Origin of the sequence: Bradyrhizobium liaoningense, assembly GCF_018130785.1 — a bacterium.
Taxonomy (GTDB): Bacteria; Pseudomonadota; Alphaproteobacteria; order Rhizobiales; family Xanthobacteraceae; genus Bradyrhizobium; species Bradyrhizobium liaoningense_A.
The window spans coordinates 166,598-211,841 of the sequence record NZ_JAFCJT010000012.1 but is presented as its reverse complement, the minus strand read 5'-3'; the positions used below and the strand labels follow the sequence as shown (position 1 = coordinate 211,841).

The window sequence follows — 45,244 nt, the reverse complement described above, 5'->3', positions numbered from 1 at the left end:
AGGCGAGACGAAGCCTGACAGCGCCGCTCATCCAGCACGAAGTCTTGGGCTCACGGAGAGCAATCCGCCCTGCCCTAATCTTTCGCGCCCGACGCTGCCGCGTCCACCGCAACCCGGCTCGCGAAACGTGACGACACAAGATCGCCCCTCAAGGATGAGCCGGGATGGGCGACACATACGACATTTCCGAATTTCGGTAAAGTAGAATATTCTAGCGTGCAGGGATTGACACCCGACCGAAACAGCAACTCGGCAGCGGGGAAACGCTCAGGCAATGAAGCCCACACCGCGATGTCCCGGCTTACTTCCTGCGCATCGTCCCGGACCGGCAATCGAATCTGGCCACAGGCCGATCCATCTGCCAGAGCTCCACATCGTGACCGTCGACGAGTCTCTCCGCGGAGCTGATCGCGGCTTCGTCGTCGATGCAATCCATGTGGATCATTCTGATGGGACGATCGTGTAGCCCCACGATCAATGCACGATAGGCCGACATTTTTGTCTCCAGGCAAGGCGCGATGGCAAGCGCGGACCGCAAGAATGGCGCTGTCGGCATTTGAATGCGATGGGGAGCACATCGTCTGTTCATAAGCGCGGCATAAGTTGCCGGGAGCGCGCAATCGAAGCCGGTCCTATGCCGATCCTATGCGATCGCGATCGCGCCAATCTCGAAATCATACGGCATCCGACACCATATCCGCTCCGTCGCGCAAGCTCGCGCGGCGCAGCAAACTGGTGAAATGATGTCGAACTCAGGGGTCAGCGACAGGATCATCGATCCGATGATGGCCATCGCGAACTGCTCGACGCGGCAGCACATCGTCGTGGTCGGCGCGAAGAGCATGGAATTGATGATGGAGCTGCATCGTCGCGGATATCTGCTGGCGGCGGCGGCAGGCAATTGCGGCCTCCCGGCCGGTCAATATGAAGTCGCGCTCGTGGATTGGCGACGGCGCACGCTTCACGCACTCGATGCGACCGTGGATTGGCTCGATGATTTCCTCAGCCCCCGCGCCGTGCTCGTGATCTGGCTCGACGCGCAGAAGGAGGTAGCGAAGGAAGCTTTGCGTGCCGCAGTGACGAAGCGCGGCTTCGTCGTCCTGCAAGGCGCCGAGCATCCCTGCGGCAGCGTGCTTCTGGCGCGACGTTCGCAGGCCCTTCCCGTCCAGCAAGCTGCGTAAGCGCGCCACAACTCCTCGGAGAGCTGATCATGCTGAAAGCGAAGATACGACGCACCGTCATTCGCGAGTGGATGTCGCTTGCGCCTGAACGGAGACGGTCCACTGAACAGGCGGGCGCCTTTGCACGAAGCGCCACCGAAAGACACAGCCTGCCACGCAGCCGGCGGACGCCGTTTGGCGTGATCATGGCATGGCTGAAGCCGCGTACCGGGCGGCCCTAAAACCGGCCAAACGCCTGAGCGCGATGGTGGCGAGGGCAATTGAGTGCACTGTCATCGCAATTCGACGCCTTGTCGAAGCAGCTTGGGTAGCAAACTAGCCGCCGAAATCCCGCGGGCTAAACGGCAGGTCCATGATCTTCCATTCCCCGTACTTGTCGGCCGGCAGCATCTTGTAGGGCTGGCAGGCCTCGAGCGCGGCCGTCGCGGATTTCACGATGGCCACCCCCTTCGCGGAGGGCGGCGCTTCGATCAGGATCGGCGGGCGCGCCAGCGTGCCGTCGGTGGCGAACACCGTGCGCAGCTTGATGTTGACGTTGTCGGTCGGGCTGACCCCGGCCGGCAGTTTGGCGCAGCTCTTCAGGTGGCGACGCAGCGCGGCTATGACTTCGGGCGGCAGCTTGGCTGCGATTGAATCCTTGGCATCGCCGCCGTCGTCCTTGGGGGCGTCTTTCGGCAGATCCGGCGGCAATTCCGGCGGCAGGCCCAGCATGACGCCGTACTTGACCGTCACGTCAGGCTCCGGCGCCTGATAGGCCGGCGGCGGCGCGGCCTGCTGCTGCGGCATCGCTGGTGGCGGCGACTGCTGCGGTGGCTGCTGCATCGCCTGGGGCGGCGGTTGTTGCTGGAGTTGCGGCGCCGGCTGTTGCGACGGCAGCGGCTGTTGAGGCTGCGGCTGCACGTTGGCCTCCTGCTGCTTCGGTGCCTGTGAGGGTTGCGGCGGCGGCTGTTTCTGCGGCGGTTCGGGCGAGGCCTGCGGTGACGGCGCCGCGGCTGGCTGCTTGGCCGCAGGCTTCGGCGCGGCTTCCGCCTTGTCCTTGTCGGTGACATCCAGCTTCGGCAGTTTCAGGTCGGGCAGCGGCTCCGGCGGTTTCTCCTTCGCCTGCTCCTCGGCGTTCTCTTGGGCCTTGGCCTCTTCCTGCTTCACCTGCTCCGGCGTGACGATATCGACGGAGACGGTCTCGGGCGCCGCGGCGCGAAACGGACGGACTTCGCTGATCACGATGATCAGCGCCACCAGCGTCAGATGCGCGACCACCGACGCTGCAATGTCCGTCCGTATGATCTTCCGCAGTTCCATCGACCGATCTTGGGTTGCCACGCCGGTCCTAGCATACAGCAGCCCCCTCTCAATCCCATTTTGGCGCGAAGCCGAAATCGGTCAGGCGGCCCTTGGGGCTGGCCAGCGCGGCGATCTGCGCCATCTCGTCGTCCGAGAGCTCGAAATCGAAAATATCGATGTTTTCCGACAGGCGCTCGACGCGCGAGGTGCGCGGGATCGCCGCAACATTCTGTTGCACCAGCCAGCGCAGGCAGATTTGCGCCGGCGTCTTGCGATGCGCGCGGCCGAGCCCGGCGAGCGTCTGGTCGGCCTTGATGCGGCCCCTGGCGATCGGGCTGTAGGCGACCAGCGCGAGGCCATGCTGGTCGCAGGCCGCCCTCACCTTCGTCTGGTCGAGATAGGGATGATATTCGACCTGGTTGCAGACGAGCGGCTCCGGCGAGAGCGCCACCGCCTGCTCGATCAGCGCCACGGTGAAATTGGAGACGCCGATGTGGCGGGTCAGGCCCATGCGCCTGGCATGCGACAGCGCACCCAGCGTCTCCTCCAGCGGCACGTGCGAATTGGGCCAGTGCAACAGCAGCAGATCGACGGACGGGAGCCGCATCCGCGCCAGGCTCTCCTTGACCGAGCGTTCGAGGTCGTGGGGCGCGAAATGGTTGGTCCAGACCTTTGTCGTGAGGAAGATGTCGTCACGGCGCACGCCGGAGGAGCGCAAGCCGTCGCCGACCTCGCGCTCATTCTCGTAGACCTGCGCGGTGTCGATGTGGCGATAGCCGAGCCGCAACGCCTGCTCGACCACGCGCGCGCAGGTGCGCCCGCTCAGCTCCCAGGTCCCGAGCCCGATCGCCGGTATCCTTGCGCCACTGGCCTCGACGAACAGCATGAGGAATCCTCTCTGTTGCGGTCGCGTCAGGCGTCATTATGGACCCGGCCCGGCATGGTGCCAACGGACGCCACAGGCCGCCGGGCCGGATATACAGGGCAATGCTAACGGGAGGTTCGCGCCTGGCCTTTGAAGTCAGGCTTTGGCAAGCGCCTGGAACACGGTGTCGGGCGCATGCGCGATCACCGCGAGCAGCGCGCGGGCGGGTCCCCGCGGGGCACGCTTGCCCTGCTCCCAGTTGCGGATGGTCTCGACGGGAACGCCGAGCTTGGCGGCGAACTCCATCTGGGTGAGGCAGGCGCGGCGGCGCAGATCGCGCACGGCGAGCGAGCCGGCATCGCCAGGGGCATTCGCCGTCGGCTGGACCGGCTGGACCGGAAACTCCTGCCCGTCCCGCAACTCGACGACCCGTCCGTCCGCCTTCAGCCGCAACCGCATGTCCGTTTCTCCAAGCGGAGCGATGATGCGCCAGGTCGCTTAAGTTCGGATTAAAGATGATGGGGTCCCCGCCCCGCTGCCCACCCCATCATTGCGAGGAGCTCTTGCGACGAAGCAATCCAGACTGCCGGCGCGGAGGGATTCTGGATTGCTTCGCTGCGCTCGCAATGACGAGGAGATGGCGCAGCACCTCCCGCTACCTCAACCCGAACCACAGCGTCGCGATGCCGAGGAAGGAGAAGAAGCCGACCACATCGGTCACTGTCGTGACGAACGTGCCGGAGGCCACGGCCGGATCGGCCCTGACACGTTCGAGCGCCATCGGGATCAGGATGCCGCCGAGCGCGCCGGCGACGAGGTTGCAGATGATCGCAAGCCCGATGACGATGCCGAGGCCCGGGATCTTGAACCAGGCCACCGCCGCGATGCCCGTGATCACGGCGAAGGCGAGGCCGTTGACGAGCCCGACCAGGCCTTCGCGCATCACCACGCGCCAGGCGTTGGAAGAGCCGAGCTCGCGCGTCGCAAGCGCGCGCACCGCGACCGTCATGGTCTGGGTCGCGGCATTGCCGCCCTGGCTTGCCACGATCGGCGCCAGCACTGCGAGCGCGACCATCTTCTCGAGCTGGCCCTCGAACAGGCCGAGCACGGAGGATGCGAGGAAGGCGGTGGCGAGATTGACCAGCAGCCAGTTGAACCGCGCGCGCGCAATGGTGAACACGGTGTCGGAGAGTTCTTCGTCGCTGTTGACGCCGCCGAGCGCCTTGAGGTCTTCGTCCGCCTCCTCCTCGATCACGTCCACGACGTCGTCGACGGTGATGACGCCGACCAGGCGATCCTGGGTGTCGAGCACCGGTGCTGCGACGAGATTGTACTTGCCGAACATGCGCGCCACCTCCTCCTGGTCCTCCAGGACGGAAACGCGGCGGCGGTCCTCGTCGGTCAGCTCGGCCAGCGCCACCGGGCGGCGGGCGCGGAGCAGGACGTCGAGCGAGACCGCGCCCTGCCAGTGCTGGTCCTTGTCGACGACGTAGATCTCGTAGAAGCGCTCGGGCAGATCCGGCGTCTCGCGCATGTAGTCGATCGCCTGCCCGACGGTGAAATCCTGCGGCACGGCGATGAATTCGGTCTGCATCCGCCGGCCGGCGGAATTTTCGGGATAAAGCAGGCTGCGCTCGAGCGCGACGCGCTCCTGCAAAGGCAGCTTCTCGAGGATTTCTTCCTGCTCCGCCTCGTCGAGGGTTTCCAGCAGCTCGACCGCGTCGTCGGATTCGAGCTCGCGGACGCCTTCCGCAACGGTCTCCGGCGGCAGCTCCTCGAGGATCTCCTCGCGCACGCCCTCGTCGAGTTCGTTCAGCGCCGAGAAGTCGAAGTCGCGCCCGGTCAGCTCGACCAGGCGAACGCGATGGTCCGGCTCGAGAGCTCCGATCAGATCGCCGAGATCGGCCTCGTGCAGCTCGGCAACGCAGGCGCGCAGCGCGGCACTGTCGCCGGCCTCGATCGCATGGGCAATCTCCTCGACGAATTCGTGACGAATTTCGCCGTCTTCATTGCGCATCGGAACGTGGTCGAGTACCGAGGCCTCGGCGGATGAGGCACCGTCCATATGTTCATCCATGGCGCGCCTCGCCGTTTGACAGGTTGGAACGAGCGGTCTGAGCTGACGGTCAGGCAATACCCACAAGCGAACTGCGAGCGCAATGGCAAAGATGTTTCGGCTGAAATGGACGTCGATCTCGGTGGGCGCGGTCTTCGCGGCCCTCACCGGCATCGCCGCGACGGAGGCCGCGGACTGCCCGCGCAAGGACGCACTCGGCACCTCGCGCGTTCTGAGCGTCGATGCCAGGACCACGCCACGCGTGGGCCTGAAGAGCTTTTCGCAGACGCTGCCGCTCGCCGATCACGAGGTCGTGCTGACCTTCGACGATGGTCCGCATCCGCCGACGACGTCGAAGGTGCTGGCAGCGCTGGCGCAGGAGTGCGTGCGCGCGACCTTCTTCCTGATCGGCCTGCACGCCTCGGAACATCCTGACATGGTCAAGCGCATCGCGCGTGAGGGCCACACCATCGGCCACCACACCTGGTCGCACCCGTTCATGGCGCGGATCCCGTTCGAGAAGGCGAAGAGCGAGATCGACCGCGGCATCGCAGCCGACGAGATGGCGCTCAAAGGCGTGTCGACGACGACGCCCTCGACGCCGTTCTTCCGTTTCCCCTATTTCGAGGGGACGCCAGCGCAGCTCGACCTGCTGCAGTCGCGCGGCATCGTCGTGTTCGGAGCCGACCTCTGGGCCAGCGACTGGAACGAGATCACGCCGGAGCAGGAATTGAAGCTCGTCACCGAGCGCCTCGCCGCCGCCGGCAAGGGCATCATCCTCTTCCACGACCCCAAGGCACGCACGGCCGCGATCATGCCGGCCTTCCTGCGGTACCTCCGGGACAACGGCTATCGCGTCGTTCACGTCGTGCCGGCGGGCACGTCACAGAAGAGCGCCGATGCGCATTGATGCCGTAATGTCACGCCGTTGCAAAATGGGGTGATTTGGGCCCTATTAACAGTCTGTTCATGCTACGCCATGCAAAGATGCAGGTGGTATTGCGCCTGAACCGTTTCTGGGCGCCTCCGACCAATTAAGGCGGCAATCACGCAAGGGGGCAGACGAGGTTCATGATCGGAAGTAGCGTTGGTTTTCGGACGCGATCGTGGATCGTCCTCTATCTGGGACTATTGGTCGTCGGTTCACCGGCGGCCCTTGCGGCGGACTGTCCCGGCCATCCGGACGCGCTCGGGACCTCCCGCACCCTCGTGGTCGATCCGCGCGAGCATCCGCGCATCGGCACCATGCAGTACCGCGAGACGCTGCCGTTGAAGGACCATGAGGTCGTCCTGACCTTCGACGACGGTCCGCTGCCGAAATATTCCAACCAGATCCTCAAGATGCTCGACGACGAGTGCATCAAGGCGACCTTCTTCATCATCGGCGGCCAGGCCAAGGCGAATCCGGAGGGCGTGCGCAAGCTGGTGGCGGCGGGCCACACCGTCGGCACGCACAGCATGAACCATCCGCTGACGTTCGACCGGATGCCGATCGAGAAGGCCGAGGCCGAGATCAACGGCGGCATCGCGTGGACCTCGGCCGCGATGACCGATCCGTCCAAGCTCGCGCCGTTCTTCCGCATTCCCGGCCTGATGCGCGCCGAAGGCGTCGAAAACCTCCTGATCTCGCGCGGCATCCAGGTCTGGAGCGCCGACTTCCCGGCCGACGACTGGCGCCATGTGTCGTCCGACCGCGTCTATCAGCTCGCGATCCAGCGGCTGGAGGCCAAGGGCAAGGGCATCCTGCTGCTGCACGACATCCAGGCCCGCACGGTGGCGGCGCTGCCGAGGATCATCCGCGACCTCAAGGCGCGCGGCTATCGCATCGTGCATGTGGTGCCCGCGACGGCCGACCGGCCGGCGACGCCGACCACACCGGTCGAATGGCTGCTGCATCCGCCGACCGAGACCGTGCCGATCGCACGCTGGCCGGCCGCGCCGAACTTCGTATTCGCGCAGACCCAAACGCTGCCGGCGCCCTCGCTTGCCGACCTCAATGCGCAGACCGAGCATCAGCCGCTGCTGCCGCATAAGACCAAGGCGCTGGCGAATGTCGCATCCACCCTGCCCGTGCCCGGCCGTGACCTGTTCGCGATCCCCGAGGGCTCGGTCGAGGTGCTGCTGTCCACGACCTTGTCGCGGCGCGCCGCGACGCGGCTGGCGATGGCGGCCGAGACGCCTCGTGCAGCCAGGAACAAGGCCGGCAAATCACACGCCCCTCGCGCCGCGCATGCTGCGCACGGCGTACCGAAACACGCCGCGCAGGCGAAGGGCGTTGCACCCAAGAGCGTTGCACCCAAGAGCGCTACACCGACGAGCGGCGCACCGCATCCGACCCGCGTCGCCAGCCTGAAGAAGCGCCCGCAGTAAGCACTACTGCCGCATGATGTTGGCGACGCAGAGCAGGACGATCAGCGCCAGGAAGAACAGGTCCATATAGGACTTGAGCTCGCCGTCGCGGCGCAGCCGGGCTACGTCGGCCACGACCTGCTTGCGCGCGTTCGTTCCGCCCGAACCGTCATTGATCGGAGCCTGCAGGCGCTTGGTCTCCGCCTCCAGCTTCTCGATCTTCTGGAAGAAATAGAACGCGCGCAGCGTCGAGGCCGCACGCATGCCGGCATAGACCAGCACCAGGATCGCGAGGATCGCCCGGTTCTGGTATTTCTCCATGAAATTCAGGCTGAAATAGACCATCGCCATGAAGGCGAAGTTCGTCACGAAGCGGTAGACGAAGCTAAGAAAGACCATGCTGGCTCCAGCCCTGAGCGGTGCGATCCGTCTACGTCATCTTTATTTCGACAAAGATACGATCGCCGGCCGCCTTTTAGCCACGGGCGTTCATAATGCAAGCGAGAGTACCGGGGCCTGCGTGTTCCACGTAAACGCGAGGTTGCCAGCTGCGCGATGGAGATTCGCCGGAAGCTACGGTACATTGGCACAGCCACCGCATGTGGGGTCTGCCGATGCCGAAGAAGGGAATCACGGGCCACGACGACTGGGTTCTGACCGAGGCCCTGGCGACCGCGCTCGTCGCGCTGGAGCAGCTCGAACCAAAGCACCAGCCGAGCGCGCATATGGACGACATCCGCAAGATGCTGGCGAACGGCAAGGAGCCGTCGGCGGTGAGCCTGCATCTCGCCCAGGCCAAATGCCGCCTGTTTCCGGACACGGACCCGCTCGAGATCTACCGGGAATACGGGATCGGCGACGAATACGGCTGAGGGGCCCGCGCCGGTCCTTCGCGCGCGCTGCTGCCTGGAGCTGAGCGGCGGCCGATCGCTGCAACGATCATCCACCTCAATGTTCGCGTGAATTTCAGCTGAGCCGCGAAACGACTTGACGTCGGCGCCGCCAATGTATGTTATGTTATAACATTACATATCCGGCCCCAATGCCCCTCCCCAAGCGTCACCGCCCTATCCCCTTGAAAAGGCTCTTCGATCTCCATGCAAAAACTCCCCGTCACCGTCTTGTCCGGCTTCCTCGGGGCTGGAAAGACCACTTTGCTGAACCACGTCCTGAACAACCGGCACGGCCTGAAGGTCGCGGTGATTGTCAACGACATGAGCGAGGTGAACATCGATGCGGATCTGGTTCGCGATGGCGGTGCGAACCTGTCCCGGACTGACGAGAAGCTCGTCGAGATGACGAACGGCTGCATCTGCTGCACACTGCGAGACGACCTCCTGAAGGAGGTGCGCGCCCTCGCAGAAAATGGCCGCTTCGATTATCTCCTGATCGAATCCACCGGCATCTCGGAACCGCTGCCGGTCGCGGCGACCTTCGATTTCAGATCCGAGGACGGCGAAAGCCTCTCTGACGTGGCGCGTCTCGACACCATGGTCACCGTGGTCGACGCCGTGAACCTGCTTGGGGATTATTCGTCGACGGATTTTCTGGAGCAACGTGGCGAAGCGCTGACAAACGACAAGCGCACGCTGGTCGATCTCCTCGTCGAGCAGATCGAATTTGCCGACGTGATCGTTCTCAACAAGGTCGACGACGCCCGACCTGAGCAGCGCGAGGCGGCGCGGAAGATCATCCGCGCGCTCAATCCGGACGCGGACCTGATCGAAGCAAACCACGGCCGGGTCGCCTTCGATCGCATTCTCGACACCGGAAAATTCGACTTCGAAAAAGCGCAAGCGCATCCGCTCTGGTTCAAAGAACTCTACGGCTTTGCCGATCATGTGCCGGAGACCGAAGAATACGGCGTAACGAACTTCGTCTATCGCGCGCGCCGGCCGTTCGATCCCGCCAAGTTCGACATGTTCATCAAGGAGGCCTGGCCCGGCGTCATTCGCGCCAAGGGACATTTCTGGCTGGCGACACGCCCACATTGGCTTGGCGAGATCAGTCAGGCCGGTTCGATCACGCGCACGCAGGCCCTTGGTGCGTGGTGGGCGAGCGTACCGGCGGAACGATGGCCTGATGATCCGTTCTGGCGGAAGCGGTTGCGTAAGAACTGGAACGAGATCTACGGCGATCGGCGCCAGGAAATCGTGTTCATCGGCACCGGCATGGACGAAGGCTCGCTCCGCGCTCGCCTGGACGCATGCCTCGTGCCCGGCAAGCCCGCCATGAACGTCGCGGAATGGGCGAAGCTCGCAGACCCGTTTCCGGTCTGGCGCCGCGCGGACGAAGCCGCCCAGGCGGAAAGCCAATGAATAACGTCGTTCGATTCGTGCCGAAATCAGAGCTCGAGCGGGAGCGCCTGATCCGCGAGGCGCGCGCGATCTACGACAGCATATTCCCGCCGATTACCGTGTGCGGCGGGGAAGCGGATGATCGCTCAGGCCAAACTGCGCCGCCCGAGGCGGTCGCCGAAAGTCAACCAAAACAACGGTGAGGATGAAGGTGGCGCGTCGGAGGGCGGTCGCATTTATTGAAATTTCAATGGCTTGCGGAAATGGGCAGAGCGTTTAGGTGCATCTCCGGCTGAGAGGTGCCTTTCCAGTAAGTTGACCGAGCCTCACAATAGCTTGCGGGACTTCGCCACGCAGCGTAACTTTCAACTCCACGTAGCTCATTCGAAAGTAATCTAGCGGGTTCGGCCAAGCGGGAGACAGCGATGGCGGATGTCCCATGGCACCTTTCCGGTGACTACTTCGAGAATTGCAGTTGCAGCATCGTGTGTCCCTGCCTCGTGTCGGCGGCTCCCCCGCTGACCGCGCGACCGACCGAGGGCTTCTGCAACGTACCGCTGATCTTCCACGTCGAGAGCGGCCGTTATGGCAACATCGAGCTCGATGGACTGAATGTCCTGGTGATCCTCCACGCGCCGGGGATCATGGCAGACGGAGATTGGTCGGTAGCCGCCTACATCGACCAGCGCGCCAACGATGAGCAGACCGAGGCTCTAGCTGCGATCTTCACCGGCGCCGCCGGTGGTCCGATGGCCGCGTTCACACCGCTGATCAGCAAGAACCTGGGCGTTCGCAAGGTCCCGATCACATTCCGCATCGAGGGCAAGACGCGGTCCGCGGAAATCCCGGATATTCTGCACATGTCCGTCGACCCGTTGCCGACCATGCATCCGAGCGGGGAAATGTGGGCCAACATCGGCCATCCGGTCAGCCCTGACGGGATGGTGATGGCGGTCGGCGCCGCCGGCAATACGTTCAGCGATCATGGCATGCGCTGGGACAATTCCGGCAAGAACGGCCTCTATGCGCCCATCCGCTGGTCGAACCAGGCGTGATGCAACTCCTGATCCGGCCTTGCGAGAAGACCGGCAACACTTATCGCAAATGACCGACGGCCCGCTGGAAACCGTGCTGCGGCGCGATCGCTGGATCGTCGGCGGCGCGATCGGGATCATCGTCGCGCTGGCATGGGCCTATGTGCTCTGGCTCGCCGAGGACATGGACATGGGCGGCATGGACATGACCGGGTTCCGCATGATCCCGGCCGGAATCGGAATCATGTTGCCGGCGAGCGAGCCATGGCGAGCAATCGAGTTCGCGTATGTGTTGCTGATGTGGGTGGTGATGATGGTCGGAATGATGGCCCCCTCGGCAGCGCCGATGATCCTCATGTACGCCCGCGTGGGTCGACAGGGGAAAGCGCAGGGCAAGCCGTTCGCTGCGACCGGCTGGTTTGCGGCAGGTTATCTCCTCGCCTGGGGCGGCTTTTCGCTAGCAGCAACCCTACTCCAATGGGCGATCGAGCGGGCAGTCCTGCTGGATTCCCGGATGACGATCGCCAGCAATCTGCTCAGTGCGATCGTGCTGATCGCGGCGGGAGTCTATCAGTGGACACCGCTCAAGGACGTCTGTCTCGCCCAATGCCAGTCGCCATTTCTGTTCCTGATGCGCCACGGCGGCTTTCGCGACGACCTGCGAGGCTGCCTGCTGCTGGGGCTCCGGCACGGTGGCTATTGTGTCGGCTGCTGCTGGGTCTTGATGGCGCTCTTGTTCGTCGGCGGGGTGATGAACGTGCTTTGGATTGCGCTTTTGGCCCTGCTCGTCCTGTTGGAGAAACTTACGCCGGTCGGACGATGGATCGCGCGCGCCGCCGGCATTGCGTGTGCGGCCGCTGGCGTCTGGCTGCTGGTGCCCTCGCCGCAGTGATGAGCAAGCGTAACTATCGCGTCGCGGGCGCCGGAGCCGCGTCGACAAAGCCGACGACGGACTTGAAGCGGCCATCGTCGGCAATGAAGGCGAAGTCGGTGCCTTTGATGTAGAGGGGTGCATCCGCAGTGGCGCCCGCGACCCAGGAGAAGCGGACATAGTCATGATGCGCTTCGATACCGCTCGCGAGATTGAGCCGGTAGCCGGGAAACTGCCCCTGGGCCTTCGCGATCATGCCGTCGATGGAGTCGTGTCCGCGTCCGTCACGAACTCTGTCGACATAGGTGCCGTCCTCGGTCCACGTCGCAGCGACGAGATCGCGCCGCTTCTTCGCGTCCTGCTCGTTCCAGGCCGCCAGATACTGCACCACGATGTTGTTGACGCCGACCATTTTGCTTTTCCCATCACCCGCGCGCTCGGCTGCGAGCGCGCCTGACGAAAGGCGCCCTAGCACGGTCAACGCCGATGCGATCAAAACATTCCGCCTGTTCATTCTCTTCTCCCTCGGGCTCCCCGTGCGTCGTCCATAGCTGGCTCTTCATTTCGGCGTCAGGGTGCGCGCTGCGTCGGAGAGTGTCGATAACCTCGAAAGTCAAATTGTTCTTTCAGCACGAGAGCTCGCCGCTCCGGCTAACGAGGTAACCGGACCTCGCACATGAGCCAGATCGAATAGGTCAGCCAGCCCTGGAGGCGAGCGGATTGCCCGCATCCGGCAATCTGGTCTCCTCGACCATGTCGTTCACGATGGCGATCGTGGCGTCGTCGGCCGGAAACAGCATTTCGAGAGCAAGCTCCGACAGCGTGACATCTGCGGGTGCGCCGAAGACGGTCGTGGTGTTCAGGAACGAGACTCTGCCGAACCGGGTTTGAACGCGAAGCGGCGAGACATATCGCTGAGGACCATCGCTCGATGCGAGCGCCACGGTCCCCTTGGGAGCCGGGTAGGACGACACTTCGGTCAGCAGAGCCTGGATGACGGGATCCGCCCGTGCCTCGATCTGCTGCTTCAGCACCGTGACGGTGTGGGCGCGCCACTCGACGAAGTTTTCGATGCGCGGTCCCATCCCATCGGGATGCAGGATGAGGCGCACGGCGTTGACCGGACTGCGAAGCAGCTCCGGAGAACACCCCTCGTAAAGCTGCGGCAGCGCCGCGTTCGACAGGACGACGTTCCAGTGTCGGTCCAGCACATACGCCGGATACGGAAGATGGACCCGGAGGATCTGCTCCATCGCGGATTTGGCAGATGACATCTCCTCGAGAGACCTCTCGGCGAAGGCAGGCGAAAAGCCCGCGGCGAGCAGAAGCACGTTTTGATCCCGCAGCGGCAGGTTCAACTGTTCAGCCAGGCGCTGCACCATCTCCCTGCTCGGACGCGAACGACCCGTCTCGAGGTAAGACAGATGCCGGGTCGAGCTATTTGCGGCCAGCGCAAGCGCCGTCTGCGACAGCCCCCGGCTGACCCGCCACCTCCGTAGCAATACGCCAAATTCGACTGCGCGGCCGGACATGCCTCAGCTTACCAATCGCCGCGGTCGCCATACCATGACCTCCGAGGTCAAATTCGCGCCGCACGTCAGTGTGTTTTGACCTGTGAGGTTATCGACCGAGCGCGGTCGCGTGAAGCACTCTTCCCGGGCAAGACCGATCATGCGGAGGAGATCATCATGGAGAGCCCAAGCAGTTTGGCCGACCGTTACGTCGCCGTCTGGAACGAGACCGATACGGTGAGGCGCAAGCGCCGGATCGCGGAACTGTGGGGCCGGGAGGGACGGCACTATGTCGGTGATCGCAAGGTCGAAGGTCGGGAAGCCCTCGAGCAACGGGTGCGCGAATCCCACGAGAAGAACGTCAGGGACAATGGCAACCGGTTTCGCGCGGCCGGCGATGCACGCCGGGTGCACGACACCGTGGTCTTTCATTGGGAAATGCTTCCTGGCAACGGAGATTCCGTTCTGGCTCGCGGGCTCGAATTCCTCGTCGTCGACGACAACGGAAAAATCGTCGCCGACTACCAGTTCTTTCCAGCCTGAGAGACGGACCGCCGTGAGGACGCCGGCAATCGCCGCCGAACATATGCCGAGGAGAAGCACAATGCCGGTCACCTATGTCATCAAGTTTGACGTGGTGCCCGAGCAGCGCACGAATTTTCTGCGACTGCTCGGGGCGGTGCTCGACGCGATGAGACACGAGCCGACGTTTCATCAGGCGGTCCTGCATCGCGATCCCGTGTCCGAAAATCGCTTCATGCTCTACGAGACTTGGGAGAGCCATGACGAGGTCGTGAACGTTCAGATCAAGCGATCCTATCGAGACGCCTGGCATGAGGCGCTTCCCGCCCTGCTCGCACGCGACCGCGACATCGAGATGTGGGAGCCGCTGCGGAGCGACCGTGTCCGAAGTCTGAGTGCCGATTGACGGCGTTACGCGCCGCCCGGGGACCACCTGGTACCCCGACTTCGGCGTTCCGCCTCAACTTTCCAGCGGGCTCGCTGGCGCAACTCGCGCCGGAAAAGGGCGGCCCTCAAGCCACCGGAAAACAATACTTAGATTTCAATTGGTTAGATACCTTGGTGCGCTCGGAGGGACTCGAACCCCCACGGTGTTACCCACTGCCACCTCAAGGCAGCGCGTCTACCAGTTCCGCCACGAGCGCTAAGGGATGCCGGCTTGAGGTTTTGAGGCCGGCCGGATCAGCGGCGCCGATCTAACAAATCCATTAGGGGGATACAAGCCTGCAAAAGCCCTGAATTCCACAAGCTTGGCAGGAAAATCGCGGCCCTCCCCAGGAGATCGGTCCTATCAGGTCGTTAGCCCTACCGGGTGCCCGCCGTGCGCGGCAGCATCTGCTTGACCTCGACCGCGATCCGGTTGCGATCGACCAGCACGACGCCGGAGGCGACCGGCAGGTTGTTGGCGAGAACCTTGACCTCGTCGGCCTCGGTTGCGTCCAGTTCGATGATGGCGCCGCGGGAAAGACGTAATACTTGATGGATCGGCATGGTGGTCGTCCCGAGGACGACCATGAGATCCACGGTGACTTTATCGAGAGTGGGCACTGTCAGGACCGCCGCAACTTGGGACTTAAGCCAAAGGACTTGGCATTTGCTCCCCAGATGATCACCACGTTATGGTTAGCCAATGGTTAATTCACCTCAAAACCCCCGCCAAGACCTCGATTTGACGTCGTTTTCCGCCTCCACCGGCGAGCCCGTGGAGTGGCGAATCTCGGACGCGCCGGTGCCCTATCTGGACGCCGTGGCTGCCATGGAGGCGCGAGTCGCTCAGATTGCCGCCGGCGAGGCGCCCGAGCTGGTCTGGCTGCTCGAGCACCCCCCGCTCTACACCTCCGGCACCTCAGGCAAGGAAACCGACCTGCTCGACCCGCGATTTCCGACCTTTGCCACCGGGCGCGGCGGGCAGCTCACCTATCACGGGCCCGGCCAGCGGGTGGCCTATGTCATGCTCGACCTCAAGCGGCGCCGGCCGGACGTCCGGGCCTATGTCGCGAGCCTGGAGGAATTGATCCTGCGGACGCTCGCCGCCTTCAATGTCCGCGGCGAGCGGCGCGAGGACCGGGTCGGCGTCTGGGTGAAGCGGCCCGACAAGGGGCCCGAGCACGAAGACAAGATCGCCGCGATCGGCGTCCGCCTGAAGCGCTGGGTCTCGTTCCACGGCATCGCCATCAATGTCGAGCCGGAGCTGTCGCATTTCGCCGGGATCGTGCCCTGCGGCGTCGCCGATCCTCGCTACGGCGTCACCTCGCTGGTCGATCTCGGCCAGCTCGTGACCATGGCCGATGTCGACGTCGCGCTGCGCAAGGCGTTCGAGGAGCTGTTCGGGCCCACCCGGGCGCTGGTGGCGGAAGCGGCCGTCTAGCTTTTCCTGTTGGACGCACACCGCCCGCGTTCTCTGCAGTCGCGGAATCGGCTACGCTTGCTTCCGGCGCCGCCCACGCCTCCCCCCTCCGCCGGGAAAGCAGACATCATGCCGGGCGATGAGATCATCGGACCGACTGTTCGAGCGCCAGGCATAAGGAGGGATTGCGGTTTCTGCTCGCAATGGGAGGTTTTGACGATGAGGCTCTCTGCGCCGATCCATCATCTGAAGCGACGAGCCAAGCGCCTGTCGCGCGGGGAAGGCATTCCACTCCACGACGCGCTTGACCGCATCGCTGCGACGGAAGGGTTTTCCGCCTGGAGCATGCTCGCGGCAAAGGCCGCCGCACTGACGCCCGCCAATCGCCTGTTCCCGCAATTCCGGCCGGGTGATCTGGTGCTGGTGGGCGCGCGCCCCGGTCAGGGCAAGACCCTGATGAGCCTCGAACTCGCCGTGGAGGCCATGAAGTCGGGCCATCGCGCTGCATTCTTCTCGCTCGAATATACCGAGAAAGATGTCCTGGACCGCTTGCAGGCGATTGGCGTGGACCCGGCACAGTTCGACAAACTGTTCGAGGTCGACTGCTCTGACACGATCAGCGCCGACTACGTCGTCAAGCAGATGGCGCCGGCGCCGCGCGGCACGGTCGTGGTGATCGACTATCTGCAATTGCTCGACCAGAGGCGGGAAAATCCTGATCTCGCTGTTCAGGTGCGCGCATTGAAATCGTTCGCACGCGACAAGGGGCTGATCGTCGTCTTCATCTCGCAGATCGACCGATCCTATGACCCAACGATCAAGCCCTGCCCTGATCTCAGCGATGTCAGGTTGCCGAACCCGCTGGACCTGAAACTCTTCGACAAGACGTGCTTCCTGAATAATTCCGAGGTTCAGTTCCGGGCGGCGAGCTAGTGCAACAGGCCGCGGGTGAGATTCTTCACCCGCGGCTTGCGACCTCACGCCGCCTGCAACGCAACCTCGAGCTTGCCGGCGATGTAACGCCGCTCCTGGGTCAGGCCGCCAAAACCGTAGGCATCGCCCTTGACCTCATCGACGTGCAGATACGTCTCGGGATGCAGCGGGCCCAAAATCTCGGCCATGCGCTTGAACATCGCGGCGAGATAGGTCGCCTTCTCGTCCTTGGTGTTGGTGCCTTCGCTGACATGGATGTCGATCCAGTAGCTGGCAAGCTTCTGCTCGGCGAGCGACTTGCCGCCGGCGAACCAGTCGCCTGCGTCGACCGATTTCACGATGATGGCGGTCACCTTGGGATCCTTGTGCAGGATTTTTGCGGTGAGCTCGGACACGGCATTCGCGATCTCGGCCTTCAGCGACGGCGACTGGCGGGAGGTGGTGTAGGACACGGTGATCAGCGGCATGGTGGTTCTCCTCAAGATGCTGCGCAGGTCTTGCGCGGCGTTGGTGAGAAGCTAGACCTCCCCTCGTCATTTTGGTATCTTATCTCTATTGATACCAGTGATAACCAATCATAATGACAGCTACACTCGACATCGCCACCATCCAGGCCTTCCTGCTGGTCGCCGACCTCCAGAGCTTTACACGCGCGGCCGAAGCGCTCGGCACGACGCAGGCCGCGGTCAGCCTGAAGCTTCAGCGGCTGGAGACGCTGCTGGGCAAACGCCTCGTCGAGCGCTCGCCGCGCGCGGTCCGGCTCACCGCCGACGGCGCAAGCTTCCTCGATCGCGCCCGCGCGCTGATGGAGGCGCATGACCGCGCGCTGTCGGGCGAGATTTCAGCCGCGCAGTCGCTCTCGCTCGGCATCTCCGACCACGCCGCAGGCCCGGAGCTGGTGCCGCTGCTCGAACGGCTGCACGCGATGTCCTCAAGCCTCACCCTCGCCGTCACCATCGGATTCTCGCGCGAGATGCAGGATGCCTATGATGCGGGCGGGCTTGACGCCGTGATCGTGCGCCAGGAAGGCAGCCGCCGGGGCGGCGAAAAGCTGACCGAGGACGAGTTCGGCTGGTTCGCATCACGACGCCATACCTTGCTGAAGGGTGAGCCGCTGCCGCTCGCAACACTCGCCCCACCCTGCGGCGTCCGTGCCGTCGCCGTGCGCACGCTCGACAAGGCCGGCATCGCCTGGCGTGAACGTTTTGTCGGCGGCGGTGTCACGGCAGTGGTTGCGGCCGCACTTGCCGGGCTTGCAATCGCGCCGCTGGCGCGGCGGATTGCGCCGGCAGGCCTCATCGACATCGGGCCAGCACACAAGCTGCCGAAGCTCGGCAGCTCGAAGGTGATGCTTCATTCGAAGGTCAGCGATCCCGCGAAGCTTGCAGCGCTGCGTGCCGTGGCGGCAACGTTTCGAAGTGTAGCCGCCCCCTGAAGTCTCACAAGATCGCCTCGAACGCGCTGCGCAGCGTCTCGTGCCTGAACACAAAACCGCGGCTCAGCGCCTTGTTCGGCAGCACCCGCTGACCACCGAGCAGGAGCTCGTCGGCAAAGCCGCCGCCGATCCGGCGCAACAGGCCACCGGGGATGCGGAACACCGCGGGCCGACGCAGACGGCGGCCGAGCTCTTCGGTGAACTTCGCGTTGGTGACGGGAATCGGCGCGGTGGCGTTGACGGGGCCGGCGAGATCGGGCGTTGCCATCACATAGGCGATCAGCCGGATCAGATCGTCCCGTTCGATCCACGACATCCACTGCCGCCCGGTGCCGAGCGGGCCGCCGAGCCCGAACTCGAACGGCGTCAGCATGCGCGTGATGAAGCCGCCTTCGGTGCCAAGCACGAGGCCGATGCGCAAGTAAACCACGCGCACGCCAAGCTCCTCCACGGGGCGCGCCGCCTTTTCCCAGGCCGCGCACAGCTCGTGGCTGAAGCAGGCATGCGACTTCGCCGATTCCGTCAGCACCTGGTCGGCCCACAGACCGTACCAGCCGATCGCGGAGCCGCTGACGAGCACCTCGGGCTTGCGATCGAGCCGCGCGACCAGCTTGACGATCTCACCGGTCATGTCGATGCGGGAGTTGATGATCTTCGCGCGCTTTGCTTCGGTCCAGAGGCCGTTACCGATCGGCTCGCCGGCGAGATTGACGATGGCATCGATCTGCGTGTCCGCGGCGAGCTGATCAAGACTCGTGATCAGCGTGACCGGCGGCGACAGCATCTCGGCCTTCGCGGGGTTGCGGATCAGCGCGATGACGTGATGCCCTGCCTCACCAAGGCTCGCCGCAAGCCGGCTGCCGATGAAGCCGGTGGCGCCAGTGATCAGCACGGTCTTGCGGCCGGGCAGCTTTTCGACGAGCCCGTGAGCGGGCACGCTTCGCATCCGGCCGAGCCGGCGCATCGCGGCAAAATCCCTGACACCGCACAGCGCAGCGCCAACCGCGCAGGCGGTCGCGGCGATGCTGAGCAAGCCCTGATACACCACGGTCACGCCGAACGGCTGCATCCCCCAATCGATCAGCACGGGCAACAGCAGCACCAGGATGGCGCCGTAATTGATCGCCAGCAGCGTGTGATTGATCCGCTCGCTCGGCGGCAGCTTCCGGCTCAGGTCCTCCTCGACGAAGTCCATCAGCGTGATGACGATCTCGGCAACCAGCACCGCGATGATCAAAAGCGCCAGCACGCCATGGACTTCGAGCCAACCGAGCAAAAGGAACAGGAGTGCATAGAGCATGTTGCGGATGCCGTGCAGCTTCAGCTCGAAACGCTGCGACGGACGCCAGGCCAGCCGCTCGGTGAATTCGTGGTGATAGAAGGTGTCGAACGCGCCCATCACGATCTGGATGGCGATGAGCGTCCACATGAGCTGCGTCATGACACGGCCTCCCTGAACACGGCGGACTGGTGGATCAGCGCGCCGTAACGCGGATGAATGACGTCGAGAGTGAAACGGAAAGCGCCCTCGCCGAGATCGCTGTGCCTCACCGTGAGATCGCCCGGCGTGAGCCATTGCGGCAGCGGGATCCAGAGGCGGCCGAGCTGCAGGCCGTAAGCAGCGCTGCGAAAAGTCAGCGTCTCGCCTTCGACCGCGATGCGGAGCGCCATCGAGACGCCGAAGCCGACATACTCCTCGAGCCCGGTCGGGCCGGCGAAGCGCTTTGCGGAATGAATCACTTGCGGAAAGCCCCGCTTGCGCGCGCAGATGCGGGTCCAGGTCTGGCCGCCGGTAGCGCCGTCCTCGGTAACAGTCACGATCATCGGCACACCGGTGTCGCGGCCGGTCGGCAGCGGGCCGCCGATCAGGCGAGCGACCTGCGCGAACCACCAGCCAATGTCGCTGAAGCCGACCTCGTCGACGATTCCGACATAGACGACACTGTCTCCATCGGCGACGCGTTTTGAAAAGCGCCGCCAGGTCGCGAGCGGCAGGCGGCCCCAATCCTCGTCCGAGAGCAGCGCGCGGAAGCGGCGGTCGTCGAGCAGTTTAGTGTGAGCGGGAAGAGATGCGTTGGAGCCTGATAATCGAGCCGACGTCATCGCACCCTCCTCAACGCTATTTGGCCTTGCCCAGCGGCAACAGGTTGGCGATCTTCTCGCCGAGCCGCATCAAGGCGACCAGCCGCGGCCGCGGCACCTTCAGCATCTGCATGAACCAGTGGTCGGCGAGCTCGGTGAAGGCGAGCATCTCCTTCAGCCGTTTGCTGGCCACCGGATTGATGGTCGGGTCGTCGGCAGCATCGGACACGCAGGCCCGCAGCGCTGTGATTGCCGGGTCGAGCTCCCGCTCCTTGCGCCGCGCCGCAATTCTCGCGGCGACCTCCCAGATGTCGGTCTCGGCCTCGTAATGATCACGGCGGTCGCCGAGGATCGGGACGCGCCGGATCAGGTTCCAGGCGAGCAGCTCCTTCAGCGAATTGGAGACGTTGGAGCGCGCCATGCCGAGCGTGTCGGCGATGTCCTCGGCCGTCATCGGCGCTTCGGCCAGATAGAGCAGCCCGTGGATCTGGCTGACCGAGCGATTGACGCCCCACCCGTCCCCCATGTCGCCCCAATGCAGGATGAAGCGCTCGACGGCGGCGGGAAGTTTCTTCTTTCCGGTTATTTCTGTCATGACAGAAATATCTGACGAATGCGGCTGACTGTCAAGAGCGCTCGTCGGCTGGCGCGCTGCATACCGTCCGTCGTATTTGCCTAAAAACGCCCCAGAGAACGGGAACCAAACGCCCGTCTGGACGTTTGCCCCGGTTCCAGGCGGGTTGAGAATGGCGACAAAGTCCAGTCAGCAGAGAGACTTGTTCGAAAGCGAGCGCAGCTTTCGGCTGTTGGTGGAGGGCGTCGCGGACTACGCGCTCTACATGCTCGATCCCACCGGGATCATCACGAGCTGGAATATCGGCGGCGAGCGGATCAAAGGCTATGCGCCCCAAGAGATCCTCGGCCAGCATTTCTCGCGCTTCTACACCGAGACCGACCGCGCCAACGGCAAGCCCGCGCGTGCCCTCGGCATCGCGCGGGACCACGGCCGCTACGAGGAGGAAGGCTGGCGCGTCCGCAAGGATGGCACGTTCTTCTGGGCGAGCGTCATCATCGATCCGATCTACGAGAGCGGCACCCTGGTCGGTTTCGCCAAGATCACCCGCGACATCACCGAGCGGCGCAACGCGCAGCTCAAGCTCGAGGCGATGCAGAGGCAGCTTGCGGAATCGCAGAAGTTCGATGCGCTCGGACAGCTCACCGGCGGCGTCGCGCACGACTTCAACAACCTCCTGATGATCATCAGCGGCAGCCTTCACATACTGAAGAAAGGTGATGACGACGAGGCCAGGCTTCAGCGCGCGATGTCCGCGATCGAGACGGCAACCAAGCGCGGCGCCGCACTGACCAGCCAGCTCCTGACCTTCGCGCGGCGACAGAGCGTCAATCCCCAGGCGATCCGCTTCGGCGAGCGCATCGAGGCGATCCGCGAAGTGCTTCAGGCCGGCGTCGGGAGCGTGGTTCGTCTCGCCTTCGACATCGACCGCGCGGTCTGGTCGGTCAAGGCCGACGTCTCCGAGCTCGAGACGGCGCTGCTCAATCTCGTCATCAACGCTCGCGATGCCATGCCCGACGGCGGCACGGTGACCGTCGGCGCACGCAACGTCGTCCTGGACGATCCGCTCCACAGCGGCGAGCACATCGCCATCACCGTCGCCGATACCGGGCTTGGCATCCCCTCCGACGTCGTCGACAAGATCTTCGAGCCGTTCTTCACGACGAAAGCGGTCGGCAAGGGTACAGGTCTCGGCCTGTCGCAGGTGCACGGCTTTGCGCACCAGGCGGGCGGCACGGTCAAGGTCGCAAGCGAGCTCGGCAAGGGCACCACCTTCACCATTCTGCTGCCGCGCGAAACCGCGGCCGCTCCGAGCGAGACCGCTCCGACGACGCCGGTTCTCGGCAGCGGCACGGTGTTGCTGGTCGAAGACAATCCTGATGTCGCGATCGTCAGCATCGGCCTTCTGGAGCAGCTCGGCTATCGCGTGCGCCGGGTCGCAGACGCCGAATCCGCACTGCTAGAGCTCGAGAAGAACGGCGTCGACTTCGTATTCTCGGACATCGTCATGCCCGGCAAGATGGACGGGCTCGGTCTTGCCCATCATCTGCGCCAGGTCCGCCCTGGCCTGCCGATCCTGCTCGCCACCGGCTACAGCGAAGCCGCCGCCGACGTCCGCGGCGACTTCCCGATCCTGCGCAAGCCCTACGAGATCCACGAGCTGAGCGAGGCGATCTCGAAGCTGCCAAGGTGAGGCGATGGTCTCTTCGCCTCACCCCGCCCTCACGTCGTACGAAGAACGTGGATGCCCGGGACAAGCCCGGGCATGACGACCTCACAGAACGCACCTACACCGTCGGCAAGACCGAGAATGTCTCCCCTGCCCTGCGCAGGTTCAATTCGTCCGCACTGGCGGTCTCGCTCGTGACGCTGTCCACGCGCGACGACGGCGGGCCGTGGCGGCACAGCGCGACCATGTCGGCGACATGCTTTGGCGTGCCTGCGAACAGAGCTTCCACGCTGCCGTCGCGGCGGTTGCGAACCCAGCCTTCGAGGCCACTGGTTGTCGCCTGGTACTCGACCCAGGCCCTATAGCCGACGCCCTGCACGCGGCCGCGGATCATGACCTGGAGAATCGCTCGGCTCATTTTTTCAGCCCGAGAAAGCCGGCGCCGCGCGCCTTGACGTCGGCCTCGCGCATGACGCGGCTGGTCAAATCCGGCGACGGAAGTCCTTTGAGGTTCTTCGGCGGCGTGCCCTCGCGCAACGCTTTCTGCGTCTCGTAGACGGCCTGCGTGGCGGCCGCGATCGGCGCATGGCCCTGAAGCGCGATGCGCACGCGCTGGTCCGCGAGATAGTCGATCGCGTTCAATTCGTCCGGCGCACCACCGAGCACGATCGGCAGATGGGTAGCTGATACGATGGCCTCGAGCTCGGCGCGCGACTTGATTCCGGTGAAGAACAGCGCATCGACACCGGTCGCCTCATAAGCCCTGGCGCGGCGGATCGCATCCTCGATGGAGCTGACCGAGGCAGCCCCAGTGCGGCCCATGATGACGAGCGAGGGATCGCTGCGGCCGTCGAGCGCCGCCTTCATCTTGCCGACGCCTTCTTCCAGCGAGGTCAGCTGCGTCTTCGCCTCGCCAAAAGCAGCCGGCAGCAGCGTGTCCTCGATGGTGAGGCCGGCGGCGCCCGCGGTCTCCAGCTCCTGCACCGTGCGGCGCACGTTGAGCGCATTGCCATAGCCGTGATCGGCATCGACCAGCACCGGCAGCGTCGCCGCGCGCGACATCCGCCGCATCTGCTCGGCAAGCTCGGTGAGCGTGATCAGCGTGACATCGGGGTCGCCGAGCACTGCGAGCGAGGCGACCGAGCCGCCGAACATGCCGAGTGGAAAGCCGAGATCCTCGGCGATGCGGATGGAGATCGCGTCATAGACCGAGCCGGGATGGACGCAAGTCCCGCCCGTCAGGATCGAACGCAGCTTTTCACGGCGGGAACGAAAGGCCATGGTGCCCTCTCAACCGTTGCGACGCAGCCGCAACATACTCCGTCATTGCGAGCGCAGCGTTGGTGGGGCCAGTGAGGGCCCCACCCACTTGCTTTACGCAAACTCCAGAATCAGCGCGTCCACCGCGAGCGTCGCGCCGGCGCTGGCGTGGATCTTCTTGACCGTGCCGTCCTGCTCGGCGCGGAGCACGTTTTGCATCTTCATGGCTTCGACCACCGCAAGCGTCTCGCCGGCCTTGATCTCCTGCCCTTCGGTCACCGCGATCGAGACCACGAGGCCGGGCATCGGACACAGCAGCTTCTTGCCGGTGTCGGAGGCCGTGGTCACCGGCATCAGCCGTGCCGAGGCCGCTTCCGCCTCGGTCCAGACATAGACCGGCACCTCGACGCCTTGGTGCGCCAGGCGGATGCCGTTGGCGATCGGGCGCGCCTGCACCGCGACGAAATGGCCGTCGATGGTGCCCTGCCAGACCGGATCGCCCGGCTTCCACGGCGAGGCCAGCAGATGTGCATTGCCGGCCTTGCCCTCGGCATCGATGAACCGGATCGCAATGGCCTCGCCCTCGCGTCCGACCTCGAGCAGAATCTCCTGGCGGTCGAGCCAGACCGCGCGGCGCCGCTCGCGCTGCACGATGCGGCCGCCCATCTGGCCCGAGATCTGCCGCTTGCGCTCGCCGAGCACGTGATCGATGGCGGCGCCGACCGCGGCGATCCGCCGCGCGACCTCGCCTTCGGGCACGCGCACTGCAAAGCCCTTGGGGAATTCCTCGGCGATGAAACCGGTCGAGAGCCGTCCCTCGCGCCAGCGCGGATGGTGCATCAGCGCCGACAGGAACGGGATGTTGTGCCTGATACCCTCGACGTAGAACGAATCCAGCGCGGTGGCCTGCGCCTCGATCGCGGCCGCGCGCGACGGCGCATGTGTGACGAGCTTGGCGATCATCGGATCGTAATGGATCGAGATCTCGCCGCCCTCCTGTACGCCGGTGTCGTTGCGCACGGTGATGCCGTCCTGGCTGGCTTCGGCCGGCGGGCGGTACTTCACGAGGCGCCCGATCGAGGGCAGGAAGTTGCGGAACGGATCTTCGGCGTAGAGGCGGGATTCCACCGCCCAGCCGGTGAGCGTAACGTCCTTCTGGCTGATCGCCAGCTTCTCGCCGGCGGCGACGCGGAGCATCTGCTCGACGAGGTCGACGCCGGTGACGAGCTCGGTGACGGGATGCTCGACCTGGAGGCGTGTGTTCATCTCCAGGAAGAAGAAGCTCTTGTCCTGTCCTGCGACGAATTCGACGGTGCCGGCGGAGTCGTAGTTCACCGCCTTGGCCAGTGCAACGGCCTGCTCGCCCATCTTGCGGCGGGTGGCCTCATCGAGCAGCGGCGACGGCGCCTCCTCGATGACCTTCTGGTTGCGGCGCTGGATCGAGCATTCGCGCTCGCCGAGATAGATCACGTTGCCGTGCTTGTCGCCCAGCACCTGGATCTCGATGTGGCGGGGATCGACGATGAACTTTTCGACGAAGACGCGGTCGTCGCCGAACGAGGCTTTCGCCTCGGCCTTGGCGAGGTTGAAGCCTTCGGCAACCTCGGCCTTCGAATGCGCGATGCGCATGCCCTTGCCGCCACCGCCGGCGGAGGCCTTGATCATGACGGGATAGCCGATCTCGTCGGCGATCCTGACCGCGTGCTTGTCGTCCTCGATGACCCCGAGATAGCCCGGCACGGTCGAGACCTTGGCCTTTGCCGCGGCCTTCTTGGATTCGATCTTGTCGCCCATCGCCGCGATCGCGCCCGGGTTCGGGCCGATGAAGACGATGCCGGCGGCCTCCAGCGCGCGCGGAAACGCCTCGCGCTCGGACAGGAAGCCGTAGCCGGGATGCACGGCCTCGGCCCCCGTCTTGCGGCAGGCCTCCACGATCTTCTCGATCACCAGATAGCTCTCGGCGGCTGCGGGCGGGCCGATCAGCACGGCCTCGTCGGCCATCTCGACATGGAGGGCATCGCGGTCGGCCTCGGAATAGACCGCAACCGTCTGAATTCCCATGCGGCGAGCGGTCTTGATGACCCGGCAGGCGATTTCGCCGCGATTGGCGATCAGAATGCGTTTGAACATGCTTTTCTTGAGTCTCGACCTTGGGCGGGACCCTTCCCTGGCCGTTGGGGCCTGCGGGGGACGGGCCGTGTGGCCCCCGTGGTACATCAAAATGGGCCGGAGGCAACGGTCTAAATCCGCACCCTCTGGCGTACCAGCGCAAGACCGAAATGGGCCTGGTGAGCCCGTGAGCGGACCTATGGCTTCGCGGCCTTGGCCACGCCCCGGACCAAGCCGTGAATGAAGCCCAGCTTGCCGACCACGGCCGGCGACAGGATGAAGGGATAGAGGTCGCGCAGCCCCATGGCGCGGTTGACGCTGTTCATGGCGAAGGTGAAGGGCAGCCATGCGTTGACGAGCGCCTCGACGTCCCTCGTCTCATAGGGGTTGAAACGGATGCGCGCCGTCAACTCCCCGTCGCGGTCGACCCTGGGGCGCACCTCCATGCCGAACTCGGAGGCCATCTCCAGGGTATCGACGATGTGGAGGTAGTGCGCCCAGGTCTCGGCGAAGTCTTCCCAGGGATGCGTGGTGGCGTAGGCCGAGACGTAGGTCTGCTGCCAGTCCGTTGGCGCGCCTTCGGCATAATGGAGCTGCAAGGCTTGGCCGTAATCGGCGGAATCGTCGCCGAACACCACGCGGCATTGCTCCAGACTGCCGCCCTCGCGCACGAGCACGTCCCAGAAGTAGTGGCCGACCTCGTGGCGGAAATGCCCGAGCAGCGTGCGGTAGGGCTCGCCCATCTCGAGCCTGCGCCGCTCGCGTTCGATGTCGTCAGTCTCGGTCAGCGCGATCGTGATCAGGCCGTTGTCGTGGCCGGTCATGATCTTCTGCCCGCTGTTCGGATCATCGGCGAGGAAATTGAAGATCAGCCCATGTTCAGGATTCTCCTGCCGCGTCTGGAGCGGCAGCTTCCAGCGGATCAGGGAATAGAACAGCCGGTGTTTCGCCACCTCCAGCTCGCGCCAGCCGGCGAGTTGAACCGGATCGGACAGATCAGGCACGATGCCGTTGTGGCGGCAGGCGCGGCAATAGCCGGTGGTATCGCCCGCGTCCGTCAGCCAGTTGCAGGCGTCGTACTCGGCATTGCTGCAGAGCATACGGCTTTCGCCCTTGTCCGCCAGTATCTTCCAGGCCTCCCCGTCGGGCTCGATCGCCGACATCGTCTCCTTCTCCGGCAGGAAGGCGACCCTGTGGCCGCAGCGTTCGCAGGCACGGTTCTCGAAATAGAGAACGTTGCCGCAGTCCTGGCAGACAAAGAGCTTCAAGGTTTAGCCTCTCCGGCAAGGGAGTTTTATGAATAAGAGTTGGGGTGCTTCGCAGATACGCGCGTCGATGGGTCATCGTTCCAATGTTCGGAACAAATAGCCAGACCCGGCGTTCGTTCATACCCGCCATAATCCTCTCGACGGCGCCTTTTCCTGCTTATTCCCTTTTGAGCAATGGCTATCACGCTTTGTCTGTGTGAATATCGGTCCGGCACGTGCGCATCCGCATCACAACGGCCGACGCCTTGAACGATCCTTTGCCCGAGACCATTGCCGCCGAAAGGCTGCGCCAGCACCTCGAAGAAATCGCGCGCGAGCGCGACAACGCCTATCGCGCGCTCCAGGAGCGCGAGGCGGAGCTGGCGCGCATCCAGCGCATCGGCAAGGTCGGCGGCCTCGAGGTCGACTTCCGCGAAGGCTTCAAGAACCGCCGCTCGCCGGAATATCTGATGCTCCACGGGCTGCCCGCGGATGCCACCGGCGAGTCGCATGAGGATTGGGTCAACCGCATCCATCCCGAGGATCGCGACGCCGCGGTCAAGCACTTCCTCGATGCGCTGGCCGGGACGAACGAAGACTACACCGCCGAATACCGCATCATCCGCCCCAGCGACGGCGAGATCCGCTGGATCCGCGTCGTCGCCAAGTTCGAGCGCGACAGTGACGGCCGCGCCATTCGCCTCGTCGGCGCCCATATCGACGTCACCGCCCAGGCGCTCGCGCGCGAGACGCTGCGCGAGAGCGAGGAGCGTTTCCGGTTGATCGCCGACAGCGCGCCGGTGCCGATCTGGGTCACCAAGCTCGACCGCACGCGCTCCTTCGCCAACCAGGCCTATGTCGACTTCGTCGGCCTGCCCTACGACCAGGCCATCGCCTTCGACTGGCGCAAGGTGCTGCATCCCGACGACCTGCCGCATGTGCTGCAGCAATCGGTCCAGGGCGAAGCGTCGCTGAAACCGTTCGTGCTGGAGGCGCGCTACAGGGATGCATCCGGCGAATGGCGCTGGCTGCGTTCGGAATCGCAGCCGCGCTGGGACCCGACCGGCAAGCATATCGGCTTCATCGGCGTCGCCCACGACATCACCGTCGCCAAGCAGGCCGAGATCGAACTGCGACGACTCAACGAGACGCTGGAAGAGCGTATCGTGGAGCGCACCGCCCAGCTCGAATCCAACGAGGCGCGGCTGCGCGCCATCCTGGAGACCAGCAACCAGTATCAGGGCCTGGTCAACCTCAAGGGCGAATTGCTCTATGCCAACAAGACCGCGCTCGACGGCATCGAGGCGAGCGCCACGGACGTGATCGGCAAGCCGTTCTGGGACACGCCCTGGTTCACCGGCACCCACGGCATGAGCGCAACCGTGCGCGAGGCCTTCGATACCGTGCTCAAAGGCGAAGCGGTGCGGCTGGAGATGCGCCTGCGTCTGCCCATCGGGGAGCGCGATTTCGACTTCGGCATGCGGCCTGTGCTCGACCGCCACGGCAACATCACCGGCGCCGTGCCCGAGGCCGTCGATATCACCGAGCGCCGCCGCGGCGAGGAGGCGCTGCGGCAGTCGCAGAAGATGGAGGCGATCGGCCAGCTTACCGGCGGCGTCGCCCACGACTTCAACAACCTCCTCACCATCATCCGCTCGGCGACGGACTTCCTGCGCCGCCGCGAGCTGCCGGAAGAGCGCCGCCGGCGCTATGTCGACGCCATCTCAGACACCGTGGAGCGCGCCTCCAAGCTGACTGCGCAGCTTCTGGCCTTTGCGCGCAGGCAGCCGCTGAAGCCGCAGATCTTCAACGTCGGCAGCCAGGTCGAGGGCGTGGCGCAACTGGTGCGGCCGCTGGTCGGCGGCCGCATCGAGATCGGCGTCGAGGTGAACGATGCCGACTGCTTCACGGTGGCCGACGTCGCGCAGTTCGAGACCGCGCTGATCAACCTCGCCATCAACGCCCGCGACGCCATGGACGGCGAAGGCCGCCTCACCATCGCCGTGCGCAAGGTCGCGGGCATCCCGAGCCTGCGGGCGCAGTCGGCGCGTGGCGGCGACTATGTCGCGATCTCGGTCGCGGATACCGGCAGCGGCATCGCGCCTGAAAACATCGACGCCATCTTCGAGCCGTTCTTCACCACCAAGGAGGTCGGCAAGGGCACCGGCCTCGGCCTCAGCCAGGCCTTCGGCTTCGCAAAGCAGTCCGAGGGCGACATCGCGGTGACGAGCACGCACGGCGAAGGCGCGACCTTCACCATTTACCTGCCGCAGGCGCACAGCCCCGCCACGGAGAAGGACGCTGCGGCGCTGACCAGCGAGGCCGCCACCACCGGGCGCGGTTATCGCGTGCTCGTGGTCGAGGACAATGACGACGTCGGCCAGTTCTCGACCGAGCTATTGGAAGACCTCGGCTATGTCGTCCGCCGGGTCGCCAACGCCAATGCGGCGCTCGCCATCCTCGGCGAGAACGAATTCGCCGTCGACCTCGTCTTCTCCGACGTCATCATGCCCGGCATGAACGGCGTCGAGCTCGCCGGCATCGTCCGCGAGCGCTATCCAGGCCTGCCCGTCGTCCTCACCAGCGGCTACAGCAACGTGCTCGCGGAAAACGCGCATCGCGGCTTCGAGCTGATCCAGAAACCGTACTCCGTGGAATCGCTGTCGCGTATCCTGCGCAAGGCGATCACGGAGAAGTTGGCGGCGGCGCGGTGAGAGACAACCGATGAAACCCGCCCTCCTCTCGGCCTGGCAGACCTGGGCGCTGCTGTCGGCCTGCTTTGCGGCGCTGACCGCGATCTTCGCCAAGGTCGGCGTCGAGAACATCAATCCGGATCTGGCGACGTTCATCCGCACGATCGTGGTGCTGCTCGCCTTTTCGGTGCTGCTGTTCCTCACCGGCCAGTTCGCCGTGCCCTCGGCTGTCTCGTCGAAGACCTGGCTGTTCCTGGTGTTGTCCGGGCTTGCGACCGGCGCGTCCTGGCTGTGCTATTTCCGTGCGCTGAAGCTCGGCCCGGCGACGCTGGTGGCGCCGATCGACAAGCTCAGCGTCGTGCTGGTCGCCCTTTTCGCCTTCGCCTTTCTCGGCGAACGGCCGACCGCGCAGGGCTGGATCGGCATCGCCATGATCGGCGCCGGCGCGGTGCTGCTGGCCGTGAAGTTTTGAAGGGCGGAACCAAGGTGGCGTGAGATCGGTTTCTCGCGGATCGCTTCCCAGCCTCGATCGAGAGACCGATGTCGAGCCAAGCCTCCCATCACCCCACCGACCAGACGAGACGCGCCGGCCGCGCGCTGGACGCGGCCAACTTCTTCCTCGCCGACGTCCGCGACGGGCTTGGGCCCTATCTCGCCGTCTATCTCCTCACCGAGCAGCACTGGGACGAGGCGCGCATCGGCCTCGTGATGTCGATTGCGACCATTGCCGGCATCGTGGCGCAGACGCCGGCCGGCGCGCTGATCGATGCGACGCGGGCGAAGCGGCTGGCGATGGTCATCGCCGCCATCATGGTGACGCTGGCATCACTGTCGCTGCCGCTGTTTCCCAGCTTCCTGCCGGTCGCGATCTCGCAAGGCATCGCGCAGGCCGCCGCCGTGGTCTTTCCGCCGGCGATCGCCGCCGTCTCGCTCGGCATCTTCGGCCACGCCGCCTTCACCCGGCGGATCGGCCGCAACGAGACCTTTAATCACGCCGGCAATGCGGTCGCGGCCGGGCTCGCAGGGCTCAGCGCTTACTGGTTCGGCCCGACCGTGGTGTTCTACCTTCTCGCCGCCATGGCGGCCGCAAGCCTCGTGAGCATCCTCGCGATCCCCGCCCGCGCCATCGACCACGACCTCGCCCGCGGGCTGCACGACGCCGATACCGGTGACCAGCCGGAACAGCCCTCAGGTCTCGCGGTGCTCCTGACCTGCCGCCCCCTCCTCGTCTTCGCAGTCTGTGTCGTGCTGTTTCACCTGTCCAACGCGGCCATGCTGCCGCTGGTCGGGCAGAAACTCGCGCTGCAGGACAAGAACATGGGCACCAGCCTGATGTCGGCCTGCATCGTCGCAGCTCAAATTGTGATGGTGCCGTTCGCGATGCTGGTCGGCGCGAAGGCTGACCGCTGGGGCCACAAGCGCTTCTTCCTCGCCGCATTGTTGATCCTGCCCATTCGCGGCGCACTCTATACGATCTCCGACAATCCGTTCTGGCTGGTCGGCGTGCAGCTTCTGGACGGCGTCGGCGCCGGCATCTTTGGCGCGATCTTCCCCGTCATCGTCGCCGACCTCATGCGCAACACCGGCCGCTTCAACGTCGCGCAGGGCGCGGTCATCACTGCCCAGAGCATCGGCGCGGCGCTGTCGACGACGCTTGCGGGCCTCGTCGTGGTCGGTGCTGGCTACAGCGCGGCGTTCATCACGCTCGGCGCGGTCGCCGCGATCGGCGCCATCGTCTGCCTCCTTGCTTTGCCCGAGACCCGGCATGGCGCCGTGCGGGCACAGGGGAAGACAGCGGCTCCAGCATCGGTTATCGCTGCCGAATGAACCGACCAAACCTCAAGGACTGAACGTGCCGTCTGACGCCATCTGGGCCTGGAGCATCATCGTCGCCGCGACCGCAGGCGTCATCATCCGGCCCTTTCGCCTGCCCGAGGCGATCTGGGCCGTGATCGGCGCCGGCGCCCTGGTGCTGCTCGGCCTCCTGCCGTGGCAGGATGCGCTCACAGGCATCGAGAAAGGCGTCGACGTCTATCTCTTCCTGATCGGCATGATGCTGATCGCCGAGCTGGCCCGGCTCGAAGGCCTGTTCGACTATCTTGCCGCCCTCGCGGTGGAATATGCAGCCGGCTCGCCGCAACGGCTGTTCCTGCTGATCTACATCGTCGGCACGCTGGTCACGGTGCTCTTGTCGAACGACGCGACTGCGATCGTGCTCACGCCCGCCGTCTATGCCGCGACGCGCGCGGCCGGCGCCAAGCCGCTGCCCTATCTCTTCGTCTGCGCCTTTATTGCAAACGCCGCAAGCTTCGTGCTGCCGATCTCGAACCCCGCCAATCTCGTGGTGTTCGGCTCGCGCATGCCGCATCTGACCGAATGGCTGCGGCAGTTCGCACTGCCCTCGCTCGCCTCGATCGTGCTGACCTATGTCATGCTGCGCCTCACCCAGCATCGCGCGCTGAAGGAGGAAGCCATCGAGCGCCGTGTGCCGCACAAGGTGCTCAGCCGCGGCGGCAAGCTGACCGCGATCGGCATTGCCGCGATCGGCGTCGTGCTGATCACGGCCTCCGCGCTCGACAAGCAGCTTGGCCTGCCGACCTTCATCTGCGGCGTCGTGACGACCGGCCTCGTCCTGCTGCTCAACCGTCAGTCGCCCGTGCCGGTGCTGAAGCACGTGTCCTGGAGCGTCCTGCCGCTGGTCGGCGGGCTTTTCGTGATGGTGGAAGCACTGGTGAAGACTGGCGTGATCGGCCATCTCAGCGCACTTCTGCACGAGGCCGTCGCGCAGTCCGTACCCAAGGCCGGCTGGAGCGTTGGGATCGCCACCGCCATCGCCACCAATATTGCCAATAACCTGCCGGTCGGCCTCGTCGCCGGGTCGATCGTCGCCGCCGATCACCTGCCCACCTCGGTCGTCAGCGCCATCCTGATCGGCGTCGACCTGGGACCGAATTTGTCGATCACCGGCTCGCTCGCCACCATCCTCTGGCTGGTGGCGCTGCGCCGCGAGAAGATCGAGGTCGGCGCCTGGCCGTTCCTTAAATTGGGACTGCTCGTGACACCGCCGGCCCTGATCGCGGCATTGGCTGCCGCGATCAGGTAACTTGCGGGATCAATCGTTCTCGTAGCCGTAGACTTCCGGCAGGATGAAGATCGCGGCGAGCAATCCGATCAGCGGGAAGATCGCGACCATCAGCGTGGCATTCGCCTGGCCGATCGCCGCGAACACCGTCGGGAACAGGAAGATCGCCAGGAAGGACGGCAGCTTCACGAACATGTAGGCGAAGCCGCTGGCCGTGCCGCGATACTTGGGCTTGGCAACCATGGTCGGGATCGTCATGCAGTTCGACGCATCCCAATAATGGCCCCACAACATGGCGGCCGCTGCGAACGGCAACAGGATCTTGTTGTCGGTGTAGAGCGCGAAAGCCGCGACCAGCAGCGAGGCCAGCACGATGCCGAAACCGGCGATCGCGATGCCGCGGTGGCCGATCTTCGGCGTCAGCAGCGGGCCGACCCAGCCGGACAGCGCGGCGAAGGAGAACAGCGCCATCGTCACCAGATTGATGCCGAGCACGCTCGACACGCCGACCATGACAAAGAGCACCGGCAGGTAGAACGCAAAGGTCGAGAACTCGCTGCCCTGCGCGAAGCAGGCGATCCAGCCGTAGATCGTCGCGCGCCAGCGGATCGGATCCTTCTTCAGATCGGCGAGGAACGCGCGGGTCGAGACCTTCGGCACCTCCACGTCATGGTTCGGCAGCATGTCGAGATTGTCGTTGAACATCTCGCGAGCGACCTGCTTGGCCTCGCGGTAGCGTCCCTTCTGCACCAGCCACACCGCCGTCTCCGGCACGTCGTGACGCATGATCAGGATGATCAGCGCCGGCACCGCGCCGAGGCCGAGCGTCACGCGCCACAGCATCTCGTGCTGCATGTCGGTCAGCAGGAAGATCACGATGACGCCGATGGTGAGGACTTCACCGACGGCGAACATGAATTGCCAGCGATTGCCCATGACCTCGCGCTCACCCTTGGCCATGGATTCCATGATGTAGGTGTAGCCGGTCGAGATATCAGAGCCGAGCGGAATGCCGAGCAGGAAGCGGATCACGACGAGCCAGCCGACGCTCGGCACGAAAGCCTGCGCCAGCGCGAGCACGATGAACAGCACCATCGTCACCAGGAACATGACGCGGCGGCCGATCTTGTCGGAGAGCCAGCCGCCGAGCAGCGCGCCGATCAGGGCGCCGCCCTGCGTGCCGGCGGCGGCAAGACCCAGCATCAGCGGATCGGGATTGTACTGCTCCTTGATGAAGATCAGCACGAAGGCGATCGAATAGAGATCCCAGGCTTCGACCAGGATCGAGGCCATCATCAGCCAGCCGACCTTGTTGCCCTTGGGACTGTAGTTCGTAATGAGGTAGCGGACCGCGGCTTCGCTCGCGGTCGGTTGTGGCATCGCCATCGTTGACATCTTTGGTCCTCTCTTCAAAACTCTCTTACGTGCCGAGCAGCGGCTCGATGCTGCAATCGAGCAGGCGCGGATCGATCCCCGCCTCCATGCCCGTGAACATGTGGTCCATGTAGTCGATCAACGCATCGCTCGCCTTCACCGCGTCTTCGACGTGGCGGCCGGCGACCGCACTGAGAATGGCGAGGTGGCGATCGATCGTGCCCGACAGGTCGGCCTGTCCCGGCATGAAGCGATGGTGGATGTAGCCGATGCGGCGGTACAGCGTGTGTAACGGCCGCAGCGTGTGCACCAGGAAGGGCTCGCCGGCGGCTTCCAGCACCAGCGCGTCGATGCGGCGATCGATGCTGTTGAATTCGTCGAGGGTCAGGGTGGCGCGGCGTTCGCGCAGCAGACGCTCGATGTGCAGCGCCTGATTGCGATGCGACAGGCTGGCGCGATCGGCCGCGAGCCGCACGACAAAGCGCTCCATGTCGCGGCGCAAGGCCAGCAGCATCCGCTCGCGCGCAAGATCGATCGGCGCGATGTGCAGACCGTGGCGCGGACGGATGATGATGAGCGTGTCGGCGGAGAGACGATTGACGGCGTGATGCACCGGTGTGCGCCCGAAACCGGTGATGTGCTGCAATTCCAGCATCGTCATGAATTGTCCGGGCTTGAGCTCGCAGTGGACGAGCAGCTCTTCGATCTTCTGATAAGCCAGCTCGAAGAAGTTGAGCCGGTTGTGCCGGGAGGGCTTGCCCTCGCCGTCGTCCTCGTGTCTCACCACCTCGAGCGCGCGCTTGCGCCGTGCCATGTCGTCCTCCTGTCAGCCGCGCTCTCATTGCTCGGTGGCGCGATATTTGTGGGACCCTTAAAACATGTTGTGATATATTACAAGCAGGCGTAAGACGTTCGCGCGACCTGCAACATGTTGCAGTGCGAAATGAGACGTCAGGCGCGAGGCGCCTGTGATGGGAGGATTGTTGCCGTGAAGATCACGTCGATCGAGACGCTGCGCACTGAGGAATTTTCCAACGTCATCTGGGTGCGCGTTCACACCGACACGGGCATGATCGGTCTCGGCGAAACCTTCTACGGCGCTGGCGCAGTCGAGGCGCAAATCCACGACACCTTTGCCGGCCGCCTGCTCGGCCGCAATCCGCTGCACATCGAGGCGATCCATCGCGACATGCTCAACCTGCCGATGGCGCAATCCTCGACTGGTGTCGAATACCGCGCGGCGTCAGCAATCGACATCGCGCTATGGGATCTGTTCGGCAAGGTCTGCAATCAGCCTGTGCACCAGATGCTCGGCGGCCTCTGCCGCGACAAGCAGCGCATCTACAACACCTGCGCCGGCACCCAATATGTCCGCTCCACCAATATCAGCCCGGTCGCCAACTGGAATCTCGGCGCCTCCAAAGGCCCCTACGAAGACCTCGACGGCTTCATGCACCACGCCGACGCACTGGCCGAAAGCCTGCTGGAGAGTGGCATCTCCGCGATGAAGATCTGGCCGTTCGACCCGGCGGCCCAGGAGAACAAGGGCCTCTACATCACCGCAGCCCAGATGAAGCGTGCGATCGAACCGTTCGAGAAGATCCGCAAGGCCGTCGGCGACAAGATGGAGATCATGGTCGAGCTCCACTCGCTCTGGAACCTGCCGACCGCCAAGCAGATCGCGCGTGCGCTCGAGCCCTACAAGCCGACCTGGTACGAAGACCCGATCCGGATGAACTCGCCGCAGGCGCTGGCCGAATATGCCCGCTCGACCGATGTCTGGGTCTGCGCCAGCGAGACGCTGGGCTCGCGCTACCCCTACAAGGACATGCTCGACCGCGACGCCATGCATGTGGTGATGGCAGACCTGTGCTGGACCGGGGGCCTGACCGAAGGCCGCAAGATCGCGGCGATGGCCGAGACTTATCACCGGCCTTTTGCTCCACATGATTGCATTGGCCCGATCGGCTTCATCGCCGCCATCCACATGTCGTTCAGCCAGCCCAACACGCTGATCCAGGAATCGGTGCGCGCCTTCTACAAGGGCTGGTACAATGAGCTCGTCACCACGATGCCCACGATCAAGGACGGCTTTGTCTATCCGATGGAAGGACCCGGCCTCGGCGTCGACCTTCTGCCCGCCGTATTCGACCGCTCCGATCTGACCGTGCGTCGCTCCAACATCTGAGGATTTCTTGAGATGAGCACCTCTCTCTTCGATCTGTCCGGCCGCACCGCGCTCGTGACCGGCTCCTCTCGCGGTCTCGGCCGCGCCATTGCCGAGGGCATGGCCAAGGCCGGCGCCAGGATCATCGTCAACGGCGTCGATCCCAAGCGCGTCGAGCAGGCCGTGGCCGAATTTCGCGCCGCCGGACATCAGGCCGAGGGCGCCGCGTTCAACGTCACCGACGAGCCGGCGATCGTCGCGGCCTTCAACGACTTCGACAGACAAGGTATTGCGGTCGACATCGTCGTCAACAATGCCGGCATCCAGCACCGCAAGCCGCTGGTGGAATTCACCACCGACGAGTGGCGCAAGGTGATCGAGACCAACCTCACCAGCGCCTTCGTGATCGGCCGCGAAGCGGCCAGGCGCATGATCCCGCGCAAGCACGGCAAGATCATCAACATCGGCTCGCTCGGCAGCGAGCTCGCGCGCCCCACCATCGCGCCCTACACCGCGGCGAAGGGCGGCATCAAGAACCTGACCCGCTCGATGGCGGTGGAATGGGCCCAGCACGGCATCCAGGCCAACGCGATCGGCCCCGGCTACATGCTGACCGACATGAACGAGGCGCTGGTCAACAACACCGACTTCAACAACTGGCTGATGGGTCGCATCCCGTCCAAGCGCTGGGGCAAGCCGGACGAGCTGGTGGGCGCCGCGATCTTCCTGGCGTCCGATGCCTCGACCTATGTCAACGGCCAGATCATCTATGTCGATGGCGGCATGATCGCCGCGATGTGACCTGAGAAACGCTGAGGGACAAGCCATGCGCGCCGTCGTCATCCACGCCCCGAAGGATTTGCGGATCGACAGCTATCCCGATCCAGCACCCGCCCCCGGCGAAGTCCGCGTCAAGATCGCCAATGGCGGCATATGCGGCTCCGACCTGCACTACTATCATCACGGCGGTTTTGGCGTCGTGCGCATCCAGCAGCCGATGGCGCTGGGCCACGAGATCGCGGGCGTGGTCGCGGCCGTTGGTGACGGCGTCACCAATGTGAAGCCGGACACGCGCGTCGCCGTCAATCCGAGCAGACCGTGCGGCCAGTGCCTGCATTGCCAGGAGGGCATGCGCAACCAGTGCCTCGACATGCGCTTCCTCGGCAGCGCGATGCGCTTCCCCCATATCCAGGGCGGCTTTCGCGAGTTCATCACAGTCGACGCCACGCAAGCCGTGCCGATCGCTGACAAGCTGTCGCTGGCGGAAGCCGCAGTGGCCGAGCCGCTCGCAGTGTGCCTGCATGCCGGCAAGCAGGCCGGCCCCCTGCTCGGCAAGCGCGTGCTGATCACGGGTTGCGGGCCGATCGGAGCGCTGATGATCCTGGTCTCGCGCTTCGGCGGCGCGTCCGAGATCGTGGTGACCGATGTCGCTGACGCGCCGCTCGCGGTTGCAAAGAAGCTCGGCGCCACACACGCCATCAATGTCGCGACCGATGCCGTAGCGCTCGATCCCTGGCGCGCCGGCAAGGGCGTGTTCGACACCCTGTTCGAGGCCTCCGGCAACCAGGCCGCACTCCGCACGGCGCTAGATGTGCTCCGGCCCGGTGCTACGCTGGTGCAGCTCGGTCTCGGCGGCGAGATGACGCTGCCGATCAATTCCATCGTCGCCAAGGAATTGCAGCTCCGCGGCACCTTCCGCTTCGACCCCGAATTCGAGCTCGCGGTGCGGCTGATGGGCGAAGGCCTGATCGACGTGAAACCGCTGATCACGGCCACCATGCCGTTCGAGAACGCGGTCGCGGCGTTCGAACTTGCCAGCGACCGCTCGCAATCGATGAAGGTGCAACTGACGTTCTAGGAACCTCCGGGCCTACTTGCTTTCGACCAGCTTTTCGCTCACGAGCCGGACCGCGCCCCGTTTCCACGAATAGTCAGCGCCCATGCGCAGGCCGCTGTCGCCGCGCGCCAGCACCGCACCGGTCCTGGCATCGCGGACCTGGAAGCCGAGCGTGTATTCGGTGCGACTGACCCGCCGCACCACGCCGATCAGCGACTGATCCGCGCCGAGCTTTTGCGCGATCGCCGCCTCGCAGCCATCACAGTCGCGCAAGCTTCGCGCCTTCACCGCCTCGCCGCTTGCACTGCCGACGTCAACGAGGCGGTAGCGGCCGGATTGGCCGAGAGCCTCGCGCACGCTGCCGGTAACCTCGGCCAGATAGGATGCATCTGCGGCCGCGAGGCCGGCGGCCGGTGCCGCGGTGTTGTCCTCGAGCTCGAAATCGAACACGGCCAGCGCGACCGGCGCGGGCGTGGCGAGCGCGGCCATGACTTCGCGGGAGACGAACATCTCGGCGCGCTCCCAGGATTCATCATTGTCGCCGCGGAAGGTGTAGAGCTTGTCCATCACGAGCTTTTTGGCGCCGACGTCGATCACGGCGACCTTGGCCCATTGCACCAGCGTGCTGGTCTTCTGGATCCCGCCGATGACCTTGAAGGCCGCGCCGTCCTGGGCGGACGGCACCAGCCGGTAGCGCTGGCCCGCGCCGATGTCCCGTCGCAGCGCGGCCATGAACGCCGACAGCCGCCGCTCGTGGGCGGCGGTCTGGTTGGCGGGCTCGGCCGACGTATCGGTGTAGCTGAAGTCGTCCATGGCAACGCCGATGGTGTCCTCGGCGCCGGCTGGCGAAGAGGCTGCCGGGAGGACGAGGAGGAAAGCAGAGAGGATCAAGCTGATACGGCGCATGCGGGCCTCGTGTGATGGAGCGGCGGCGCAATCTGGACGGCAGGCTCAGGTCATGCAGCTGCGCTGGTCCCGACCAAGGCCGGGAAAATTTCACGACGTTGCACCGCGGTATGCGCAGTGCTTTCCGCCGCTCGCGTTCTGCCGTTTAATGCGCCGGCGACAATTCCGTTCACGCCAGGTGCCCGCCGATGTGGAACCGCCCGAGGTTCGATCTCAAGGTCCGTCTGACGTTGCGCGTGGCCGCCATATCGGCCGCGTGCTTCGCCGCGATCTCCGCCTATTTCCTCATCACCGCCGACCGCGCGGCCCATGCGCGCCTCGACGACATCGCCGCCATCGTGGCGAAGACGCTGGAGTTGCAACAGGGCAAGATCCAGTGGGTGGCCAGCCCCCGCTCGGACTTTCCCAACCTCGACCCCGTTTCCGCCTACGTGATGACCCCCGGCCTCTGCCTGGCGTTCCGCGGCGTGAGCGGCGACATCCTCCAGCGATTCTGTAGTGGCGCGCCGATACCGGCGAGCCCGCCGCCGCAAGTCTTCGCGGCCTTCTATCGCAGCGTGTTCGACCCCGGCCGCGAGGCGGCGCGACCTGTGATCGTGCGCGGAACGAAGCTCGGCGAGACCGTGGTCTCGGTCGATCCGGCCGTGCAGACCGCGGAAGCCTGGCACGAGGCCGGCCGCCTGATGCTCGCGCTTGCAATCGCACTGCCGCTGTTGTGCGTCCTGGTCTACGCCGCACTGGCGCGTGCGTTGCGCCCCACCCGCATGATCCGCACCGGCCTCGAACGGATCGCCGCCAACGACCTCTCGGCGCGGCTGCCGCCGTTCGATCTCGCCGAGCTGTCGGCGATCCGCGACGTCTTCAACCATCTCGCCGAAAGCCTCGACACTGCGCTGGCCGAGCGCAGCGAGTTGACGCGGAAACTGATCGCACTCCAGGACGAGGAGCGCCGCCATCTCGCGCGCGAGCTGCATGACGAATTCGGCCAGTCACTGGCCGCCATCCGCGCGCTCGCCTCCTCCGCCCGCCAGACCGCCGTACAGGACTGCCCCTCCCTGCTTGGCGAGTGCGACGGCATCGCGCGGACCGCAACCGGCATGATGGAGACGCTGCGCGGCGCGCTGTTCCGGCTGCGCCCGCCTGACGTCGAGGAGCTCGGGCTCGTGGCGAGCCTCGAAGGCCTGGTCGCGGGCTGGAACGGGCGCAGCCGCGGCCAGACGCGGTTTTCGATCCGGTTCGACGGTGCGTTCGCGACCCTGCCCGCCACGATCAGCGCGAGCCTCTACCGGATCGTGCAGGAGGCGCTCACCAATGCCGCCAAGCATGCCGGCGCCACGAAGGTGAGCTTGGAGCTGGCGATGCGCACTGAGGAGATCGCGCTCGCGATCGACGACGACGGGCGGTCGAACGACCCCGCTGCAAAATCCGGAATGGGCCTGCTCGGCATGCGCGAGCGCGTTGCGGCCTTGCGCGGCCAATTGAGTTTCGAGGCCGCGCCGAACGGCGGCTCCGCCCTGCGCGTGGTCATTCCGCTTGCGGGCGTCGATCGGCAGCCACTGGAGCGCGCGGCATGAGCGCGGCCGATGCGACCATTCTGCTGGTTGACGACCATTCCGTCGTCCGCGAGGGCTATCGTTCCGTGCTCCAGAAGCAGCCGGGATTGCGCGTCATCGCCGAAGCCGCCGACGGCGCCGAGGCCTACCGTCTGTTCAAATCCGAGGCGCCCGACCTCGTCATTATGGATCTGAGCATGCCCGGCATCGGCGGCATCGAGGCCGTCAGGCGCATCAGGCAATGGGACAAGGGCGCAAGGATCCTCGTCTTCACCATGCACGAGAATGCGGGCTTTGCCGTGCAGGCGATCCGCGCCGGCGCAAGGGGTTACGTCACCAAGACCAGCCCGCCGGAAACGCTGGTGCGCGCCGTGATGGACGTGCTCGCCGGCAAGATCGCCATCAGCCCGGACATCGACCACGAACTCGCGCTCAGCCGTATCAGCGGCGAGAGCTCGGCCGCCGACGTCCTTACGCCGCGCGAGTTCGAAGTGCTGCGGCTGCTGCTCGCCGAGAACACGACGGAGGAGATCGCCGAGACGCTGCATGTCAGCCCGAAGACGGTGGCGAACCTGCATTCGCTGATCAAGGACAAGCTCGGCGTCGGCTCCGACATCGAGCTGGTCCGGCTGGCGCTGCGGCAGGGGATATTGACGGAGGTCTGATCTCGACGAAAGCTTAAGGCTCCAGCTTCGCTCCGTCAGGTGCAAATGCCTCGACCGTGTCGCCGATCCTGAACGACATCATGTCGCGGCCGACCAGCAGCGGCCCTTTGTAGGCGGTCCGCGTGCGCAGGATCAGCGGCTCCTCCGGAATGCCGGGCCCCGGTTTCACCGTGCCGAACACGATGTGGGAATAGACGGCGAGCTTTGGCTTGGCGGATGCAAAGATCCGGCCGGCTTCCTCGGGTGACGTGTGGTGCGCCTGGATGTCCTTATAGACCGGATTTCTGACCAGAAGCTCCGGCTCGATCACCGCAACCTCGTGGATCAGCAGATCGGCGCCTTCAGCCGCCTTCGCGATGCGCTCATCGTATTTGGTGTCGCCGGACAGCACGACCTTGTGGCCGCCATATTCGACGACATAGCCGAACGACGGCTTAATCTTGTCGCCATGGTTGACCTCGATCGCGGTGACCTTGACGCCGTTGTTGTCGTAGACAGTTCCGGCCTCGATATCCTTCGCGGCGAACTCCACAGCCTTCGGATCGAGATGCTCGTCGTCGATGCGAATGCGGATGTCGTCGGCGAACGCCTTGGTCAGGTTCTCCGTCATGGCGACGGTGCCCCTGGGGCCATAGAGCTTCATAGGTCCCTTGCGTGAGGCCCATGGCGTGGCGAGCCAGCCGGTCAGCCACATGTCGGGAAGGCCGACGAGGTGGTCGGAATGCAGATGGGTGATGAAGTTCGCGGTGATCGCGCCGAGCGGGATCCTCAGCTTGTAGAGCTGCATGGTCGAGCCGCGGCCGAGATCGAACAGCAGTTTTTCACTCCCCGCCTCCACCAGCGTCGACGCACTGAAACTGGTCGGCCGCGGCGTCGGCACGCCGGTGCCGAGCAGCGTCACCCTGATCGGTTCGGCCGAGACAACGGTGGTGAACGCGAGCAGCACAAAGCCTGCCCGCAAAAGGGTCTTGAGCATGGTGTCCTTCCCTGGATGTCAGATTGTTGCCGCGTGGCCAATCATTCGCGCGCGACCACCGCGTCGAGCCACGCGCAGTTGAGCGGCGGAACGCGCGGGTCGGCGACACGGACGCCGCGGGCCGCCGCATCCAGCCGCATGTCGCGCAGGCGCTTGCGCGGCTCCTCCGGCATGTAAAGGCGCTCGTGGCCCCACAGCGAGGGCCCGTCAAAGGTCTCGTGCGGCTGCCAGGTCTCGGGATCGATCACGCGCCCGCCCCAGCCATATTCGATGAAGAAGCCGGACGGCGTATTCACGTAGAACGAGGTCATGTGGTCGTTGGTGTGCCGACCCAGCGTATAGACGACGCGGCCATCTTCGAGCTGCGCAAGGTCGTAGCCCTGCCCGACATCGTCGAGGCTGCCGAGTTCGACCATGAAATGGTGCAGGGCCTTCCGCCCCGACCCGACCATCGCAAAGGAGTGGTGGCGGCCGTTGACGTGGAAGAAATAGAGCCCATACGGCTTCAGCCCGAAATCGGAGACGCGGAAGCCGAGCACGTCGCGATAGAACGGCACCAACGGTTCGACGTCCTCGACATTGAGCACAACATGTCCCATGCCGAGTGCCCCGGTGCGGAAACCCGTGATCGGCCGGCCCGGCTTGAAGGGTTCGCTCGCGAGCTCCGGCTTGCAGAAAGCCTCGAGCCGGTTGCCTGCGGGGTCGGCGAACACGATCAATTCAGCCACGTGACGCTCGTCGGCGAGCGCGCGCGATCCGCGCGTCACCTTCACGCCGTGGTTTTCCAGCCGCCCAGCCAGCTGATCCAGCTCCGCAGTCGAGGGAACCTCCCAGCCCATCACCGCAAGGCCGGCGTCGCTGCTGCCATCGACGATCAGGCGCTGCTTGCGATCATCCATGCGGAAGGCGCGCATCTTGCCGCCGCGTTCGACCTGCTGCATGCCGAGCAGCCCGGTCGCCATCTGGCCCCACTGATCGAGCTGGGATGAATTGATCCCGATATAGCCGAGTGCGGTGATTTCCATCGACGTCCTCCCGAGGGCATCGCATTCGCCGCACTGCGGCGAACTTGATACCGGCCGCGCGCGATCCTACGGTAGCGTCCCGCGATCGCTTCGCGTTCGCAAAGACGATAGTCGCGCCGCGATCGGCTACAAGGGAGGAAATACGAAGTGTCCAAGGAGCGGACGCGGAACGGACAACCGCGGCAATCGGAGGGCGTCCGCGCCTTCAAGCGCGGGTTGGACGTGCTGCAGGAGGTCAACCGCTCCGGCGGCATCCGTGCCGGCGACGTCGCGCGCGCGCTCGACCTGCCCCGTCCCACGGTCTATCGCCTGCTCGAGACGCTGGAGGAGCTCGGTTATGTTGCCCGCAGCGCCAGCGACGACCGCTTTCGCGTGACCCGGCGCGCGCTCAGTCTCGGCGACGGATACGATCCCGGCGTGGTGATCTGCCAGGCCGCTGCACCTTTTCTCGCGGAACTGGGCAAGACCCTGGTCTGGCCGGTCGATCTCTCCACTTACGAGAACGCCGCGATGGTGGTGCAGGAGACCACCCATTCCCGCAGCCCGCTCTCGATCGACCGCGGCATGATCGGCAAGCGCCTGCCGATGTTGCGGACGTCTGCGGGCCGCGCCTATCTCGCCGCCTGCCCGGCCCGCGAGCGCGACCTGATCGTCAATCATCTTCGCCGTATCGACGAGGCCGACGACCGTCCCTTCCTCGACCAAGCCCGCCTCGACCAGATGATCGCGGAGACAGCCGCTCGCGGCTACGCGATCCGCAGCGAGGGCGAGTACAATCCCAAGACGGCCTCGATTGCCGTCCCGATCGTGCGGAATGGCGCGGTGTTTGGCTGCATCTCCATCATCTGGATTCGCTCGGCCCTTGGGATTGAAGAGGCGGTGGCGCAGTTTGCAGCGCAACTTCAGGAGACGGCATCCGCCATTCCGGTCGAGGTGTAGGCGGACCCCGTCCGCTGGGCGGACACTTGACGCGGCGGCGTTGAACGGGCGGCACGGCTTGGGGAAGAGATAGCCCCATGCAAGATAAATCCGCCCCTGACGAGTTTGATGTCGTGATCGTCGGCCGTGGCCCGGTCGGGACCACGCTCGCCAATCTGCTCGGCCTTTGCGGCGTGCGGACGCTGGTACTGGATCGAGAGGCGCGGACCTATCATTTGCCGCGCGCGGTACATTTCGACGACGAATGCATGCGCGTGTTCCAGACCATTGGCCTCGCCGACGCGATCCTGCCGCAAACCATCCTCAGCCCCGGGATGCTCTTCCTCGACGCCGACGGCCGGATGCTGCTGGATTGGTCGCGGCCGCAGACGCTGACGCCGATGGGCTGGAATCTCAGCTACCGCTTCCACCAGCCTGATCTGGAGGACGTGCTGATCGGTGGCCTCTCGCGCTGGCCGCATGTCACCTTGCGAAGCCGCTGCGATGTGTTTGCGCTGGATCAGGACGAGACCGGCGCGCGCGTCCGCTACGAAGACCTCTCCAACGGACAGCTCGGCGAGGTTCGCGCCGGCTATGTCATCGGCTGCGATGGCGCCCGCTCGCTGGTGCGACGCTTCATCGGCTCCGGCATGGAGGATCTCGGCTTCCACGAGCGCTGGCTCGTCGTCGACGTGCTGCTCAAGCGCGAGCGCGACGATCTCGGCGACTACAGCCTCCAGCATTGCGATCCGCGGCGGCCTGCGACCTATGTGCGCGGCACCGGCACGCGGCGGCGCTGGGAGATCACGGTTCTTCGCGACGAGGACTCCCAGGATGTCGCGCAGCCGGCCAAGGTCTGGGAGTTGCTGTCGCGCTGGGCCACCCCCGACGATGCGGAGCTTGAGCGCGCAGCGGTCTACACCTTT

General features: G+C 65.0%; 47 protein-coding genes and 1 tRNA gene (1 of these 48 only partly in view). 26 read left to right on the top strand and 22 right to left on the bottom strand.

The features are described from left to right. Positions 1-743: 743 nt before the first annotated feature. Positions 744-1,181, top strand: coding sequence for a hypothetical protein (locus tag JQ627_RS23865; RefSeq protein WP_212486540.1), 438 nt, complete (start codon positions 744-746; stop codon positions 1,179-1,181). A 29-nt stretch (positions 1,182-1,210) separates the two neighbouring features. After that, complete coding sequence (locus JQ627_RS23860; protein WP_212486539.1) at positions 1,211-1,402, top strand: hypothetical protein; 192 nt, start codon at positions 1,211-1,213, stop codon at positions 1,400-1,402. Positions 1,403-1,496: 94 nt separating this feature from the next. On the opposite strand, the gene JQ627_RS23855 is transcribed toward JQ627_RS23860, so the two are convergent. From JQ627_RS23855 to mgtE, 4 genes are all read right to left on the bottom strand, one after another. Next, on the bottom strand, positions 1,497-2,480 hold the full coding sequence (locus tag JQ627_RS23855; protein WP_212486538.1) for a hypothetical protein: 984 nt from the start codon (positions 2,478-2,480) through the stop codon (positions 1,497-1,499). A 49-nt stretch (positions 2,481-2,529) separates the two neighbouring features. Then, a complete protein-coding gene (locus JQ627_RS23850; protein WP_212486537.1) occupies positions 2,530-3,348 on the bottom strand; it encodes an aldo/keto reductase in 819 nt (272 codons plus the stop codon). Between the two features lie 135 nt (positions 3,349-3,483). After that, positions 3,484-3,786: a DNA-binding transcriptional regulator gene (locus JQ627_RS23845; RefSeq protein WP_212486536.1), complete on the bottom strand. Its 303-nt coding sequence runs from the start codon at positions 3,784-3,786 to the stop codon at positions 3,484-3,486. Between the two features lie 196 nt (positions 3,787-3,982). Next, positions 3,983-5,404 carry a magnesium transporter gene (gene mgtE, locus JQ627_RS23840; protein ID WP_212486535.1) on the bottom strand — a complete coding sequence of 474 codons (1,422 nt, stop codon included), beginning with the start codon at positions 5,402-5,404 and terminating at the stop codon, positions 3,983-3,985. Between the two features lie 82 nt (positions 5,405-5,486). On the opposite strand from mgtE, the gene JQ627_RS23835 reads away from it, so the two are divergent. Both JQ627_RS23835 and JQ627_RS23830 read left to right on the top strand, forming a co-directional pair. Then, positions 5,487-6,293: a polysaccharide deacetylase family protein gene (locus JQ627_RS23835; protein WP_212486534.1), complete on the top strand. Its 807-nt coding sequence runs from the start codon at positions 5,487-5,489 to the stop codon at positions 6,291-6,293. Between the two features lie 161 nt (positions 6,294-6,454). Then, positions 6,455-7,753 (top strand): polysaccharide deacetylase family protein, encoded by a 1,299-nt coding sequence (locus JQ627_RS23830; protein ID WP_212486533.1) that lies wholly within the window; start codon positions 6,455-6,457, stop codon positions 7,751-7,753. A gap of 3 nt (positions 7,754-7,756) precedes the next feature. On the opposite strand, the gene JQ627_RS23825 is transcribed toward JQ627_RS23830, so the two are convergent. Next, positions 7,757-8,131 carry a hypothetical protein gene (locus JQ627_RS23825; protein ID WP_212486532.1) on the bottom strand — a complete coding sequence of 125 codons (375 nt, stop codon included), beginning with the start codon at positions 8,129-8,131 and terminating at the stop codon, positions 7,757-7,759. Between the two features lie 215 nt (positions 8,132-8,346). Here JQ627_RS23825 and JQ627_RS23820 point away from each other — a divergent pair, with 215 nt between their 5' ends. The 5 genes from JQ627_RS23820 (at position 8,347) to JQ627_RS23800 (ending at position 11,955) form a co-directional block, all read left to right on the top strand. Continuing rightward, entirely contained in the window at positions 8,347-8,604 is a 258-nt protein-coding gene (locus tag JQ627_RS23820) for a hypothetical protein (RefSeq protein WP_174770120.1), read from the top strand. A gap of 225 nt (positions 8,605-8,829) precedes the next feature. Then, a complete protein-coding gene (zigA, locus tag JQ627_RS23815; RefSeq protein ID WP_212486531.1) occupies positions 8,830-10,050 on the top strand; it encodes a zinc metallochaperone GTPase ZigA in 1,221 nt (406 codons plus the stop codon). Then, positions 10,047-10,232 (top strand): hypothetical protein, encoded by a 186-nt coding sequence (locus JQ627_RS23810; RefSeq protein ID WP_212486549.1) that lies wholly within the window; start codon positions 10,047-10,049, stop codon positions 10,230-10,232. Before zigA ends, JQ627_RS23810 begins: the two co-directional genes overlap by 4 nt. A 222-nt stretch (positions 10,233-10,454) precedes the next feature. Next, positions 10,455-11,084: a DUF1326 domain-containing protein gene (locus JQ627_RS23805; RefSeq protein WP_212486530.1), complete on the top strand. Its 630-nt coding sequence runs from the start codon at positions 10,455-10,457 to the stop codon at positions 11,082-11,084. A 49-nt stretch (positions 11,085-11,133) separates the two neighbouring features. Beyond that, positions 11,134-11,955 (top strand): DUF2182 domain-containing protein, encoded by an 822-nt coding sequence (locus tag JQ627_RS23800; protein WP_212486529.1) that lies wholly within the window; start codon positions 11,134-11,136, stop codon positions 11,953-11,955. A gap of 13 nt (positions 11,956-11,968) precedes the next feature. Here JQ627_RS23800 and JQ627_RS23795 read toward each other — a convergent pair whose 3' ends face one another. Then, positions 11,969-12,346 carry a nuclear transport factor 2 family protein gene (locus tag JQ627_RS23795; protein WP_212486528.1) on the bottom strand — a complete coding sequence of 126 codons (378 nt, stop codon included), beginning with the start codon at positions 12,344-12,346 and terminating at the stop codon, positions 11,969-11,971. A 283-nt stretch (positions 12,347-12,629) separates the two neighbouring features. Continuing rightward, complete coding sequence (locus JQ627_RS23790; protein WP_212486527.1) at positions 12,630-13,466, bottom strand: helix-turn-helix domain-containing protein; 837 nt, start codon at positions 13,464-13,466, stop codon at positions 12,630-12,632. Between the two features lie 156 nt (positions 13,467-13,622). On the opposite strand from JQ627_RS23790, the gene JQ627_RS23785 reads away from it, so the two are divergent. Beyond that, positions 13,623-13,988, top strand: coding sequence for a hypothetical protein (locus JQ627_RS23785; RefSeq protein WP_212486526.1), 366 nt, complete (start codon positions 13,623-13,625; stop codon positions 13,986-13,988). A 61-nt stretch (positions 13,989-14,049) separates the two neighbouring features. Further along, on the top strand, positions 14,050-14,373 hold the full coding sequence (locus JQ627_RS23780; RefSeq protein ID WP_212486525.1) for a putative quinol monooxygenase: 324 nt from the start codon (positions 14,050-14,052) through the stop codon (positions 14,371-14,373). Positions 14,374-14,526: 153 nt separating this feature from the next. Here JQ627_RS23780 and JQ627_RS23775 read toward each other — a convergent pair. Continuing rightward, positions 14,527-14,611 (bottom strand) — tRNA-Leu (locus tag JQ627_RS23775). A 160-nt stretch (positions 14,612-14,771) separates the two neighbouring features. Continuing rightward, a complete protein-coding gene (locus JQ627_RS23770; protein WP_035714832.1) occupies positions 14,772-15,014 on the bottom strand; it encodes a FliM/FliN family flagellar motor switch protein in 243 nt (80 codons plus the stop codon). A gap of 82 nt (positions 15,015-15,096) precedes the next feature. Between JQ627_RS23770 and lipB the strand changes: the two genes are divergently transcribed. Beyond that, positions 15,097-15,834, top strand: coding sequence for a lipoyl(octanoyl) transferase LipB (gene lipB, locus JQ627_RS23765; RefSeq protein WP_212486524.1), 738 nt, complete (start codon positions 15,097-15,099; stop codon positions 15,832-15,834). A 198-nt stretch (positions 15,835-16,032) separates the two neighbouring features. Continuing rightward, positions 16,033-16,746 carry a DNA helicase gene (locus JQ627_RS23760; protein ID WP_212486548.1) on the top strand — a complete coding sequence of 238 codons (714 nt, stop codon included), beginning with the start codon at positions 16,033-16,035 and terminating at the stop codon, positions 16,744-16,746. A gap of 44 nt (positions 16,747-16,790) precedes the next feature. Here the strand turns inward: JQ627_RS23760 and JQ627_RS23755 are convergent, their stop codons facing one another. Further along, positions 16,791-17,213 (bottom strand): 4-oxalocrotonate tautomerase family protein, encoded by a 423-nt coding sequence (locus JQ627_RS23755; protein WP_212486523.1) that lies wholly within the window; start codon positions 17,211-17,213, stop codon positions 16,791-16,793. 113 nt (positions 17,214-17,326) lie between these two features. On the opposite strand from JQ627_RS23755, the gene JQ627_RS23750 reads away from it, so the two are divergent. Beyond that, on the top strand, positions 17,327-18,181 hold the full coding sequence (locus JQ627_RS23750) for a LysR family transcriptional regulator (protein WP_212486522.1): 855 nt from the start codon (positions 17,327-17,329) through the stop codon (positions 18,179-18,181). Positions 18,182-18,185: 4 nt separating this feature from the next. On the opposite strand, the gene JQ627_RS23745 is transcribed toward JQ627_RS23750, so the two are convergent. Genes JQ627_RS23745 through JQ627_RS23735 form a run of 3 tightly spaced genes read right to left on the bottom strand, consistent with a single transcriptional unit; the run spans position 18,186 to position 20,858 of the window. After that, positions 18,186-19,622 carry a TIGR01777 family oxidoreductase gene (locus JQ627_RS23745; RefSeq protein WP_212486521.1) on the bottom strand — a complete coding sequence of 479 codons (1,437 nt, stop codon included), beginning with the start codon at positions 19,620-19,622 and terminating at the stop codon, positions 18,186-18,188. Then, positions 19,619-20,284 (bottom strand): DUF4166 domain-containing protein, encoded by a 666-nt coding sequence (locus tag JQ627_RS23740; RefSeq protein WP_212486520.1) that lies wholly within the window; start codon positions 20,282-20,284, stop codon positions 19,619-19,621. Before JQ627_RS23740 ends, JQ627_RS23745 begins: the two co-directional genes overlap by 4 nt. A 16-nt stretch (positions 20,285-20,300) precedes the next feature. Beyond that, complete coding sequence (locus JQ627_RS23735) at positions 20,301-20,858, bottom strand: GbsR/MarR family transcriptional regulator (protein WP_212486519.1); 558 nt, start codon at positions 20,856-20,858, stop codon at positions 20,301-20,303. Positions 20,859-21,009: 151 nt separating this feature from the next. On the opposite strand from JQ627_RS23735, the gene JQ627_RS23730 reads away from it, so the two are divergent. Next, on the top strand, positions 21,010-22,530 hold the full coding sequence (locus JQ627_RS23730) for a PAS domain-containing sensor histidine kinase (protein WP_212486518.1): 1,521 nt from the start codon (positions 21,010-21,012) through the stop codon (positions 22,528-22,530). Between the two features lie 94 nt (positions 22,531-22,624). On the opposite strand, the gene JQ627_RS23725 is transcribed toward JQ627_RS23730, so the two are convergent. The 4 genes from JQ627_RS23725 to JQ627_RS23710 form a co-directional block, all read right to left on the bottom strand. After that, a complete protein-coding gene (locus tag JQ627_RS23725; protein WP_212486517.1) occupies positions 22,625-22,924 on the bottom strand; it encodes an acylphosphatase in 300 nt (99 codons plus the stop codon). Beyond that, complete coding sequence (locus JQ627_RS23720) at positions 22,921-23,787, bottom strand: oxaloacetate decarboxylase (protein ID WP_212486516.1); 867 nt, start codon at positions 23,785-23,787, stop codon at positions 22,921-22,923. Before JQ627_RS23720 ends, JQ627_RS23725 begins: the two co-directional genes overlap by 4 nt. A 93-nt stretch (positions 23,788-23,880) precedes the next feature. Then, positions 23,881-25,896 carry an acetyl/propionyl/methylcrotonyl-CoA carboxylase subunit alpha gene (locus JQ627_RS23715; protein ID WP_212486515.1) on the bottom strand — a complete coding sequence of 672 codons (2,016 nt, stop codon included), beginning with the start codon at positions 25,894-25,896 and terminating at the stop codon, positions 23,881-23,883. 176 nt (positions 25,897-26,072) lie between these two features. Further along, on the bottom strand, positions 26,073-27,143 hold the full coding sequence (locus JQ627_RS23710; RefSeq protein WP_212486514.1) for a putative zinc-binding metallopeptidase: 1,071 nt from the start codon (positions 27,141-27,143) through the stop codon (positions 26,073-26,075). Positions 27,144-27,358: 215 nt separating this feature from the next. Here JQ627_RS23710 and JQ627_RS23705 point away from each other — a divergent pair, with 215 nt between their 5' ends. The 4 genes from JQ627_RS23705 to JQ627_RS23690 all read left to right on the top strand — a co-directional run bounded on the left by JQ627_RS23705 (position 27,359) and on the right by JQ627_RS23690 (position 32,918). Next, positions 27,359-29,836, top strand: a complete 2,478-nt coding sequence (locus JQ627_RS23705) for a PAS domain-containing sensor histidine kinase (protein ID WP_212486513.1) — start codon at positions 27,359-27,361, stop codon at positions 29,834-29,836. 10 nt (positions 29,837-29,846) lie between these two features. Next, positions 29,847-30,287: an EamA family transporter gene (locus JQ627_RS23700; protein ID WP_212486512.1), complete on the top strand. Its 441-nt coding sequence runs from the start codon at positions 29,847-29,849 to the stop codon at positions 30,285-30,287. A 68-nt stretch (positions 30,288-30,355) separates the two neighbouring features. Then, positions 30,356-31,642 carry an MFS transporter gene (locus tag JQ627_RS23695; protein ID WP_212486511.1) on the top strand — a complete coding sequence of 429 codons (1,287 nt, stop codon included), beginning with the start codon at positions 30,356-30,358 and terminating at the stop codon, positions 31,640-31,642. A gap of 25 nt (positions 31,643-31,667) precedes the next feature. Further along, a complete protein-coding gene (locus JQ627_RS23690; protein ID WP_212486510.1) occupies positions 31,668-32,918 on the top strand; it encodes an arsenic transporter in 1,251 nt (416 codons plus the stop codon). A 9-nt stretch (positions 32,919-32,927) separates the two neighbouring features. Here JQ627_RS23690 and JQ627_RS23685 read toward each other — a convergent pair whose 3' ends face one another. Together JQ627_RS23685 and JQ627_RS23680 are read right to left on the bottom strand one after the other, a co-directional pair. Continuing rightward, positions 32,928-34,292, bottom strand: a complete 1,365-nt coding sequence (locus JQ627_RS23685) for an MFS transporter (RefSeq protein ID WP_212486509.1) — start codon at positions 34,290-34,292, stop codon at positions 32,928-32,930. A gap of 25 nt (positions 34,293-34,317) precedes the next feature. Continuing rightward, positions 34,318-35,085, bottom strand: a complete 768-nt coding sequence (locus tag JQ627_RS23680; protein WP_212486508.1) for a GntR family transcriptional regulator — start codon at positions 35,083-35,085, stop codon at positions 34,318-34,320. Between the two features lie 174 nt (positions 35,086-35,259). Between JQ627_RS23680 and JQ627_RS23675 the strand changes: the two genes are divergently transcribed. From JQ627_RS23675 to JQ627_RS23665, 3 genes are read left to right on the top strand one after another with little or no spacing between them, the layout of a single operon-like run. Then, entirely contained in the window at positions 35,260-36,459 is a 1,200-nt protein-coding gene (locus tag JQ627_RS23675; RefSeq protein ID WP_212486507.1) for a mandelate racemase/muconate lactonizing enzyme family protein, read from the top strand. Between the two features lie 12 nt (positions 36,460-36,471). Continuing rightward, complete coding sequence (locus JQ627_RS23670) at positions 36,472-37,239, top strand: SDR family oxidoreductase (protein WP_212486506.1); 768 nt, start codon at positions 36,472-36,474, stop codon at positions 37,237-37,239. Positions 37,240-37,264: 25 nt separating this feature from the next. Further along, positions 37,265-38,296 (top strand): L-idonate 5-dehydrogenase, encoded by a 1,032-nt coding sequence (locus JQ627_RS23665; RefSeq protein ID WP_212486505.1) that lies wholly within the window; start codon positions 37,265-37,267, stop codon positions 38,294-38,296. A gap of 12 nt (positions 38,297-38,308) precedes the next feature. On the opposite strand, the gene JQ627_RS23660 is transcribed toward JQ627_RS23665, so the two are convergent. Next, a complete protein-coding gene (locus JQ627_RS23660) occupies positions 38,309-39,181 on the bottom strand; it encodes a DUF3280 domain-containing protein (RefSeq protein ID WP_212486504.1) in 873 nt (290 codons plus the stop codon). Between the two features lie 188 nt (positions 39,182-39,369). Between JQ627_RS23660 and JQ627_RS23655 the strand changes: the two genes are divergently transcribed. Together JQ627_RS23655 and JQ627_RS23650 are read left to right on the top strand one after the other, a co-directional pair. After that, on the top strand, positions 39,370-40,755 hold the full coding sequence (locus JQ627_RS23655; protein ID WP_212486503.1) for a HAMP domain-containing sensor histidine kinase: 1,386 nt from the start codon (positions 39,370-39,372) through the stop codon (positions 40,753-40,755). After that, complete coding sequence (locus tag JQ627_RS23650) at positions 40,752-41,399, top strand: response regulator transcription factor (protein ID WP_212486502.1); 648 nt, start codon at positions 40,752-40,754, stop codon at positions 41,397-41,399. The genes JQ627_RS23655 and JQ627_RS23650 overlap by 4 nt, the downstream gene beginning before the upstream one ends. Positions 41,400-41,412: 13 nt before the next feature. Here the strand turns inward: JQ627_RS23650 and JQ627_RS23645 are convergent, their stop codons facing one another. Together JQ627_RS23645 and JQ627_RS23640 are read right to left on the bottom strand one after the other, a co-directional pair. Then, the gene (locus JQ627_RS23645; RefSeq protein ID WP_212486501.1) at positions 41,413-42,375 is read right to left on the bottom strand and encodes an MBL fold metallo-hydrolase; all 963 of its coding nucleotides are present in this window, start codon (positions 42,373-42,375) and stop codon (positions 41,413-41,415) included. 41 nt (positions 42,376-42,416) lie between these two features. Next, positions 42,417-43,400, bottom strand: a complete 984-nt coding sequence (locus tag JQ627_RS23640) for a VOC family protein (protein ID WP_212486500.1) — start codon at positions 43,398-43,400, stop codon at positions 42,417-42,419. 147 nt (positions 43,401-43,547) lie between these two features. Between JQ627_RS23640 and JQ627_RS23635 the strand changes: the two genes are divergently transcribed. Together JQ627_RS23635 and JQ627_RS23630 are read left to right on the top strand one after the other, a co-directional pair. Then, positions 43,548-44,339: a DNA-binding transcriptional regulator gene (locus JQ627_RS23635; RefSeq protein WP_212486499.1), complete on the top strand. Its 792-nt coding sequence runs from the start codon at positions 43,548-43,550 to the stop codon at positions 44,337-44,339. Positions 44,340-44,416: 77 nt separating this feature from the next. Continuing rightward, positions 44,417-45,244, top strand: the 5' portion of a protein-coding gene (locus JQ627_RS23630) for a bifunctional 3-(3-hydroxy-phenyl)propionate/3-hydroxycinnamic acid hydroxylase (RefSeq protein ID WP_212486498.1). The gene runs 681 nt beyond the window's last position; 828 of the gene's 1,509 nt are visible here — the first part of the coding sequence; the start codon lies at positions 44,417-44,419; the stop codon falls past the right edge of the window.

Bases quoted from the DNA above. Each gene is read 5' to 3' on its own strand.
- JQ627_RS23865 (WP_212486540.1), top strand. From the start codon at position 744: ATGTCGAACTCAGGGGTCAGCGACAGGATCATCGATCCGATGATGGCC.
- JQ627_RS23860 (WP_212486539.1), top strand. From the start codon at position 1,211: ATGCTGAAAGCGAAGATACGACGCACCGTCATTCGCGAGTGGATGTCG.
- JQ627_RS23855 (WP_212486538.1), bottom strand. From the start codon at position 2,480: ATGGAACTGCGGAAGATCATACGGACGGACATTGCAGCGTCGGTGGTC.
- JQ627_RS23850 (WP_212486537.1), bottom strand. From the start codon at position 3,348: ATGCTGTTCGTCGAGGCCAGTGGCGCAAGGATACCGGCGATCGGGCTC.
- JQ627_RS23845 (WP_212486536.1), bottom strand. From the start codon at position 3,786: ATGCGGTTGCGGCTGAAGGCGGACGGACGGGTCGTCGAGTTGCGGGAC.
- mgtE (WP_212486535.1), bottom strand. From the start codon at position 5,404: ATGGATGAACATATGGACGGTGCCTCATCCGCCGAGGCCTCGGTACTC.
- JQ627_RS23835 (WP_212486534.1), top strand. From the start codon at position 5,487: ATGGCAAAGATGTTTCGGCTGAAATGGACGTCGATCTCGGTGGGCGCG.
- JQ627_RS23830 (WP_212486533.1), top strand. From the start codon at position 6,455: ATGATCGGAAGTAGCGTTGGTTTTCGGACGCGATCGTGGATCGTCCTC.
- JQ627_RS23825 (WP_212486532.1), bottom strand. From the start codon at position 8,131: ATGGTCTTTCTTAGCTTCGTCTACCGCTTCGTGACGAACTTCGCCTTC.
- JQ627_RS23820 (WP_174770120.1), top strand. From the start codon at position 8,347: ATGCCGAAGAAGGGAATCACGGGCCACGACGACTGGGTTCTGACCGAG.
- zigA (WP_212486531.1), top strand. From the start codon at position 8,830: ATGCAAAAACTCCCCGTCACCGTCTTGTCCGGCTTCCTCGGGGCTGGA.
- JQ627_RS23810 (WP_212486549.1), top strand. From the start codon at position 10,047: ATGAATAACGTCGTTCGATTCGTGCCGAAATCAGAGCTCGAGCGGGAG.
- JQ627_RS23805 (WP_212486530.1), top strand. From the start codon at position 10,455: ATGGCGGATGTCCCATGGCACCTTTCCGGTGACTACTTCGAGAATTGC.
- JQ627_RS23800 (WP_212486529.1), top strand. From the start codon at position 11,134: ATGACCGACGGCCCGCTGGAAACCGTGCTGCGGCGCGATCGCTGGATC.
- JQ627_RS23795 (WP_212486528.1), bottom strand. From the start codon at position 12,346: ATGGTCGGCGTCAACAACATCGTGGTGCAGTATCTGGCGGCCTGGAAC.
- JQ627_RS23790 (WP_212486527.1), bottom strand. From the start codon at position 13,466: ATGTCCGGCCGCGCAGTCGAATTTGGCGTATTGCTACGGAGGTGGCGG.
- JQ627_RS23785 (WP_212486526.1), top strand. From the start codon at position 13,623: ATGGAGAGCCCAAGCAGTTTGGCCGACCGTTACGTCGCCGTCTGGAAC.
- JQ627_RS23780 (WP_212486525.1), top strand. From the start codon at position 14,050: ATGCCGGTCACCTATGTCATCAAGTTTGACGTGGTGCCCGAGCAGCGC.
- lipB (WP_212486524.1), top strand. From the start codon at position 15,097: ATGGTTAATTCACCTCAAAACCCCCGCCAAGACCTCGATTTGACGTCG.
- JQ627_RS23760 (WP_212486548.1), top strand. From the start codon at position 16,033: ATGAGGCTCTCTGCGCCGATCCATCATCTGAAGCGACGAGCCAAGCGC.
- JQ627_RS23755 (WP_212486523.1), bottom strand. From the start codon at position 17,213: ATGCCGCTGATCACCGTGTCCTACACCACCTCCCGCCAGTCGCCGTCG.
- JQ627_RS23750 (WP_212486522.1), top strand. From the start codon at position 17,327: ATGACAGCTACACTCGACATCGCCACCATCCAGGCCTTCCTGCTGGTC.
- JQ627_RS23745 (WP_212486521.1), bottom strand. From the start codon at position 19,622: ATGACGCAGCTCATGTGGACGCTCATCGCCATCCAGATCGTGATGGGC.
- JQ627_RS23740 (WP_212486520.1), bottom strand. From the start codon at position 20,284: ATGACGTCGGCTCGATTATCAGGCTCCAACGCATCTCTTCCCGCTCAC.
- JQ627_RS23735 (WP_212486519.1), bottom strand. From the start codon at position 20,858: ATGACAGAAATAACCGGAAAGAAGAAACTTCCCGCCGCCGTCGAGCGC.
- JQ627_RS23730 (WP_212486518.1), top strand. From the start codon at position 21,010: ATGGCGACAAAGTCCAGTCAGCAGAGAGACTTGTTCGAAAGCGAGCGC.
- JQ627_RS23725 (WP_212486517.1), bottom strand. From the start codon at position 22,924: ATGAGCCGAGCGATTCTCCAGGTCATGATCCGCGGCCGCGTGCAGGGC.
- JQ627_RS23720 (WP_212486516.1), bottom strand. From the start codon at position 23,787: ATGGCCTTTCGTTCCCGCCGTGAAAAGCTGCGTTCGATCCTGACGGGC.
- JQ627_RS23715 (WP_212486515.1), bottom strand. From the start codon at position 25,896: ATGTTCAAACGCATTCTGATCGCCAATCGCGGCGAAATCGCCTGCCGG.
- JQ627_RS23700 (WP_212486512.1), top strand. From the start codon at position 29,847: ATGAAACCCGCCCTCCTCTCGGCCTGGCAGACCTGGGCGCTGCTGTCG.
- JQ627_RS23695 (WP_212486511.1), top strand. From the start codon at position 30,356: ATGTCGAGCCAAGCCTCCCATCACCCCACCGACCAGACGAGACGCGCC.
- JQ627_RS23685 (WP_212486509.1), bottom strand. From the start codon at position 34,292: ATGTCAACGATGGCGATGCCACAACCGACCGCGAGCGAAGCCGCGGTC.
- JQ627_RS23680 (WP_212486508.1), bottom strand. From the start codon at position 35,085: ATGGCACGGCGCAAGCGCGCGCTCGAGGTGGTGAGACACGAGGACGAC.
- JQ627_RS23670 (WP_212486506.1), top strand. From the start codon at position 36,472: ATGAGCACCTCTCTCTTCGATCTGTCCGGCCGCACCGCGCTCGTGACC.
- JQ627_RS23665 (WP_212486505.1), top strand. From the start codon at position 37,265: ATGCGCGCCGTCGTCATCCACGCCCCGAAGGATTTGCGGATCGACAGC.
- JQ627_RS23660 (WP_212486504.1), bottom strand. From the start codon at position 39,181: ATGCGCCGTATCAGCTTGATCCTCTCTGCTTTCCTCCTCGTCCTCCCG.
- JQ627_RS23655 (WP_212486503.1), top strand. From the start codon at position 39,370: ATGTGGAACCGCCCGAGGTTCGATCTCAAGGTCCGTCTGACGTTGCGC.
- JQ627_RS23650 (WP_212486502.1), top strand. From the start codon at position 40,752: ATGAGCGCGGCCGATGCGACCATTCTGCTGGTTGACGACCATTCCGTC.
- JQ627_RS23645 (WP_212486501.1), bottom strand. From the start codon at position 42,375: ATGCTCAAGACCCTTTTGCGGGCAGGCTTTGTGCTGCTCGCGTTCACC.
- JQ627_RS23640 (WP_212486500.1), bottom strand. From the start codon at position 43,400: ATGGAAATCACCGCACTCGGCTATATCGGGATCAATTCATCCCAGCTC.